The sequence below is a fragment of the Arthrobacter sp. NPDC093128 genome, from assembly GCF_040683875.1.
Classification (GTDB): Bacteria; Actinomycetota; Actinomycetes; order Actinomycetales; family Micrococcaceae; genus Arthrobacter.
Map to the genome: position 1 here is coordinate 1 of NZ_JBFBEY010000011.1, position 56,580 is coordinate 56,580.

Annotated in this window: 50 protein-coding genes and 1 pseudogene (1 of these 51 only partly in view); 20 read left to right on the forward strand and 31 right to left on the reverse strand. The window is 65.8% G+C overall.

From position 1 onward, the window contains the following. Nucleotides 1-78: 78 nt before the first annotated feature. From AB0N24_RS14050 to AB0N24_RS14070, 5 genes are all read right to left on the reverse strand, one after another. Nucleotides 79-456, reverse strand: a complete 378-nt coding sequence (locus tag AB0N24_RS14050) for a molybdenum cofactor biosynthesis protein MoaE (RefSeq protein WP_364125200.1) — start codon at nt 454-456, stop codon at nt 79-81. 65 nt (nt 457-521) lie between these two features. Beyond that, a complete protein-coding gene (gene fdhD / locus AB0N24_RS14055; protein ID WP_364125203.1) occupies nt 522-1,409 on the reverse strand; it encodes a formate dehydrogenase accessory sulfurtransferase FdhD in 888 nt (295 codons plus the stop codon). Next, nucleotides 1,406-2,650 carry a molybdopterin molybdotransferase MoeA gene (locus AB0N24_RS14060; protein ID WP_364125672.1) on the reverse strand — a complete coding sequence of 415 codons (1,245 nt, stop codon included), beginning with the start codon at nt 2,648-2,650 and terminating at the stop codon, nt 1,406-1,408. Before AB0N24_RS14060 ends, fdhD begins: the two co-directional genes overlap by 4 nt. A gap of 294 nt (nt 2,651-2,944) precedes the next feature. Further along, entirely contained in the window at nt 2,945-3,565 is a 621-nt protein-coding gene (gene folE / locus AB0N24_RS14065; protein ID WP_364125206.1) for a GTP cyclohydrolase I FolE, read from the reverse strand. Nucleotides 3,566-3,576: 11 nt separating this feature from the next. After that, nucleotides 3,577-4,449 carry a methylenetetrahydrofolate reductase gene (locus tag AB0N24_RS14070; RefSeq protein WP_364125209.1) on the reverse strand — a complete coding sequence of 291 codons (873 nt, stop codon included), beginning with the start codon at nt 4,447-4,449 and terminating at the stop codon, nt 3,577-3,579. Nucleotides 4,450-4,630: 181 nt separating this feature from the next. Between AB0N24_RS14070 and AB0N24_RS14075 the strand changes: the two genes are divergently transcribed. Beyond that, nucleotides 4,631-5,326: a GntR family transcriptional regulator gene (locus AB0N24_RS14075; RefSeq protein WP_364125212.1), complete on the forward strand. Its 696-nt coding sequence runs from the start codon at nt 4,631-4,633 to the stop codon at nt 5,324-5,326. Between the two features lie 156 nt (nt 5,327-5,482). Then, nucleotides 5,483-6,166 carry a GntR family transcriptional regulator gene (locus AB0N24_RS14080; protein ID WP_364125215.1) on the forward strand — a complete coding sequence of 228 codons (684 nt, stop codon included), beginning with the start codon at nt 5,483-5,485 and terminating at the stop codon, nt 6,164-6,166. A 32-nt stretch (nt 6,167-6,198) separates the two neighbouring features. Here AB0N24_RS14080 and AB0N24_RS14085 read toward each other — a convergent pair whose 3' ends face one another. From AB0N24_RS14085 to AB0N24_RS14095, 3 genes are all read right to left on the reverse strand, one after another. After that, a complete protein-coding gene (locus AB0N24_RS14085) occupies nt 6,199-7,002 on the reverse strand; it encodes an IclR family transcriptional regulator (RefSeq protein WP_364125217.1) in 804 nt (267 codons plus the stop codon). Nucleotides 7,003-7,038: 36 nt separating this feature from the next. Continuing rightward, the gene (locus AB0N24_RS14090) at nt 7,039-7,572 is read right to left on the reverse strand and encodes a GNAT family N-acetyltransferase (RefSeq protein WP_364125675.1); all 534 of its coding nucleotides are present in this window, start codon (nt 7,570-7,572) and stop codon (nt 7,039-7,041) included. 89 nt (nt 7,573-7,661) lie between these two features. Next, complete coding sequence (locus AB0N24_RS14095; protein ID WP_364125678.1) at nt 7,662-8,990, reverse strand: LuxR C-terminal-related transcriptional regulator; 1,329 nt, start codon at nt 8,988-8,990, stop codon at nt 7,662-7,664. A 186-nt stretch (nt 8,991-9,176) separates the two neighbouring features. On the opposite strand from AB0N24_RS14095, the gene hxlB reads away from it, so the two are divergent. The 3 genes from hxlB to AB0N24_RS14110 all read left to right on the forward strand — a co-directional run bounded on the left by hxlB (nt 9,177) and on the right by AB0N24_RS14110 (nt 11,669). After that, nucleotides 9,177-9,779, forward strand: a complete 603-nt coding sequence (hxlB, locus tag AB0N24_RS14100; RefSeq protein WP_364125219.1) for a 6-phospho-3-hexuloisomerase — start codon at nt 9,177-9,179, stop codon at nt 9,777-9,779. A gap of 63 nt (nt 9,780-9,842) precedes the next feature. Continuing rightward, nucleotides 9,843-10,466: a 3-hexulose-6-phosphate synthase gene (gene hxlA / locus AB0N24_RS14105; RefSeq protein WP_364125222.1), complete on the forward strand. Its 624-nt coding sequence runs from the start codon at nt 9,843-9,845 to the stop codon at nt 10,464-10,466. A gap of 639 nt (nt 10,467-11,105) precedes the next feature. After that, entirely contained in the window at nt 11,106-11,669 is a 564-nt protein-coding gene (locus AB0N24_RS14110; RefSeq protein WP_364125225.1) for a hypothetical protein, read from the forward strand. Between the two features lie 121 nt (nt 11,670-11,790). On the opposite strand, the gene AB0N24_RS14115 is transcribed toward AB0N24_RS14110, so the two are convergent. After that, entirely contained in the window at nt 11,791-12,462 is a 672-nt protein-coding gene (locus AB0N24_RS14115) for a GntR family transcriptional regulator (protein ID WP_364125228.1), read from the reverse strand. A gap of 141 nt (nt 12,463-12,603) precedes the next feature. Here AB0N24_RS14115 and glyA point away from each other — a divergent pair, with 141 nt between their 5' ends. From glyA to purU, 7 genes are read left to right on the forward strand one after another with little or no spacing between them, the layout of a single operon-like run. After that, complete coding sequence (gene glyA, locus AB0N24_RS14120; protein WP_364125230.1) at nt 12,604-13,944, forward strand: serine hydroxymethyltransferase; 1,341 nt, start codon at nt 12,604-12,606, stop codon at nt 13,942-13,944. Further along, entirely contained in the window at nt 13,941-15,161 is a 1,221-nt protein-coding gene (locus tag AB0N24_RS14125; protein WP_364125233.1) for a sarcosine oxidase subunit beta family protein, read from the forward strand. Before glyA ends, AB0N24_RS14125 begins: the two co-directional genes overlap by 4 nt. A 27-nt stretch (nt 15,162-15,188) precedes the next feature. Then, nucleotides 15,189-15,614: a sarcosine oxidase subunit delta gene (locus tag AB0N24_RS14130; protein ID WP_364125235.1), complete on the forward strand. Its 426-nt coding sequence runs from the start codon at nt 15,189-15,191 to the stop codon at nt 15,612-15,614. Beyond that, the gene (locus AB0N24_RS14135) at nt 15,611-18,577 is read left to right on the forward strand and encodes a sarcosine oxidase subunit alpha family protein (protein ID WP_364125237.1); all 2,967 of its coding nucleotides are present in this window, start codon (nt 15,611-15,613) and stop codon (nt 18,575-18,577) included. The genes AB0N24_RS14130 and AB0N24_RS14135 overlap by 4 nt, the downstream gene beginning before the upstream one ends. Continuing rightward, on the forward strand, nt 18,570-19,205 hold the full coding sequence (locus tag AB0N24_RS14140) for a sarcosine oxidase subunit gamma family protein (protein ID WP_364125240.1): 636 nt from the start codon (nt 18,570-18,572) through the stop codon (nt 19,203-19,205). Before AB0N24_RS14135 ends, AB0N24_RS14140 begins: the two co-directional genes overlap by 8 nt. After that, nucleotides 19,205-20,578, forward strand: coding sequence for an L-serine ammonia-lyase (locus AB0N24_RS14145; RefSeq protein WP_364125243.1), 1,374 nt, complete (start codon nt 19,205-19,207; stop codon nt 20,576-20,578). The genes AB0N24_RS14140 and AB0N24_RS14145 overlap by 1 nt, the downstream gene beginning before the upstream one ends. A gap of 3 nt (nt 20,579-20,581) precedes the next feature. Then, nucleotides 20,582-21,478, forward strand: coding sequence for a formyltetrahydrofolate deformylase (purU, locus tag AB0N24_RS14150; protein WP_364125246.1), 897 nt, complete (start codon nt 20,582-20,584; stop codon nt 21,476-21,478). A gap of 49 nt (nt 21,479-21,527) precedes the next feature. Here the strand turns inward: purU and AB0N24_RS14155 are convergent, their stop codons facing one another. Continuing rightward, nucleotides 21,528-23,276, reverse strand: coding sequence for a PucR family transcriptional regulator (locus AB0N24_RS14155; protein WP_364125249.1), 1,749 nt, complete (start codon nt 23,274-23,276; stop codon nt 21,528-21,530). Nucleotides 23,277-23,387: 111 nt separating this feature from the next. On the opposite strand from AB0N24_RS14155, the gene AB0N24_RS14160 reads away from it, so the two are divergent. Both AB0N24_RS14160 and AB0N24_RS14165 read left to right on the forward strand, forming a co-directional pair. Then, the gene (locus tag AB0N24_RS14160; protein ID WP_364125252.1) at nt 23,388-24,932 is read left to right on the forward strand and encodes a cytosine permease; all 1,545 of its coding nucleotides are present in this window, start codon (nt 23,388-23,390) and stop codon (nt 24,930-24,932) included. A gap of 13 nt (nt 24,933-24,945) precedes the next feature. Further along, nucleotides 24,946-25,911 (forward strand): polysaccharide deacetylase, encoded by a 966-nt coding sequence (locus AB0N24_RS14165; protein ID WP_364125255.1) that lies wholly within the window; start codon nt 24,946-24,948, stop codon nt 25,909-25,911. 111 nt (nt 25,912-26,022) lie between these two features. Here the strand turns inward: AB0N24_RS14165 and bcp (AB0N24_RS14170) are convergent, their stop codons facing one another. The 11 genes and pseudogenes from bcp (AB0N24_RS14170) to AB0N24_RS14220 form a co-directional block, all read right to left on the reverse strand. Then, nucleotides 26,023-26,502, reverse strand: coding sequence for a thioredoxin-dependent thiol peroxidase (gene bcp / locus AB0N24_RS14170; protein WP_364125257.1), 480 nt, complete (start codon nt 26,500-26,502; stop codon nt 26,023-26,025). 121 nt (nt 26,503-26,623) lie between these two features. Continuing rightward, entirely contained in the window at nt 26,624-27,832 is a 1,209-nt protein-coding gene (locus AB0N24_RS14175; RefSeq protein ID WP_364125259.1) for a CotH kinase family protein, read from the reverse strand. A 377-nt stretch (nt 27,833-28,209) separates the two neighbouring features. Beyond that, nucleotides 28,210-28,689 (reverse strand): thioredoxin-dependent thiol peroxidase, encoded by a 480-nt coding sequence (gene bcp / locus AB0N24_RS14180; RefSeq protein ID WP_364125681.1) that lies wholly within the window; start codon nt 28,687-28,689, stop codon nt 28,210-28,212. Between the two features lie 66 nt (nt 28,690-28,755). Further along, nucleotides 28,756-29,442, reverse strand: a complete 687-nt coding sequence (locus AB0N24_RS14185; RefSeq protein WP_364125262.1) for a winged helix-turn-helix domain-containing protein — start codon at nt 29,440-29,442, stop codon at nt 28,756-28,758. Nucleotides 29,443-29,453: 11 nt separating this feature from the next. Beyond that, complete coding sequence (gene allB, locus AB0N24_RS14190; protein ID WP_214949421.1) at nt 29,454-30,797, reverse strand: allantoinase AllB; 1,344 nt, start codon at nt 30,795-30,797, stop codon at nt 29,454-29,456. Continuing rightward, nucleotides 30,790-31,998 (reverse strand): glycerate kinase, encoded by a 1,209-nt coding sequence (locus AB0N24_RS14195; protein ID WP_364125265.1) that lies wholly within the window; start codon nt 31,996-31,998, stop codon nt 30,790-30,792. The genes allB and AB0N24_RS14195 overlap by 8 nt, the downstream gene beginning before the upstream one ends. A gap of 2 nt (nt 31,999-32,000) precedes the next feature. Beyond that, nucleotides 32,001-33,779 (reverse strand): glyoxylate carboligase, encoded by a 1,779-nt coding sequence (gene gcl, locus AB0N24_RS14200; RefSeq protein WP_364125268.1) that lies wholly within the window; start codon nt 33,777-33,779, stop codon nt 32,001-32,003. Nucleotides 33,780-33,920: 141 nt separating this feature from the next. Further along, a pseudogene (locus tag AB0N24_RS14205) lies at nt 33,921-34,802 on the reverse strand (2-hydroxy-3-oxopropionate reductase); the annotation flags it as partial. Between the two features lie 50 nt (nt 34,803-34,852). Beyond that, nucleotides 34,853-35,653, reverse strand: a complete 801-nt coding sequence (locus tag AB0N24_RS14210) for a TIM barrel protein (protein ID WP_364125271.1) — start codon at nt 35,651-35,653, stop codon at nt 34,853-34,855. 241 nt (nt 35,654-35,894) lie between these two features. Continuing rightward, entirely contained in the window at nt 35,895-36,071 is a 177-nt protein-coding gene (locus AB0N24_RS14215) for a CsbD family protein (protein ID WP_214949405.1), read from the reverse strand. Between the two features lie 140 nt (nt 36,072-36,211). Continuing rightward, nucleotides 36,212-37,189, reverse strand: a complete 978-nt coding sequence (locus AB0N24_RS14220; protein ID WP_364125273.1) for a hypothetical protein — start codon at nt 37,187-37,189, stop codon at nt 36,212-36,214. A 315-nt stretch (nt 37,190-37,504) separates the two neighbouring features. On the opposite strand from AB0N24_RS14220, the gene AB0N24_RS14225 reads away from it, so the two are divergent. Together AB0N24_RS14225 and AB0N24_RS14230 are read left to right on the forward strand one after the other, a co-directional pair. After that, nucleotides 37,505-39,559 (forward strand): rhamnogalacturonan lyase, encoded by a 2,055-nt coding sequence (locus AB0N24_RS14225; RefSeq protein ID WP_364125276.1) that lies wholly within the window; start codon nt 37,505-37,507, stop codon nt 39,557-39,559. Nucleotides 39,560-39,755: 196 nt separating this feature from the next. After that, on the forward strand, nt 39,756-40,619 hold the full coding sequence (locus tag AB0N24_RS14230) for a hypothetical protein (RefSeq protein ID WP_364125279.1): 864 nt from the start codon (nt 39,756-39,758) through the stop codon (nt 40,617-40,619). Between the two features lie 151 nt (nt 40,620-40,770). Here the strand turns inward: AB0N24_RS14230 and AB0N24_RS14235 are convergent, their stop codons facing one another. Further along, complete coding sequence (locus tag AB0N24_RS14235) at nt 40,771-41,238, reverse strand: hypothetical protein (protein WP_364125281.1); 468 nt, start codon at nt 41,236-41,238, stop codon at nt 40,771-40,773. 380 nt (nt 41,239-41,618) lie between these two features. Here AB0N24_RS14235 and AB0N24_RS14240 point away from each other — a divergent pair, with 380 nt between their 5' ends. Together AB0N24_RS14240 and AB0N24_RS14245 are read left to right on the forward strand one after the other, a co-directional pair. After that, entirely contained in the window at nt 41,619-41,858 is a 240-nt protein-coding gene (locus AB0N24_RS14240) for a hypothetical protein (RefSeq protein WP_364125284.1), read from the forward strand. A 151-nt stretch (nt 41,859-42,009) separates the two neighbouring features. Beyond that, nucleotides 42,010-43,416: a cation:dicarboxylase symporter family transporter gene (locus AB0N24_RS14245; RefSeq protein WP_364125286.1), complete on the forward strand. Its 1,407-nt coding sequence runs from the start codon at nt 42,010-42,012 to the stop codon at nt 43,414-43,416. Between the two features lie 14 nt (nt 43,417-43,430). Here AB0N24_RS14245 and AB0N24_RS14250 read toward each other — a convergent pair whose 3' ends face one another. Then, nucleotides 43,431-46,127, reverse strand: a complete 2,697-nt coding sequence (locus tag AB0N24_RS14250; protein WP_364125289.1) for a Tat pathway signal sequence domain protein — start codon at nt 46,125-46,127, stop codon at nt 43,431-43,433. Nucleotides 46,128-46,360: 233 nt separating this feature from the next. Continuing rightward, complete coding sequence (locus tag AB0N24_RS14255; protein ID WP_364125291.1) at nt 46,361-46,750, reverse strand: VOC family protein; 390 nt, start codon at nt 46,748-46,750, stop codon at nt 46,361-46,363. A gap of 144 nt (nt 46,751-46,894) precedes the next feature. On the opposite strand from AB0N24_RS14255, the gene AB0N24_RS14260 reads away from it, so the two are divergent. Then, on the forward strand, nt 46,895-47,815 hold the full coding sequence (locus AB0N24_RS14260; RefSeq protein ID WP_364125294.1) for a 2-hydroxyacid dehydrogenase: 921 nt from the start codon (nt 46,895-46,897) through the stop codon (nt 47,813-47,815). A gap of 5 nt (nt 47,816-47,820) precedes the next feature. Here AB0N24_RS14260 and AB0N24_RS14265 read toward each other — a convergent pair whose 3' ends face one another. From AB0N24_RS14265 to AB0N24_RS14295, 7 genes are all read right to left on the reverse strand, one after another. Then, nucleotides 47,821-49,281, reverse strand: a complete 1,461-nt coding sequence (locus AB0N24_RS14265) for an aromatic amino acid lyase (RefSeq protein ID WP_364125296.1) — start codon at nt 49,279-49,281, stop codon at nt 47,821-47,823. 82 nt (nt 49,282-49,363) lie between these two features. Continuing rightward, nucleotides 49,364-51,058 (reverse strand): urocanate hydratase, encoded by a 1,695-nt coding sequence (gene hutU, locus AB0N24_RS14270; protein ID WP_364125299.1) that lies wholly within the window; start codon nt 51,056-51,058, stop codon nt 49,364-49,366. A 28-nt stretch (nt 51,059-51,086) separates the two neighbouring features. After that, the gene (locus AB0N24_RS14275) at nt 51,087-51,995 is read right to left on the reverse strand and encodes an ABC transporter substrate-binding protein (RefSeq protein ID WP_364125302.1); all 909 of its coding nucleotides are present in this window, start codon (nt 51,993-51,995) and stop codon (nt 51,087-51,089) included. A gap of 100 nt (nt 51,996-52,095) precedes the next feature. Beyond that, nucleotides 52,096-52,812, reverse strand: coding sequence for an ABC transporter permease subunit (locus tag AB0N24_RS14280; RefSeq protein ID WP_364125305.1), 717 nt, complete (start codon nt 52,810-52,812; stop codon nt 52,096-52,098). Next, entirely contained in the window at nt 52,809-53,459 is a 651-nt protein-coding gene (locus AB0N24_RS14285; RefSeq protein WP_364125308.1) for an ABC transporter permease, read from the reverse strand. The genes AB0N24_RS14280 and AB0N24_RS14285 overlap by 4 nt, the downstream gene beginning before the upstream one ends. Beyond that, on the reverse strand, nt 53,456-54,562 hold the full coding sequence (locus AB0N24_RS14290) for an ATP-binding cassette domain-containing protein (RefSeq protein ID WP_364125310.1): 1,107 nt from the start codon (nt 54,560-54,562) through the stop codon (nt 53,456-53,458). Before AB0N24_RS14290 ends, AB0N24_RS14285 begins: the two co-directional genes overlap by 4 nt. Continuing rightward, entirely contained in the window at nt 54,559-55,290 is a 732-nt protein-coding gene (locus tag AB0N24_RS14295) for an IclR family transcriptional regulator (protein ID WP_364125312.1), read from the reverse strand. Before AB0N24_RS14295 ends, AB0N24_RS14290 begins: the two co-directional genes overlap by 4 nt. Before the next feature lie 213 nt (nt 55,291-55,503). Here AB0N24_RS14295 and AB0N24_RS14300 point away from each other — a divergent pair, with 213 nt between their 5' ends. Then, a protein-coding gene (locus AB0N24_RS14300; RefSeq protein WP_364125315.1) for an allantoate amidohydrolase crosses the window boundary here: on the forward strand, nt 55,504-56,580 show its 5' portion. Its footprint extends 123 nt past the window's final position; 1,077 of the gene's 1,200 nt are visible here — the first part of the coding sequence; it begins with the start codon at nt 55,504-55,506; its stop codon lies off the right edge, out of view.

A 56,580-nucleotide genomic window follows, 5' to 3' on the forward strand; every position in this document is an offset into this window, starting at 1 on the left:
AGCACCGGACTGCGTGGTGGACACAGCGGGCGCAGAGATGTTCTGAGTCATCTTTCTCCTTTTGGTTGGGTTTCTTGCTTAGTTTCGTTCGGCGGAAGGCCAGGATGTAGTCTGCCGGGAATGGGGGGGGGCCGACACTGCGCACACGAGGGCTGGATCGCCAATCTGCAGCATCCCGACGCGATGAGCGGCCCAGATGCGGACGGGCTGGCCGCCCGCTGCAGTTTGTTCGGCCACAAGTTCGGCCGCAACCTCGGTCATTCGCTGGCTGGCTGTCGGGTGGGCACTGTAACCCAGCCGGTCAACTGCCCTGCCTCCGTCGTGGTTGCGGACAATGCCGCTGAAGCTGACAACCGCGCCCGCTCCGGCGCTTTCAACGGCGGCAATCGCATCGTCGATGGAGATCGGGTCCTGGCTGAGGACAGCGCGGAGCACTTCGAAATCAGTTGCAGCCATGGCTTCCTTTCGGTGTTCAGACATGTGTGCAGCAGCCGGTGGTGATTCAAGGTCGTCGGTCAGGATCAGGCTGTGGCATTGACGTTCGCTCTTTGACCGAGTGGTTCCAGCCGGTCACCGCCCACATATACATTTAGGCTGCTTCCCCGGCTAAAACCCACCAGGGTAATGCCGGTCTCCGCAGCGAGATCTGCCGCCAGGCTTGAGGGTGCACTCACCGCAGCAAGCACCGGAATTCCTGCCAGGGCAGCCTTTTGGACAAGTTCGAACGAGGCCCTCCCTGAGACCTGAAGGACGGTCCCCCTCAGGGGCAGAAGCCCTTCCCGCAGCGCCCACCCGACTACCTTGTCGACGGCGTTGTGGCGTCCCACGTCCTCACGAAGGCAGAGGAGCTCGGCACCGCCCCCGCTGTTGATTCTGAAAAGTCCTGCTGCGTGAACGCCGCCGGTCTTGTCGAAGAGGGCCTGAGCTTCGCGCAGCTGTGCGGGCAGCCGCGCCAGAATGTCGACCGGTATGCGCAGATGGTCCTGTTTGATGTCGAAGGTGACTGTCTTGCGGACGGCTTCGATGGAATCGCTGCCGCAGATCCCGCATGAGCTGGACGTGTAGATGTGCCGACCGGTATCGGGGAGCTGCAGGCCCTCGCGGAACCGGGCCTCGATGACGTTGAACGTCTGCTTGCCTTCTTGGTCCTCACCGGCACAAAACCTCAGGGACACGATGTCCGACTGATTCCTGATGATGCCTTCAGAGACGAGAAAGCCGGCAACGAGGTCAAAGTCATCTCCAGGGGTTCTCATCGTGACGGCAAAGGAGAGATTGCCGAGCCGAATTTCCAGCGGTTCCTCCGCCGCCAGGATGTCCTCCCTGAGCCGCACGGGGTATTGAAGGGCCGCGGGCGAGCCGTCCAGGAGGTACTTCTGGACTTTCCGCCGCTGTGTCATGCGTGTCATGGTGCTGCTCCGATCGATCGATCCACGGGGAGCGATTGCAATTCCGGCCGCCACGGAAGAGTAAACGAGGAAACCGGTTCCCCCGGTTGGACGCCGCGCGATGGAACCACCATGACACCATCGGCTGCGGCCAGGCCGCGCATCATCCCGGGCCTGGTGTGCTGGACCGGTAGCGCCATGCCGTCGAGGATGCGAAACGGCATAAGGCGTGTCGGTGCCGTGTGGGCATCGATCGCAGTCCCGCAGGGTACCCGGTTGATTTCGTCAAGGGGCCGGTGGCCCAGCGCGGCCAGGAGCGGACTACCGATGGTGAAGAGGGCCATCAGGGCCGCCAGCGGGTTTCCCGGCAGCCCGACGACGAAGCGCCCGTTGGGCAGCTTGGCCAAGACAGCGGGGTGGCCAGGCCGCATGGCGATGCCGTCAATAAGGAGCTGTCCACCGAGTGCGGCAATGGCACGTCGGAAGTGATCCGAAGCGGAACGACCAGTCCCGCCGGTCGTAACGACTACATCGGCCCCTTGCCTGGATTCGATTCCGGAGGCTTCCAGCGCTGCCAGCCACTCCTCAAAGGAGTCTCCAACGCGATGCTGGGCCCCTGGGATGCCCCCGAGCAGGCGAATGACGGCCCCAAGCTGCGGTCCGAAGGTGTCCCTGACCTGTCCCGGGAGCGGAATGCCCGAGGACACCACCTCGGAGCCCGTGAGCAGCATCTCAACATGTGGGTTGCCCAGAACTTCGAGCTGGTCAAAACCGGCCACCGCGGCAAGAGCTATGTGGGCAGGGTTCAAGGCGGTGCCTGCTGCAATCAGCGTCTCACCAGCTGCCGCTTCCGAGCCCGACCTCCGGATGTGCTGACCTATGCGGGGTTCACCGGCCGGTGCGTCCGCGCGCAGAACCAGGAGGGGCTGCCCGTGCGGACCGGTTGTCAGCTGTCCGCTCTCCAGCCGCAGCACGGCCTGCGCGCCCGGCGGTATGACACCGCCTGTGACGATTGGGGCGGCACTGCCGGGATCGAGGTGCTGCCCTGGTTCCGCGACTGCCCACGGGCCACCGGCGTTAACCGCCCAGCCGTCCATTGCCGAGGAGGCGTAGTGGGGAAGGCTCTGAAGGGCTGTGACGTCAACGGCTAGCACCCGCCCTATCGCGTCGCTAAGCGGAATTGGCCCTGGGCTGATCGGCGTGGCGCAGTCAAAAGCCAGACGACGCGCGTCCGACCATGCCAGCGGCTGATCAATGATCAGGCCGTTGGGCTTGCCCGGTCGCGCATCGACAGTCGAAAGGACTTGAACTGCCACAGCTGGCTCCCTCGTTGATGAAGTGGGGATGATTGGATCGAGAAGCTGTTGAACCGAATGGTGCTGCTACCTGATCCGGGTTACGCCGTTTCTGGGCAGTGCCGTGTGTTTGCTCGTTTCCCGAAAGCGGTGTTCCGGCGTTTACCTCCCCAGGTATCAGGCCCCCGGAACACCGTTCACGGGAAACGAAACTTACATTCTTAGCGAGGGAGCATAATTCGTATGACGTCCCGGGCTTCATCAACGCCCCCGGATCAAGCTCAGGGCCTCGGCCCGGGCCGCGGGAAGCCGTAGCTGTCCGCGGACTGCGGAGGTAATCGTCTTAGCTCCTGGCTTCCTGACGCCCCTCATGGACATGCACAAGTGTTCGCATTCGATAACAACGATCGCCCCCTGCGGCTGGAGTGCCGCTACAAGGGCGTCGACCACCTGGGTTGTCAGTCGTTCCTGCACCTGCGGCCTCCGGGCAAACGTGTCCACCAATCTGGCCAGTTTGCTAAGTCCCGTCACCAGCCCCTCCGGCGACGGAATGTAACCGACGTGTGCAACTCCGTGGAACGGTACGAGGTGGTGTTCGCAGGTGGAGTAGAAGGGGATGTCTTTGACAAGCACCAACTCCTCATGGCCGAGATCGAAGGTCTTGTCGAGTACCTCCGCGGGGTCCTTGTGGAGCCCGCCGTACATTTCTACTGCGGCGCGGGCCACGCGTGCCGGGGTTTCAGCCAGACCGGGCCTGTCAGGGTCCTCGCCGACTGCGAGGAGGAACTCCCGGATGGCGCGCTCGACGCGTGGGAGGTCAACTCCGTGCCGCGGCAGGTTTACCGTCTCGTCGAAATTGTCGCAAGGTACTTTTGAGGCCACGGGTTCTTCTTTCACGTCTTGGCCGGGTGGTAAAGGTTGGCTTCGCGCTGGACGCGGGGAGCGGGCGGATCCATGGGCGGAAACCCGTTGAGAATTCCCGGGAGTCGCTCCAGGTCGTTGAAGGAATAGATGTGGAATCCGGCGAACATGGGGTTGTGGGCCAGCTTCGTTTGCATGTCGCGCATCAACCGGTTGCTGTCAAAATTCAAAAAATCGCCGCGTCCCCACAGCGCCTTGGCCATCCCAGTGCCGCGGGCCAGTTTAAGTGAACGTCCGACTCCGAGCCGTGCTCCCATGGCGAGTAGCTTCTTCGTGCTGACCGGGCCAGGAACTCCGATCCACACAGGCAAGCGGACTCCCTCACGACTCAGCATATCGAGGTACCGGGCCACCGCCTCGGCCGAAAAGCACATCTGGGTAACCATGGAATCCGCCAGGGTCCACTTCTTCTCCAGGCCACTTCGGAGCTGGAATGGTGTGAGGCGTGGGTGCCCCTCCGGATAGCCTGCTATGCCTATGGCGAAGTCGGAGGAGAACATCCTGACGTCGCTGATGAGGTCCCCGCTCCAGGAGTACGGTCCCGCGGGGCCCCGCCTGTCGCCCGCCACCAGGAACAACTCTGAGATTCCCGCTCCTGCCAGCGTTTCCAGGTACGTGTACAGTTCAGCCCGGCTAGCGATGCTTCGGGCTGCAAGGTGAGGGACCACGTTGTAGCCCAGGCCTGCAAGTTCAACAGAGGCCTCGACGGTCCTCGACGGTCCATGGTGGGGTAGGCAAGTTACACTGACAGGGTTCGGCGCCGGGTAGACGCGGGAGAGCGATTCAAGGAGGTTGGCGGATGGAACGACCTCCACCCGTAACTGCTCAGCAGATTCCGTGCTCATGGTTTTCGCTCCTTCGCATGCTCGGTTCGCCGTCCCGCCGGCTTCGGCTGTATCCCACCGCCCAATCTGGAGCGCCAGCCTTGACATTCTTGTTCTGAAGTATTGATATATCAGTTGTAGGAATATTATGGTCGCGGGGGCCCGCAGTCAAGGCTCGGTCGCAGATTGGAAGGAAGCCAAGATGAACAGCAGCGGAGACCTGCCGGTGGAGGTAGGTGAACTGGACGCGCCGGTGAAGCAGGAGGACGAGTCCTATGCGGACTACGCCTACCGCGTCCTGTGCGACGAGTTGATTGTCCTGGACATCAAACCTGGCGAGCCGTTGAATGATGACGTTATCTCTCGTCGTTTGGGCGTCGGCAGGACTCCTATACGTGAGGCCATGAAGCGACTGGAAAGCGACCACCTTGTGGTGGCATACCCTCGCCGGGGAACCTTTGCCGCTGGTGTGGATATTACCGATCTCGCTGAGATATCGGAGATTCGCCAACTGTTGGAGCCTGCCGCATCAGCTCGGGCCGCCCGCATGGCGTCTCCGCGGACGCGGCAGGAGCTGAGGGAATTTGCGCGGGAAGTCGAGATCCTGCTCGACGGCCGGCGGGGACAGCGGGACCTCATGCGGCTGGACATGAAAGTCCACCGGAGCATCTACCGCGCGACTGGCAGCCGGCATCTCGAGGATGTCCTGATCCGCTACGACAACCTGGCAACGCGCATCTGGAGCCTGGTGCTGGAAAAGCTTCCTCCGGTCTCGGAGCACATTGCTCAGCACATTGGCCTGCTTGAATGCATCGCAGACGGCGACGCCGATGCGGCCGCCCGGCTAACTACCAAACACGTTACAGATTTTGAGAATTTGATTCGCGGGGTTCTGTGACCGCGCGGCCTTTGTGGTCAGCGCTCACGTCACCAGGGGCACACCCCTCTAGGTATATTCATATTGCGATTACTGATATATTAGATTTGGCCTAACGTATACTCGTGTAAAGACCAGGTCAATAGTCGGAATTGGCCGAATACGAAGGGCGTTGCGGTGGCATTCGAAGCTTTGGCCGCGGCGGAAGCCGCCGGCCCACGGTCCTTGGCTGACATTGCCTACGAGCGCATCCGCGACAGGTTGCTGACCCTCGACATCAAACCGGGCGACCTGCTGAACGATGAATCACTGGCCAAGGAACTAGGCGTGGGGCGGACCCCCGTGCGGGAAGCACTCAAGCGCCTGGAACTTGACCGGCTCGTTGTAACCTACCCGAGGCGGGGAACCTTCGCGTCACGCGTTGAGGTGACGGACCTGGCCTTCATTTCGGAGATTCGGGCTCAGCTGGAGCCGCTCGCTGCTTCACGGGCCGCCAGGGTGGCGACGCCGGCAGCTAGGGAGCATCTCCGGCTCATTGCGCGTGCAGTGGAGTCCTTCGATGTTGAGCGTGCAACTGTCGTAGAGACATTGGGGCTGGACGCGCGCGTGCACCGGGGCATCTATGCGGCGGCGGCGAACCCGCATCTGGAAGACGTGTTGATCCGCTATGACAACCTGGCTACACGCATCTGGTGCATGGTTTTGGATCGCCTGCCTGACCTTTCGCGCCACGTGCATGAGCATCTCGACCTGCTTGAAGCGGTGATTGAAGGGAACGAGGCCAGGGCGGCTGAACTCGCCCGCATGCACGTGGACGGCTTTGAGAAGGCCGTGCGGACGGCCCTGTTCGCCGCATACTAGAACCACGCAGCGCTTGCGAGCGGTGCCAGCCGCTACCTGTAGCCCATCCTGGCGCTAATCTGCAGGCCCGCCTGTTTCAGTGCTTCCAGGAGTCCCGGCGCCGTCTCCGGATCAAAACGAAAGGACGGCCCGGAAATGCTGACCGCGCCGATCACCGCGCCCAAGTGGTTGTACACCGGCACGGCCATGGATGTCAGTCCGATCTCAAACTCTTCCCGGGTCACCGCGTAGCCGTCGCGGGCGACGTCGAGAAGCTGGGCTTCGAGCTTGCTCCGGCTGGTGATGGTCCGGGGGGTTCGGGCCGGAAGCCCGGTCTCCTTCAACACGCGGATCCGTTCATCCGTGGTCAGCGCTGCCAGCAAGACTTTCCCGCTCGAGGTCGCGTGGAGTGGCGTCAGACTGCCCACCCAGTCATACATGGCAAGGGTTGAGGGTCCCATGGCCTGGTCCAGGTTGACGGCGTAGTTGGACCGTAACACGGCCAGGTTCACCGTTTCCTTGAACTCGTCCGCGAGGCTTTCCAGGATCGAACGGGCCTCGCGCACCAGGCTGAGCCGCCCAGGGATGGCGTCCGCCAGCCGGAGGACGCCGAACCCCAGCCGGTATTTACCCCGTTCGCTGTTCTGTTGGACCATTTCTCTGGTCACCAGCGCACCCATCAATCGGGAGACCGTGGACTTGTGGATACCCATCTCCTCGGCGATATCGCTCACGCCTGCGTGGCCGTCCCGCGCCAGAATTTCCAGGACCAGAAGGGCCCGGTCAACAGACTGGACACCGCCGTGGTGACCTGCCTCCGCGTCCATGTCGGGTTCGGGGTCATTGTTTGAAGCCATGGTCCATGCCCTCCATAGGTTTTCTGTGACGTTGAGTTAAGCGGCCTGACGCAAGTCCAGGCGCATCAGCACGCGGTGGAAGCCATTGATGACTGAGTCGGTATCGGCGGCCTTGGTGAAGCCCGCCCGTTCGAAGAGGGCGCGTGTTCCGACGTAGGCCATGGTCAGGTCCACCTTTTTGCCCTGGTTATCGACGGGGTAACCCTCGATGGCCGGCGCGCCGTAGCTGCGCGCGAAGTCGACCGCACCCTGCAGCAGGTGATGGGAGATTCCCTCACCGCGATGCCCTGGCCGCACCCGGATGCACCACACCGACCACACATCGAGGTTATCGACGTGGGGAATCCTGCGGTTGCGGGCAAAGCTGGTGTCGGCGCGCGGGTGCACGCCCGCCCAGCCCACCACCGCGTCGCCGTCGTATGCAAGCACTCCGGGCGGCGGATCCTGTTTCAGGAGCTGTTTGACGAGGTCCCCGCGGTCAGTGCCGCGCAATTCCACGTTCTGCTTGGAGGGGATGCGGTAGCTCAGGCACCAGCACACGCTCGCATCAGGCCGTTGTGGTCCAACCATCGTTTTGACGTCCTCGAACCGCCCGGCCGGGCGAATTTCAATCCCATGTGGTGGAGTCTTCTTGTTCACGGTGCAGTTCCCGGTCTGTGCTAACGCAGCCCGTTGCTGTGTGCCATCGCAATCGCTTCCGTGCGGGAGGAGGCGCCCACCTTCCGGTAGATGTTGCGGAGGTGGAACTTCACGGTGTTTTCGGTGATGTGGAGTTTCGTCGCAATGGCCCGGTTCCGGTGGCCGGCGGCCAGCAGCTGCAGCACCTCGAGCTCCCTGTCCCCGAGCTTCCAGCCCGTGACGTCGGGGAGCTGGTGGGCCGGCGGGTCGAGGGGGAGTGAGACGGCGACGTCGGCACCCCAGCCGGGCATCACATCCACCGACATGCTGCCGTCCAGGGCTTCGACGCGCTGGGCAAGGCGGGCCATGTTTGGTGCCGCCACGGAAAGTTCGCCGGGCCCGTCGTCGCGGACGTTGACCAGGAGGTTCTCGCCGTCGCAATCCCACTGTGTGCGGATCCGGCGGACGCCGGACTGGTCCACCATGGCAAGCACCAGCCCGCGGACAATCGCCCGGGCCGCGTGGGCCACTTCGCCGGGCAGCGCACGGCCATTGACGGGAGGTTCGATGAACTGGACGTCGATCCCGCTGTAGTTCATGAGCGGTTTCAGGTCCTCGCGGAGGCGCTGGAACGCTGTGGCCACCTGTTCTTCCACGAGCTCCGTGGTGCGGTCGCTGAGTGTGCGCAGCCCCACCAGTGCCTTGGCGGCGACGTCGGTGGCGGACTTCCGCGCCGCGTCGTCGCCCAGAGCAGGCGACCGCAACGCGGCGAGCAGGGTTTCCAGCGTGGTGGAGTGGCGGTCTACCAGTTCGGCGGTCACCCTGACGCGCTCTGCCGAGGCCGCGCGGGATTCAATGAGGTACGACGGCGGCGCATCGGCCACCTTCTCCCGGATCCGCTCGGCTGCCAGCGTCCACAGGTATCGGAGCATCCGGCCCGCCGCCGCGTGATGGGCGGGATCCGGCAGGGGCCGCGGATCGGCGAGGACCAGCAGTGCATTGCTCGGTGAGGACAGGGCAAGGACCGGGTGCGGCTCGCCGCCAAGCACCGCTTCGCCCTGCCAGCCCCCGCCTTGCCAGCTTGTGACCTGCCAGGAGCCCGTGCCGGCATCCTCGCCGGAATCAGCACCGCGCAGCGACGCCCGGATGTGGTCCAGTTCGGCGATGGACACACGGCTGATGATCGACTCGTCGCCCGCCTTCTTCTGCGGGCGGCCCGTGCAGTCCTCGGTAAAGATGACCATGGCGCTGCTGCCCACGTAGGGGAGGGTGGCCTCCCGCAGCCGCTGGGCGGTGGTGGCCAGCGGAGCCGTGGACAGGGCGACGATGGCCTCGAGTAACGGCTGAGCCTCGCCCACAAGCCTGGCCAGGTCGGCCCGGGGCAGGGAATGGACGTCGGGTGCATCGGTAAGGGTTGCCACCTGCCCAGTGTACGACATATGGAGAATTCAGCTATCCCTTCGGGTAGTAAAGACCGTTCGATCATGCCGTTGGACCCACCCAACAGGCAGGCGAGGATGAATGGGTAACAACTTTCCCGAAGGAGGTACCCGCCCATGAGCGTCATCGCAGAAGCCGATCCGGCAGCACTGGCCGACACATCCAGGGCCTTTAGCCGCAACCGGATCCTTGTCCGGGACGAAGTCAGCGAAGTGTTCCAGCGCGTCGACCCGGCGCAGGTCGCAGCCCTGGTGACCGAGCTCAGGCTGGCTGACAGGGTCTTCGTGACCGGCGCCGGACGTAGCGGCCTTGTCCTGAAAATGGCAGCCATGCGGCTCATGCACCTGGGCCTGACCGTGCACGTCGTCGGTGAGACGACAGCGCCCGCCATCCGTCCCGGCGACCTGCTGCTCGCGGCTTCCGGGTCCGGCACCACCGCCGGTGTCGTCAAGGCGGCGGAAACCGCGGCCGGCCAGGGCGCGCGGGTGGCTGCCTACACCACCAGCTCCGGGTCCCCGCTCGCGGCAGTTGCTGCCGCCGTCGTACTCATCCCGGCCGCCCAAAAGACGGACCACGGCTCGGCCTTGTCCCGGCAGTATTCGGGCAGCCTCTTCGAGCAGGTGCTGTTCGCCACCACCGAAGCCGTGTTCCAGAGCCTCTGGGACGAGGACGCGGCGGCCGCGGAGGAACTCTGGCAGCGCCACGCGAACCTCGAATAAGACCAACACCGACCCACCCTGATCCCACCCAAACCCCGCTCCTAACCTGAAAAGAGAACACACGTGAAACTGCAAGTCGCCATGGACGTCCTGACCGTCGAAGCCGCCCTCGAACTGGCCGGCAAGGTGGCCGAGTACGTGGACATCATCGAACTCGGCACGCCGCTGGTGAAGAACGCCGGACTGTCCGCCGTGACCGCCATCAAGACCGCCCACCCCGACAAGATTGTGTTCGCAGACATGAAGACCATGGACGCCGGCGAACTGGAAGCCGAAATTGCTTTCACCGCCGGCGCGGACCTGGTGTCCGTCCTTGGCAGCGCCGACGATTCCACCATCGCCGGGGCGGTCAAGGCAGCGAAGGCCCACAACAAGGGCATCGTCGTTGACCTTATCGGCGTCGCGGACAAGGTGACCCGGGCCAAGGAAGCCCGCGCACTCGGTGCCAAGTTCATCGAGTTCCACGCTGGCCTGGACGAACAGGCCAAGCCGGGCTACAACCTGGACGTCCTGCTCAGCGCCGGCGAGGAAGCCCGCGTTCCGTTCTCGGTCGCGGGCGGAGTGAACATCTCCACCATCAACGCCGTGCAGCGCGCCGGTGCGGACGTCGCCGTCGTCGGAGGTTCCATCTACAGCGCCGCCGACCCCGCACTTGCCGCCAAGGAGCTGCGGGCCGCGATCATCTGATCCCGACCGGTCGATCAGCGGGACCCCCGGGGCTTGCCCCCGGGGGATCGCACGACGGCGATCCGCACCTTTTGGTGCGGGCCGCCGTTTTGTGTTGCGCCCGGCCAGCTGGCCGGTCCGGGGTCTGGTGCGGTGCAAATGTCCGTGGCGGAGCAAGTGTCCGGCGCGGAGTCGGGTGATTTTCAGCGCCGGATTCGAGTAGTGCGGGCAGTTCCGCCCGGACCGCGGCCATGCCACACTTGGTGGACTATCGATTGACTGGGGGGATCCACGTCAGGAGATTGTCATGGGAATTAGGATCCACCCCCGCACTTCGTGCTCCCGGTTGGTGGTGAGCAACTCATGATGATCGGCTGGGCGTACCTCATGGCGGCAATCATGACCGTGGACTCACTCCTCCTGGGATTGCTGCTGCTGAACATGAGGTGGCCAAAGAGCTGGAAGAGAAACGGCTGAGTCCGTATTCGTTCTCAGACGCCCCCGACGTGTGACCTGACGTCCCAGGCGGCATTCACAGCGTGCCGACAGGATCCGAACAGCAGCGCCACACCTTGGCGCCGCATCTTTGAGTGAGGGACGGTGCAAACCGGCCGTTCCTCCCAAAGAGCCGTTTCACGCGGCGGATCGAGGAGACATCAAATGTCACGCATGAAGAGAATCACGCTTGGCCTTTCGGCCGGGGCATTGGCGCTGGGCGCCGGACTGGGAGTCACCGGGATGGCATCGGCGGCCGAAACGCCAAGCCCCAGTGCCAGCGCATCGGCCGAGGGCACCGCGCCGGCAGGTGGCTCAGCCACAGAGGGCGGAATGCGGGGCGGCCACAAGGGCGTCGACCGCGGTCAGCTGGCAGCGGACCTTGCCAACAAACTTGGCGTGGAGGAGGCCAAGGTGACCGAAGCCCTCCAGGCGTTCCGGGATGCCAACAAGCCGGCCGAAGGGACCAAGCCAGCTGAGGGCACCAAGCCGGACCGCTCCGCGCAGGACGCGGCACTGGCCAAGTCCCTGGCCGCGTCGCTCGGCGTCGAGGAATCCAAGGTCACCGCAGCACTGGAGGAAATCCGCGCCGCCGGCCAGGCCGAACGCGCGGCCGCCCTCAAGACCAGGCTCGACCAGGCTGTCACCGACGGCAAGCTGACCCAGGCAGAGGCGGACGCCGTCACCAAAGCCGTGGAAGCCGGGGTGATCGGGGGAGGCGGCCGCTAAACCCGCTAATCCGCAACGCTCTCTCACTACCGGGTGGCTCAACCGGGACGCTCTCTCATACGTGAGAGAGCGTTTCGGTTTTTGGCGCCAAAAGTGAGAGAGCGTCCGGGGTTAGGGCGGCCTAGAGGACCTTCCGGATGCTTTCCTCGAAGCTCGTGACGTGGTGCAGGGCCAGCTCGCCCGCCTTGTCTGCGTCACCCTCGGCGACGGCCTTGAGGAGCTCAACGTGTTCGGTGATGTGACCGCTCACGGATGGCAACTTATCCAGGACCAGGCACCAGATGCGTGTCGCCAGATTGTCGTAGCGGATCAGGGTCTCTTCGAGGTGGGGGTTGGCCGCGGCCCGGTAGATCAACCGGTGCACGGTCAGGTCGTAGCGCATGAGGTCGCGGGACTCTGCCGGGCTAGGATCCAGCTCCGCGATAGTCTTGGCGACCTCGATCAGTTCCCGGCGCATCGAGGGGGTGGCCCGCGTGGCAGCCCGCCGCGCCGCCCGCGGTTCGAGTAACTCCCGGATTTCGGAGACGTCGGCCAGTTCCGTGAAGTCGACATTGGTGGCAAAGGTTCCCCGGCGCGGGTAGGAAACCACCAAGTGGTCCACCTCCAGCCGCTTTATGGCCTCGCGTACGGGCGTCCGGCCAAAGCCGAGTTCGGCGGCCAACTGCCCGTCATTGATAGGCTCGCCCGGCCGGATCTCGAGCATGATCAGCTTGTCGCGCAACTGCAGGTAGGCGGCCTCTGCCTGGGACAGCCCTTCGTCCCCGGCAGGAGGCAAGGCGTGAAGTGCGCTCATGGATCCGCTCCGTTCCTTGTTCCAAGCGGGAGTCCAGCTTCAGTTTGCTACCGGCTCTTGACTCTCTTGTGATCTCAACCATACCATTGGTCGTACACTGATATATCAAACACCGAACGATGGTATTTCAAAGGAGCATCCGTGGTTGAGCAGTTGAACGAACGTCTTTCCGTACTCGATCCCGAGGTCGAACAGGCTATTGCCCGGGAATTGGGCCGCCAGCAGTCCACCCTGGAGATGATTGCCTCCGAGAACTTCGCCCCGTCGGCGGTCATGGAGGCGCAGGGCTCGGTCCTGACGAACAAGTACGCCGAAGGCTACCCGGGCAAGCGATACTACGGCGGCTGCGAGCACGTTGACGTGATCGAGCAGCTCGCCATCGACCGGGTCAAGGCCCTGTTCGGCGCCGAATTCGCCAATGTTCAGCCGCATTCCGGCGCCCAGGCCAACGCCGCCGCTATGTTCGCCCTGCTGAACCCGGGCGACACCATCATGGGCCTCAGCCTGGCCCACGGCGGCCACCTCACCCACGGCATGAAGATCAACTTCTCCGGCAAGCTCTACAACGTGGTCCCGTACCACGTCCGCGAGTCCGACCTCCGCGTGGACATGGCCGAAGTCGAGGCCCTGGCCCTGGAACACCGGCCCAAGCTGATCGTGGCCGGCTGGTCCGCCTACTCCCGCCAGCTCGACTTCGCCGAATTCCGCAGGATCGCAGACCTCGTGGGCGCCTACCTGATGGTGGACATGGCACACTTCGCCGGGCTCGTCGCTGCCGGACTGCACCCCAACCCGGTGCCGTACGCCGACGTCGTCACCACTACCACGCACAAAACCCTTGGCGGCCCGCGCGGCGGCGTCATCCTCGCCAAGGAGGAGTACGCCCGCAAGATCAACAGCGCCGTATTCCCCGGCCAGCAGGGCGGCCCGCTGGAGCACGTCATCGCCGCCAAAGCAGTGGCCTTCAAACTCGCCGGCACCCCCGAATTCAAGGAACGCCAGGAGCGCGTACTCCAGGGATCCAAGCTGCTGGCCGAACGGCTCCTCCGCGACGACGTCGCCGCGGCTGGCATCTCCGTGGTCAATGGCGGCACCGACGTCCACCTGGTCCTCGTGGACCTGCGCAACTCCGAACTGGACGGACAGCAGGCCGAAGACACTCTCCACCGGATCGGCATCACCGTCAACCGCAATGCCGTCCCGTTCGACCCCCGCCCGCCGATGGTCTCCTCCGGCCTCCGCATCGGCACCCCGGCTCTCGCCACCCGCGGCTTCGGCCAAACCGAATTCACCGAGGTCGCGGACATCATCGCAACCGCGCTTATCGGCGCTGCCGGCACGGGAACCCTGGCGGAGGACACCGCCGTCGGACTCCGCGCACGGGTCACGGCCCTTGCCGAGCAGTTCCCGCTTTACCCGCATCTTTCCGGCGAAGCCGAGATTTCCACGTTTGAAACAGAAATGATTGGAGCAGCCCAGTGAGCACGCATCAGCTCCCGGAGCACCCGGATTTCCTCTGGCGCAACCCGGAGCCGAAGTCTTCCTATGACGCCGTGATTGTGGGCGGTGGCGGGCATGGCCTGGCCACGGCGTACTTCCTGGCGAAGAACCACGGGATGACGAACATCGCCGTGCTGGAAAAGGGCTGGCTGGCTGGCGGGAACATGGCCCGGAACACCACCATCATCCGTTCCAACTATCTCTGGGACGAGAGCGCAGCCATTTATGAGCACGCCCTGAAGCTGTGGGAGATCCTGCCGGAGGAGCTCGAGTACGACTTCCTGTTCAGCCAGCGCGGTGTCATGAACCTGGCCCACACCCTCGGTGATGTCCGTGAAAGCATCCGGCGGGTGGGAGCGAACAAGCTCAACGGCGTGGACGCTGAATGGCTGGAACCGGACCAGGTCAAGGAACTGTGCCCCATCCTGAACATCAGCGACAACATCCGCTACCCGGTCATGGGTGCCACCTACCAGCCGCGGGCGGGCATCGCCAAGCATGACCATGTGGCCTGGGCCTTCGCCCGGAAGTGCGATGAGCTGGGCGTGGACATCATCCAGAACTGCGAGGTCACCGGCTTCCTCAAGGACGGGAACCGCGTGGTCGGTGTCAAGACCAACCAGGGCACTATCCACACCGAAAAGGTGGGCCTGTGCGCCGCCGGGCACAGCTCGGTCCTGGCCGAAATGGCCGGCTTCAGGCTGCCCATCCAGTCCCACCCGCTCCAGGCGCTGGTCTCCGAGCTGCACGAGCCGGTCCACCCCACGGTGGTGATGTCCAACCACGTCCACGTCTACGTCTCCCAGGCGCACAAGGGTGAGCTGGTCATGGGCGCCGGCGTGGACTCCTATAACGGTTACGGCCAGCGCGGTTCGTTCCACGTGATAGAGCACCAGATGGCGGCCGCCGTCGAACTCTTCCCGATTTTCGCCCGGGCCCATGTGCTCCGGACCTGGGGCGGGATCGTGGACACCACGCTGGATGCCTCCCCGATCGTGGGTACCACGCCGGTGGAGAACATGTTCGTGAACTGCGGCTGGGGGACCGGCGGCTTCAAGGGCACCCCGGCGGCCGGGCTGACGTTCGCACACACGATCGCCACGGGCACCCCGCACAAGCTGAACAAGCCGTTTGCGCTGGAACGCTTCGAAACCGGAGCCCTGATCGATGAACACGGCGCAGCCGCCGTCGCCCACTAGCCGCCGTCCATTAGAAAGAAGACGCACATGCTGCTTATCTCATGCCCCAACTGCGGCTCGCGCGACGAGACCGAGTTCCACTACGGCGGCCAGGCCCACGTGCCCTACCCGGAAAACCCGAACGAGCTGAACGACCGCGAATGGGCCGAGTTCCTGTTCTACCGGGACAACACCAAGGGAACGTTCGCTGAGCGCTGGCTGCACAGCACCGGCTGCCGCCAGTGGTTCAACATGCTCCGCGACACCGTCACCTATGACATCCAGGCCGTCTACCCGATGGGCGCGCCCCGGCCTGACGTGAGGGTCCCGGCAGCCCCGGAATCCGGCACGGCCAGCCTCGCGGCTGACAGCACCACCACCGGCACCTCTGCCCCGGACATCACGGGCACCAGCATCACCGCAACCAGCACGACCGAGTCCGGCACCACCGCCCCGGAAGGAGCAACCAAGTGACTTCCCAGAACGCCCGCCTCGCCGCCGGCGGACGCATCGACCGCAGCATTTCCTGGCGTTTCACCGTGGACGGCGAGGAATTCACCGGACACCCCGGGGACACGATCGCCTCGGCCCTGCTCGCCAACGGCCGGGTTGCCGTCGGCAATTCGCTCTACGAGGACCGGCCCCGGGGCATCATGGCCGCCGGCGTGGAGGAATCCAACGCGCTGGTCAAGATCTTCCCGCGCTTCCCGGGCGACGTCGCCGAGTCCATGCTTCCCGCCACCACCGTCACCCTGGTGGACGGCCTGAAGGCTGAGCTGCTCAACGGCCTGGGCAAGCTGGACCCGGAGGAGGACCGCGCCGAATACGACAAGAAGTACGTCCACACTGACGTCCTGGTGATCGGCGGCGGCCCGGCCGGCCTTGCCGCGGCCCGCGAGGCCGTCCGCACGGGCGCCCGGGTGATGCTCATGGACGACCAGCCCGAACTGGGCGGCACGCTCCTGTCCGGATCCACGGCCCCCGGCCTGGCCGAGACCATCGAGGGCAAGCCGGCCCTGGAATGGGTGGCGGACGTCGAAGCCGAGCTGGTATCCGGGGCCGAGTGCACCGTCCTGAACCGGACCTCCGCCTTCGGCGCGTATGACGCTAACTACGTCATCGCGGTCCAGAACCGCACCGACCACCTGTCCAGCCCGGCGGCCCCCGGTGTGTCCCGGCAGCGTATTTGGCACGTCCGCGCCAAGCAGGTTGTCCTGGCTCCGGGCGCCCACGAACGCCCGCTGGTCTTCGAGAACAACGACCGCCCGGGCATTATGCTCGCCTCGGCCGTCCGCAGCTACCTCAACCGCTACGCCGTCGCAGCGGGGCAGCGGGTGGTCATCAGCACCACCAACGACAGCGCCTACGCCCTGGCCGCGGACCTCCGCGCCGCCGGCATCAAGGTCGCCGCCGTCGTGGACGCCCGCCCGAGGCTGACCGAGGTGGCAGCCGCCGCCGTCGAAGCCGGGACCCGGGTGCTGATCGGCAGTGCCGTGGCCAACACCTCCGCTGCAGCGGACTCCGGCGCGTCCGGAACAAACACCGGCCGGGTCGCGAGCGTCACCGTCCGCAGTATCAACGACGACGGCGAACTGACCTCCGGCATCGAAGAGATCGCCTGCGACCTGCTGGCGGTCTCCGGCGGCTGGAGCCCGCTGGTGCACCTGCACTCCCAGCGGCAGGGCAAGCTGCGCTGGGACGAGGACCTGGCGGCCTTTGTGCCGAGCACCGTGGTCCCGAACCAGCAGACCATCGGCTCCGGCCGCGGCAGCTTCGAACTGGCAGATGTCCTGGCAGAGGGCATCTCCGCCGGAGCCTCGGCAGCCATCGCCGCCGGCTTCAGTTCCGCCGTCGAACCCTCCGTACCGGCCGGGCCGAAGGCCTCCGGCCCGACCCGCCAGCTGTGGCTGGTCCCCGGCGAGCAGGGTACGCCGGATGACTGGCACCACCATTTCGTGGACTTCCAGCGGGACCAGTCCGTGGCCGACGTCCTCCGCTCCACCGGCGCGGGCATGCGGTCCGTGGAGCACATCAAGCGCTACACCTCCATCAGCACCGCCAACGATCAGGGCAAAACCTCCGGCGTGAACGCGATCGGTGTCATCGCCGCGGCCCTCCGCACAGCCGGCGAAGCCTCGCGGGGCATTGGCGATATCGGCACCACCACCTACCGGGCGCCGTTCACCCCGGTGGCGTTCGCGGCACTCGCCGGACGCCAGCGCGGCGAACTGTTCGACCCCGCCCGCGTCACCTCGATCCACCCGTGGCACGTGGCACAGGGTGCCCTGTTCGAGGACGTCGGGCAGTGGAAGCGCCCCTGGTACTACCCGCAGGACGGGGAGGACATGGACACCGCCGTGCTGCGCGAGTGCGGCGCCGTCCGCGAGTCCGTGGGCTTCATGGACGCCACCACGCTCGGCAAGATCGAAATCCGTGGCAAGGACGCCGGTGAGTTCCTCAACCGGATCTACACCAACGCGTTCAAGAAGCTCGCCCCGGGTTCCGCCCGCTACGGCGTGATGTGCACGGCGGACGGCATGATCTTCGACGACGGTGTGACCCTCCGCCTGGACGAGGACCGGTTCTTTATGACCACCACCACCGGCGGCGCCGCGAAGGTGCTGGACTGGCTGGAGGAATGGCTGCAGACCGAGTGGCCGGAACTGGACGTGCACTGCACCTCGGTGACCGAACAGTGGTCCACCATTGCCGTCGTCGGGCCCAAATCCCGTGCGGTGATCGCCAAACTGGCACCGGAACTCGCCGCCGGCGGCGGGCTGGAAACCGAAGCGTTCCCGTTCATGACCTTCCGCGAAACCACCCTCGCCTCCGGTGTGCAGGCGCGGATCTGCCGGATCTCGTTCTCCGGTGAACTGGCCTACGAGATCAACGTGCCGTCCTGGTACGGGCTGAACACCTGGGAAGCCGTGGCCGCCGCCGGGGCCGAATTCAACATCACCCCCTACGGCACCGAAACCATGCACGTGCTCCGGGCCGAAAAGGGTTACCCGATCGTTGGCCAGGACACCGACGGCACCGTCACCCCGCAGGACGCGGGCATGGAATGGGTGGTCTCCAAGGCCAAGGACTTCATCGGCAAGCGCTCCTACGCCCGGGCCGACGCCCGTCGCGAGGACCGCAAGCACCTGGTCAGTGTCCTTCCCGTGGACGGAACACTGCGGCTGCCGGAAGGCACCCAGCTCGTGGAAAAGGGCATCACCACCAACCCCGCCTACGGACCGGTTCCCATGGAGGGCTTCGTGACCTCGAGCTACCACAGCGCCGCGCTGGGCAGGTCGTTCGCCCTGGCCCTGATCAAGAACGGCCGCAACCGCATCGGCGAGACCCTCGTGGCCGCCGCCGGCGACCAGCTGGTTGACGTTGTCGTCGCCGAAACCGTACTTTTTGACCCCGAAGGGACCCGCAAAGATGGTTAACACTGCAGCACTCACAGGCGTCAATGGACTCCAGGAGATCCGCCGCAGCCCGGCCTCGCACCTGGCCGCAGCGCTGGAGGCCGGCTCCGTTCCGGGAAAGGTCGTCCTCAGGGAAGGCCCGTTCCAGACCATGGCCGGGGTCCGCGTCGACCCCAGGTCCGAGGAAGGGACCCGGATCGCCTCCGTCACCGGCGGCCTGCCGGTCCGCTGTGGCGAGGTGGCCGGCACCGAGCGTGTCAGCGTTCTCTGGCTGGGACCGTCCGAGTTCCTGGTGGTGGCGCCGGAGGAAGCCCATGACTCCCTGGGAGGAGACCTGATCGGCTCGCTCACGGCCGCCCTGGGCGACGCTCCCGGCCAGGTGGTGGACCTCTCCGCCAACCGCACCACGTTCGAACTTTCCGGACCGCGGGCCCGGGCAGTGCTGGAGAAGGGCTGCGCCCTGGACCTGCACCCGCGCAGCTTCACGCCGGGGACGGCCCTGACCACGGAAGTGGGAAACATCCCGGTCACCCTCCTGAAGACCGGGGAGGAAAGTTACCGGCTGTTCCCCCGGGCCTCGTTCGCGGACTTCCTGGGCCGCTGGCTCCTGGATGGCATGAGGGAGTTCGCTTCCCCTGAGGTGCCCTAATGGCCCTCAGCGCCTTGGACCTGTTCTCCGTTGGCATCGGGCCGTCCTCATCACACACGGTCGGCCCGATGCGGGCAGCAAAACTGTTCGCGGACGGGCTCAAAGGTGATGGCCACCTGAGTGCCACGGTCCGGGTCCAGGCAGAACTGTTCGGATCGCTCGGTGCCACCGGCCGCGGCCACGGCTCCGACAAGGCCGTGGTCCTGGGCCTCCAGGGCCTGGACCCGGAAACCGTGGACACCACCACGGCCGACGACCAGGTGGCCGCGGCAGCCCTCGACGCCGAACTCCGGATCGGCGGCCACCACCGGGTGGACTTCAACTGGGACGAGGACGTGGTGCTGCACCGCCGCAAATCCCTCCCCGCCCACCCCAACGGCATGACCTTCCGGGCACTGGACCACACCGGCGCCGTCCTCAGCGAACGGAGCTTCTATTCAATAGGGGGCGGCTTCGTTGTAGACGGCGATGCCGACGCCGGCGACCGGGTGGTGGCCGACGCCACCGTCCTGCCCTACCCGTTCACCACCGCCGACGAACTCCTGGCCATCTGCAGCCGCGAAGGCATGTCCATCTCAGACGTGATGCTCGCGAACGAACTGGTATGGCGCAGCGAAGCGGAACTCCGCGAAAAGCTGATGGCGCTCTGGGCCGTCATGCGCGAATGTGTGGACAACGGCTGCGCCGCGGAAGGAATCCTTCCCGGCGGGCTGAACGTCAGGCGCCGGGCGCCGTCGTTATTCCGCACCCTGACCGCGGACACCGGCGTCACCGATCCGCTCCGGGCCATGGAATGGGTGAACCTCTTCGCCCTTGCGGTCAACGAGGAAAACGCCGCCGGCGGCCGCATCGTCACCGCCCCCACCAACGGCGCAGCCGGCATCGTCCCCGCTGTCATGCACTACTACATCAAATTTGTTCCCGGAGCCGACGACGACGGTGTGGTCCGCTTCCTGCTGGCGGCGGCCGCCGTCGGGATTCTCTTCAAGATCAACGCCTCCATTTCCGGTGCGGAAGTGGGCTGCCAGGGTGAAGTGGGGTCGGCCTGCTCCATGGCGGCCGCCGGGCTGTGCGAGGTCATGGGCGGCACCCCCGAACAGGTGGAAAACGCCGCCGAAGTGGGCATTGAACACAACCTTGGGCTGACCTGCGATCCCGTGGGCGGCCTGGTGCAGATTCCCTGCATCGAACGGAACGCGATCGCCAGCGTGAAGGCCATCAACGCCGCGCGGCTGGCGCTGCACGGCGACGGCAGCCACAAGGTGTCGCTGGATAAAGCCATCAAAACCATGCGTGAGACAGGAGCGGACATGAAAACCAAGTACAAGGAGACCTCCCGCGGGGGCCTCGCCGTGAATGTGATCGAGTGCTGAGCCATGACTGCCATCGAGACTGAAACCTCTCTCCCAGACCCGGCCACCACCGTGGAGCACGTCCTGACGCTCGACTGCCGGGAGTCGCCGGGCATTGTCCACGCCGTCTCCGGCTTCCTGCTGGAACACGGCTGCGACATCATCGACAACCAGCAGTTCGGCGAACGCTCCGAAGGGCACTTCTTTATGCGGGTGCACTTCGCGTCCGACGGCGATGCCTCCACCGCGGACACCCTGCGGGCCGCTTTTGCCCCAGTAGCTGACCGCTTCGGGATGAGGTGGCGGCTGGAGCCGCAGGGTTCCAAGCGCCGGGTGCTGATCATGGTGTCCAAGTTCGGGCACTGCCTCAACGACCTGCTGTTCCGCGCCAGGATCGGCGAACTGCCCGTTGATGTGGTGGCCGTGGTCTCCAACCACACGGACCACCAGGCGCTCGTGGAGTGGCACGGCATCCCGTTCTTCCACGTGCCCGTCACCGCCGCCACCAAGCCCGCGGCGGAGGGCCGGCTGCTGGATCTCATCGACGAGTTCGACGTCGAGCTCGTGGTGCTGGCCCGCTATATGCAGGTCCTCAGCGACGGACTCACGCGCAAGCTGGACGGCAAGGCGATCAACATCCACCACTCGTTCCTGCCCAGTTTCAAGGGTGCCAAGCCGTACCACCAGGCCTACGCCCGCGGCGTGAAGACCGTGGGCGCCACCGCGCACTACGTCAACGGCGAGCTCGACGAGGGCCCGATCATCTCGCAGCAGACGGTGGAAGTGGACCACACCTACGGACCGGAGGACCTCGTCGCGGCTGGCCGCGACACGGAGTGCAAAGCGCTCAGCAACGCCGTGCGCTGGCACTGCGAGGGCCGGGTAATCCTCCACGGCAGCAGGACCGTGGTGCTCCGCTAACCTACCGGGACGCTCGCTCACTTCCTGTCGCCTCATCCGGGACGCTCTCTCACTTCCTTGCGGAAAGTGAGAGAGCGTCCCTGGTTTTGGTGCGGAAAGTGAGAGAGCGTCCTGAAGGCGGGCCTACAGCACGGAGCTGCGGGCTGGGCTCCAGCGCGGCCAGCCGGGTGGCCAGGTGCAGCGCAGCGAGCCGGCCAGTTCCCCGCGGGTCGCCGCCGCACAGCTCGAAAATCCGTTGCAGGCGGTGGTGCATCGACTGCCGTTCCACGTGGAGTTCCCGGGCGGCCTGCGCTGTATTGCAGCCGGAGTCGAGCCAGGTTGCCAGCGTTGCCAGGAGCTGGGAGTTCCGCCGCGCGTCGTGCTCCAGCACGGGCCCCAACTGCTGGCGGACGAAATCCTGCCGCACGCCCTGGTCCAGATGCTGCGCCACCAGGCGCTCCACGGCGAGGTGTTCGACGTCGAGCACCACACCTTCGGTTTCCGACAGCGGCCGGGCCACCGCCCGAAGCGAACCCTTCACGGCAAGATCCAAGGCGCACTTCGCCTCGGACAGCGACCACGGCGCGTTTTCGATCCCCGACGCCAGGGGACCCACCGCCGTCATGGTCCCGGCCTCAACCGGCAACTCCCGCAACGCTGTCACGAGCTCGGCGCGTGCGGCCACCGCCCCGTCAAAGGGAAGGGCGGCAAGCGCAAGGAGCTCCGCGTTGTCCACGTAGCTGGCACTCTGCTGGGCTGAGCGCTTCAGGATCTTGTCCATGGCCGCCCGCAGCTGCTGCGAGGTGGACGTCCTGACGACGACGGCGACGACTGTGGCAGAGGGCGGGATCCCGACAGCCGGAGACAGCTGTTGAAGCCGCCAGGGCTGGCTGCCGGAGCTGACAGCACGCAGGAGCGCGGTCCCGGCCACCTCTTTAAGCCCGGGTGGCATCCGTTGAAGCAGCGCCAGCGAAAGGATGTCAATGCAGCGCCCGCCGGCGACACGCGCCAGGTTGACGTCGCCATGGGCCGGAACATTGATGACCAGCCGGGCGGAGGGAACGCCGCGGACCGGAACGTCGATGCTGATCACAGTGCCGTCCGCGCCAGGCCCGGCTGCCAGGCCAGTGCTTTCCGACGTCCCGGAGCTGGCTGCCCCGGAACCGCCTGCCCCGGAACCGCCTGCCCCGGAGCCGCCTGCCGGAGTGGAGCCGTCCGCCGGCTGCGTGCCCGCTCCGTCAGGGCCCGGGGTATCCGGTCCCGCGCTGCCGAGGGTCACGCCGGACACCGACGAGAGCTCCAGCGTCGCGTCAATGAGCCCGGCCAGTACTGCCAGGATCTGATCGAGGCTGCTCCCGTGGGCCAGTTCAACGGCCATGGCATGGCTGGCTTCGTCTGCGCGGCGCAGGTGCGCCACCGATTCGCTGACCAGCATCGAATTGATGGCCTGCATGATGCCCACGAAGGGCACCACCTTGCGCAATTCAATGAGGGGGAGCCCGGCGCTTTCCGCCGCCTGGACCATCGACAGTGGAATCGAGGCCAGGGTCTGTCCCGTTTCCACCGCCAGGGCGCCGACCCCCCGGGCCGCCAGCTGCCGGACGTACTCCACCCGGCGGCCGTCCGATGCCGAAGCCAACGCGTCGCCGCCGGTCAGAAGCAGCTCGCCGCCGCTTAGCAATGGGGCGATATCCAAAACCTCACTGGAGTGGACCCACCGCAATTGCGTATTGGCCACTGCGGAAGCGCCTGCGCGAATCACGGGATCAGCGGCGGTGAGGGTGGCATGTTTCAGGATTTCACTGAGGTGTAGTGGCATTACGCTCCGTCATGCAAAAGGTCGTTTTCCTGTACATATCGTATCTTGTTGAGTGTGGCCTGCAGCACATAACCTTGCGGTATCCCCCTTTTCTCCCTATGGAGGCCCCACATGCAACACAACTCCACTGCAGTCCCGGCCGGCCCGGTGCCCGTCGCCGGCGAAGACGTTGAAGCCTGGCTTCAGCCCATCCCCGAATCACAGCGGACCCGGAAGGTCTCCGGTCAGTTCTGGATCTGGGCGGGAGCCAACCTTGCGCCCATCAACTGGGTGCTCGGTGCTTTGGGCATCCACCTCGGTCTCGGCTTCGCTGACACGGTTATCGTTCTGGTTTTGGGGAACCTGATCGGCATGCTCCTGTTCGGCTGCTTCGTCCTGCTCGGCCAGAAGACCGGGGCCACCGGCATGGTGCTGGCCCGCGCGGCGTTCGGCAGGCGCGGAAACTATTTGCCGGCTGCCATCCAGGCGCTGCTGGTGATCGGCTGGTGCGCGGTGAACACCTGGATCATCCTGGACCTGGTGATGGCACTGTTCGGAACCCTCGGCTGGGTTGACCCCACGGCCCGGAACTACGTCTGGAAGATCGGCGTCGCCACGACCATCATGGCTGCGCAGGTGGCCATCGCCTGGTTCGGGTACAAGGCCATCGCGGCATTTGAGAAGTGGACCGTGCCGCCCACCATCATCATCCTCGCGGTGATGTCCGCCGTCGCCTGGTTCGGCATGAAGATCAACTGGACCTACGCCGGACCGGCCGGCAACATCCTCGAAGGCTCGGAGCGGATCGCCGCGATGAGCGCCGTCATGACGGCCATTGGCATCGGCTGGGGGATCACCTGGTTCACCTACGCCGCCGACTACTCCCGCTTCGTCAGCACCGAAGTGCCGAAGCGAAGGGTCTACCTGGCCTCGGTCCTAGGTCAGTTCATCCCCGTTGTCTGGCTCGGAATCCTGGGCGCCAGCCTCGCCACCAACAGCGGCGAGATCGATCCCGGAAAACTCATCGTTCAGAACTTTGGAGTCCTCGCACTTCCGGTGCTGCTGATGGTCCTGCACGGACCCATCGCCACCAACATCCTGAACATCTACACCTTCTCCGTCGCGACGCAGGCCCTCGACATCACCATCAGCCGCCGCAAGCTGAACCTGTTCGTCGGCGTGTTCTCGCTGGCCGCCGTCGTCTTCCTTCATCTTCCAGGAGGACTTCGCCGCCGTGCTGGACGCCTGGCTCATCGGACTCGTCGCATGGGTGGCGGCCTGGGCGGTGTGATGCTGGTGCATTACTTCTGGATCGAGAAGCGCTGGCCCGGCGACCCCTCACGGCTGTTCGACGGCGTGGGCACCAAGCGCCTCCCCGGCGTCAACTGGGCCGGCATCGTATCCCTCCTGGTCGGCATCTTCGCCACCTGGCTGTTTATGTACGGGCTGGTCCCGGCAATGCAGGGCCCCATCGCCGTGGCCCTGGGCGGCTGGGACCTGTCCTGGCTCGCCGGCGGACTCAGCAGCGCCGCCAGCTACGGGGTCCTGGGACCCCGGTTTCACCGCAAGTTTCTGGTCGGCGCAGAACCGCCGCCGGCCGCGGTAACCGTCCCGGAGTCGCCCGAGTCAGATGTCCCGGACCCGGCAGCCCGCCCGACAACCGCCGTCTCGCTCTAGAAGGAATCGGACCATGGATTTCCCCGCCTTCCCGGACTCCGCCCATCCCATCACTTGGCCCGAAGGGTACAGGGCGGCCGCATCCTTCACCTTCGACGTGGACGCGGAGTCATGCACCATCGCCCACGACCCCACCAGCACGCGCCGGATGTCCCTCATGACCCACCAGTCCTACGGACCCAAGGTTGCGGTACCGCGGCTGCTGCAGATCCTGCAGCGCCAGGATATCCAGGCCACCTTCTTCATCCCCGGTTTCACCGCCGAAAGCTACCCCGACGTGGTGCGCCGGATCGTGGACGCAGGCCACGAGATCGCCCACCACGGCTACCTGCACGAACCCATGCAGGGCATCGACGCAGCCACCGAGGCGCGGTACATCGACCGGGGGCTGGAAGCACTGGCCAAGGTCGCGGGCGTGCGGCCGGTCGGCTACCGCGCTCCCTGGTGGGAGCTGAACTGGCACTCGCCGGCCCTGCTGGCGGATAGGGGCTTCCTCTACGACTCCAGCCTGCTCGACGGCGATGCGCCGTACCGCTTCAGCGTCGCCGAGGGCGACTCCAGGGACCTGGTCGAAATCCCGGTCGACTGGGCGCTCGACGACTGGGAGCAGTATGCCTTCTACCCCGGGGTGACCGGCAGCGGAGTCATCGAAAGCCCCGCCAAGGTCCTCGAAATGTGGACCCTGGAAGCCGAGGCGCACCACGCGGCCGGAACCTGCTTCGTACTGACGAACCATCCGTTCATCTCCGGCCGGCCGTCCAAAGCGGTGGCCCTCGAACAGCTGATCAGCCGGGTCAAGTCCATGGACGGGATGTGGGTCACCACAATGGCCAAAATCGCCGGGCATACGCGGGACACCGTCACTGAGGTCCACAGCCACGCGCGCATTGAGGTTCCCGGTTTCCCCGACGCCGGCGCCCGCTTCACGCCGGCGCAGGTCCGTCACTCCGCAGCGGCATCCGACCGGGCCCGCATCTGATCTGGCCGACGGCAGCCGGAACCCTCTCTCACTAACTACAGGAAAAACCGGAACCCTCTCTCAAGGGTGAGAGAGGGTTCCGGTTTTTGTTGCGAAAAGTGAGAGAGCGTCCTAGACGCCCAGGGCTTCCTTCAGCGCTGCGACGTGGCCCTGTGCCTTGACCTGGTACTGGGTCAGCTTCACTTTGCCTTCAGGATCGAGCACGACGGTGGAGCGGACGATGCCCTCGGTGACTTCGCCGTCCCGCAGCTTTTCGCCCCAGGCGCCGTAGGCCAGCGCCACGGAGTGGTCCTCGTCGGCCAGGAGCGGGAAGGTCAGCGCGAAGTCGCCGGTGAAGTGGGCCAGCTTTTCGGGGGCGTCGGGGGAGACGCCCAAGACCTCGTAACCGGAGCCCTGCAGGGATGCGAGGCTGTCGCGGAAGTCGCAGGCCTCGGTGGTGCAGCCGGGGGTGGCCGCTTCCGGGTAGAAGTACACAATGACGTTCTTGCCGCGGTAATCGGCCAAGGATGTCGGCTTGCCTTCAGCGTCAGGCAGGGTGAAGTCGGGTGCCTGGGTTCCGGGCTGGAGCTTGGTGGTCAGGTTGGGGCTCATGATGGTCCTTCTGGAGTCTGATTACTGACAAAAGCGATTGGTACTCAGTCGGTTCTACTGGAACAACCACGGGTTCAGATGCAGTATTCCGCCGGCTGGTCAGGTGATCTCTCAGTAACGCCTAGACCTGGTCCTCGAGTGCCTCGGTGCGTTCCTGGATGAACGTGCGGAGCGTGTCAGTCTGCTCCGCCAGTTCCTCCTGCGTGAGGTCATCGCTGGGAGGCACGACGGCGGCGATCTTGTCCAGGAGGCCGGCGGCGGTCCCGCTGGCGAACAGCTGCTCATAGAGGTCCGCGTAGGCGTTGTCGTATAGGGACTGGAACGCCTCGGAGGCAAGGAACCGCTCCTTGAGCTCGTTGCCGCCCCTGGCACCGCCCAGGGCGGCCCCCGCCGGCGGCGAACCGGCGTCGGCCGGAACTCCCGCCGGCGGTGCCCCGGCGTCGTCATTTTCGCCCTGAGGCCGCTGCATGCCTGCGCCTCCGCCCATGCCCCCGCCTCCGCCAATGGAGACCTCCTCATCCGGGGAGGCCGTGGCGTTGCCCGTCAGGGCCAGGTTCAGGTCCCAGGCAATGACGGAGATCTTCTTGGTATCCAGGTCGTACCAGAGGTAGTAGTTCTGGCCGGGGCCGGCCATGTCGTCGCCGTTGACCAGCAGGTTCATCGTGGCCGCATAGCGTGCAAACGATTCCACATCCACCCGGTTGGCCAGCCCGGCGTCGAACTCCTCGTCGGCGGCTTCGGAGAGCCACTTGAGGAAATCGACGATGGGCTGGAGGTCCTCGCTGTCCTCCGCATTGAGCTGTTTGAACTGGTCTTCGTACGTTGCAAGGTCGTCGCCCTGGTACGTGAAGCTGGACTCCGCGTCGGACTTATAGAGCACGCCCGGGGTGTCGAAGAGGGCGTCGGCATAGGCTTCGTCCGGGTTTTCGACCAGCAGCCTGGTCTGGGTGGTGCTGCCATTCACGGAGTAGGTGGCGTAGGCGTAGCGCTGCGTGGCCTGGCCGCTCGCCTCGGTGAGAGCCAGCGCCAGGGCCTCGTTCAGGACCGGCGAGCCCGGACGCAGCGAGAGCTGGGTGATCCCCTGGTAAGTCTGGCCGTCAACGTACTTATCGAAGTCAATCAGCAGCGGCAGGGATTCCGGAACGTCGGAGGAGATGCCGGACGAAACCGCGGCCCCGCCGCCCCTTGGTCCGTTGCCGTCGCCGCTGAGGCTGCGCAGCGTCGAGTTGCCCTTGAGCCGCACGCCGATGCCGGAGACGAGCGTGCCGTCGATGGTGATGTCCGCCTGGATCCATTCCTTGGACCCGTCTGCCTCGTAGGCGGCGATCATGTCGGTGTAGGCAGCCTCATCCCATTCAATGCTGACATCATGGGAGGCGCCGTCGGCGAAGAGGGTGGTTTCCGCCGTCGTTGTTCCGGCGCCGCCCGTTTCTGTGCCTGATTCCGTGGCTGCGCCGCTGCCCGCAGCGGCCGCTGATGTTGCAGTCCCGGAGGGGTCTGTAGCCGCGCCGGCTCCGCACCCTGTCAGGGCCAGGGTGAACGCGACAAGGGACGAGGATAGGACGGTGCGGGGGGGAACGTCGCATGGACTGCTGCTTTCAAGCTCGGAGATGGTCCATGCAACGTTCCCCGTAACACCTGTGCCGTTGCTGTGCCTGGCCCGTGCGGCCGGTATGACCCGGCCGCACGGCGCCGAAGCGCTGCCTCTTACAGCCCCAGCTCCCCGCGGAGCGTAGCGACGTGGCCCTGTGCGTCCACTTGGTAGCGGGCCAGCGTGACGCTGCCGTCAGCGCCAATGACCACGGTGGAGCGCAGTACGCCCTCGGTGATTTCGCCGTTGAGGACTTTCTCGCCCCAGGCTCCGTACGCCACGGCGACGGCATTGTCCTGGTCGGAGAGCAGCGGAAAGTTCAGCCTGAAATCTCCCGTGAACTCTGCGAGTGCCGCGGGGGCGTCCGGGGAGATGCCGATGACCTCGTAGCCGGAGCCCTGCAGCGACGCCAGGTTGTCGCGGAAGTCGCAGGCCTCGGTGGTGCAGCCGGGAGTGGCAGCCTTCGGGTAGAAGTAGACGATCACGTTCCTGCCCCGGTAGGACGCGAGGGATACAGCCTTCCCGGCGGCGTCCGGCAGGGTGAAATCCGGAGCCGGGGTGCCGGGCTGGAGCCTTCCGCTGAGAGCCGTGCCGATGAGCGCTGTGGGCGTGAAAGCCATGGTGGCCTGGTCAATGGGGGTCATGGTGTTCCTCGTGTTTTCTCAGATGCAGTATTCCGCAGGTCCGCGCACTTTGGCGTGGGGACCTGGGACGAACTGGTAGCCGCCGCCGCGCACCGTGGCGATGGCATGCCGGCCGCGGCGCAGCTTCCGCCGCACCCGGCCAACGTACACATCGATGGAACGGGAGGCCGCTGCGGGGGAATCGAATGATTCCAGGAACAGCCGGAGCTCTTCCCGGCTGATGGCCCGCGAACAATTCTCCACCAGATAGCGCAGGAGTTTGAATTCGACGCCGGTCAGCGGCACCGGCGCCCCGTCCAGCTGGACCTCGCCGGCGGCAAGGTCCACTGACACGAGGCTCGCGGGTCCGGCCAACGGCGGGAGGGGAGTTGCGCCGTCGTCGTCCTCCGGGGAGTCCTCCGGAACGGACGACGACGGCACCTGGGTTCCGCTGCCGGCTGGCCCGTGCGGTCCCCCCGGCGGGGCGGCGTGGGCAGCGGAAGTTGCAGCTCCGGCGGCGGGCCAAACGTGGACTTCCGCCTCCGGAGCAATCTTCAGGGCACGCGCCAGTAACAGCTCCGCGGCGCGCGCCATCACGGCGTCGTCAATGTCCTGGTCGCCGTCCGGGGTCACCCAGACAGCCAGGCCATGGGCCTTGAGCGCCGGGCCCGGTGTCGCCGGACCCGCCACACATATGCCGCGCGGGGAATGTACCTGGACAGCCATGGCGTGATGCCTCAGACGCCGCCGCGGCGGATGAGCTTGCCGCCCGGGGTCTGGCCGTCGATTTCATGTCCGCGCAGGAAAGTCTTCCGGACCACTCCGGAGAGCGCCTTGCCGTCATACGGCGTAATGGGGTTCTTGTGCTTCAGCTTGGAGACGTCCACCACGAAGGCCTCATCCGGCGCGAACACCGAGAAGTCGGCGTCATACCCGAGCGCCAGCTGGCCCTTGTTGGACAGGCGGGCCAGGGCGGCGGGCTTCTCGGCCATCCAGGAAACAACCTGCTCCAGCGGGATGCCGCGGTGCCGGGCCTCGGTCCAGATCAGCGACAGGCCCAGCTGCAGCGATGAGACGCCGCCCCAGGCCACGGCGAAGTCGCCGTTTTCCAGGTCCTTCAGGTCAAGGGTCGACGGGGAATGGTCCGAGACGATGCAGTCGATGGTGCCCTCCTGCAGGCCTTTCCACAGCAGCTCGCGGTTGGAAGCCTCGCGGATAGGCGGGCAGCACTTGTACGCGGTGGCGCCGTCGGGAATCTCCTCGGCCATCAGCGTGAGGTAGTGCGGGCAGGTCTCGACGGTGAGGTGCACGCCGTCGCGCTTGGCTGAGGCGATCATCGGCAGCGCGTCAGAGGAGGACAGGTGCAGGATGTGGGCGCGGGCGCCGGTCCAGCGGGCGCGTTCGATTACCTCGGCGATGGCCTTGTTCTCGGCGCCGCGGGGGCGGGAAGCCAGGAACGTGGAGTAGTGGTCGCCGCCGGGGTGTGGTGCGCGGTCGATCGCGTGGGAGTCTTCGGCGTGGACGATCATAAGCGAGTCGAAGGACTTGAGCTCGGCCATGTCCTCTTCCATCTCGTCCGCCTCGAGGTGCGGGAACTCGTCCACGCCGGAGTGCAGCAGGAAGCACTTGAACCCGAACACGCCTTCGTCGTGCAGCGGGCGGAGGTCCGCCTTGTTGCCGGGCACGGCGCCGCCCCAGAACCCGACGTCCACGAACGCCTGGTCCTCGGCCACTTCGCGCTTGAGCTTGAGGCCTTCCACCGTGGTGGTGGGCGGGATGGAGTTCAGCGGCATGTCGATGATGGTGGTGACGCCGCCGGCTGCGGCGGCACGGGTGGCGGACGCGAAGCCCTCCCACTCGGTGCGGCCGGGCTCGTTGACGTGGACGTGGGTGTCCACCAGGCCGGGAATGAGGGTTTCGTCGTCGGCCAGTTCGATCACTTCCGCGCCGGACAGGCCGTTGCCGAGCGGCTCGATGGCGACGATCTTGCCGCCGCGTACGCCTACTTCACGCGCCGCGATACCGGCGGTGGTGAGGACGCGCTGGCCCCGAATGACGAGGTCAAAGCTTTCTTCAGACATTGAGGGGCTCCTTAGTGCGGACGCTGTTCACTGGCGGGGTGTAACCAGCCGGGGTGGAACCGGCCGGGACCAGGTCCGCCAGCTCCATGCCGATGTTCTTTCCCAATTGTTCGAGCAGGGGTCCTGCTTCGGCTATACATATTTCTACCTTGGCCTCCAGCGAGGTCAGAGGGTAGACCTGCCGGAACCCGGAATCCTTCTGCTGCGCCGGCGTCAGCGTGGTCCGGCCGCAGACGGCCACCACCGGAACGCCGGCCCGTGCAGCCGCCCGTGCCACGCCCATGGGCGTCTTGCCGAGCAGGCTCTGTTCGTCCAGGCTGCCTTCGCCGGTGATCACCAGGTCCGCGCCGGCGAGCCGGTCCGAGAGTCCGCTGAATTCCAGGACGACGTCGATGCCCGGCCTGCGCGTCGCGGCCAGGACCGCGATGGCGGCGTAGCCCACGCCGCCCGCCGCCCCGGCACCCGGTGCGTCAGCGGCCTTCAGCGCGCGCGGCCCGATTTCGGCGGCGAGCACGTCCACGAAGTGCGAGACCGCGGCGTCGAGGATTGCGATGTCCTCCGGGGTGGCGCCTTTCTGCGGGCCGAAGATTGCCGCGGCGCCTTCCACTCCGAGCAGCGGGTTGTCCACATCGCTGGCAAGGACAAAGCGTGCCTCGTCCAGCCGGGTGTCGAAGCCGGAGAAATCGATCCGGTCCAACCTGGCGAGGGCCGCGCCGCCGGGCGGCAGTTCGTTGCCTTCGCCGTCGAGGAGCTCCGCGCCGAGTCCCTGCAGGACGCCGGCGCCGCCGTCGGTGTTGGCGCTCCCGCCGACGCCCAAAATGATCTGCCGGCATCCGGCGTCGAGCGCTGCCCGGATCAGTTCACCGGTGCCCAGGCTGGTGGAGTTCTTGGCGTCCTTGATGTCGTCCGGCAGGACGGCGAGCCCCGAAGCGGCGGCCATTTCAATGACAGCTTCGCGGCCGCGGACCGCAAACTCCGCCCGGAGCGGCTGCCCGGTGGGGCCGCTGACCAGGGCGCTTCGGCGGGTGAAGCCGGAGCCGACGGCGGCGTCGAGGGTGCCCTCGCCGCCGTCGGCCACCGGAATCCGGATGACGTCCAGGTTGTGGCCGGTTGCCGCCTGCAGCCCCGCATCCAGGTGCCGGGCAACCTCCGGGGCGGACAGGGACCCCTTGAACTTGTCCGGCGCGATCACGATCCGCATGATTAGGCCTGCATCGCCAGGATGGCGGTGGGGGCGTCAGCGCTGGTTTCGGCCAGTTCCTCGAACTCGTTGACCGCATTGATTTCCACGCCCATGGAGATGTTGGTGATCTTTTCCAGGATCACTTCTACAACCACGGGAACCTTGAATTCGCCAGCCAGTGCCTTTGCCTTGTCGAACGCGGAGCCCAGGTCGTTGGGGTCCTCCACCCGGATGGCCTTGCAGCCCAGGCCTTCGGCAACCTTGACGTGGTCCACGCCGTAGCCGTTCGTCTCCGGGCTGTTGATGTTCTCGAAGGCCAGGGAGACGTTCTGCTCCATGTTGAAGCCGCGCTGGGACTGGCGGATCAGGCCCAGGTAGGAGTTGTTGACCACCACGTGGATGTACGGCAGGTTGAACTGCGCCCCCACAGCCAGTTCCTCGATCATGAACTGGAAATCGTAGTCACCGGACAGGGCAACAACGGTCTCCTCCGGCTTGCCGCGGACAACGCCCAGGGCGGCCGGGGCGGTCCAGCCCAGGGGACCGGCCTGGCCGGCATTGATCCACTTGCGCGGACCGAACACGTGGAGCATCTGGGCGCCGGCGATCTGGGACAGGCCGATGGTGGACACGTAAGTGGTGTCCTTTCCGAAGGACTTGTTCATTTCCTCGTAGACGCGCTGCGGCTTGATGGGGATGTTCTCGAAGTGCGTCTTGCGGTGCAGGCTGGCCTTGCGCTCGGCGCATTCGGCGGCCCAGCCGGAGTAGTCCGGCAGGGATCCGGCTGCCCGGCGTTCGCGGGCCAGTTCAATCAGGCCTTCCAAGGCAGCGCCGGCGTCGGACGCGATGCCGAAGTCGGGGGAGAAGACGCGGCCGATCTGGGTGGGCTCGATGTCGATGTGCACGAACTTGCGGCCGGCCGTGTAGGTGTCCAGCCCGCCGGTGTGGCGGTTGGCCCAGCGGTTGCCGATGCCGATCACGAAGTCGCTGCGCAGGTAGTTCTCGTTGCCGTAGCGGTGCGAGGTCTGCAGGCCCACCATGCCGGCCATCAGCGGGTGGTCGTCGGCGATGGAGCCCCAGCCCATCAGGGTGGGGATGACCGGAACGCCCAGCAGCTCGGCCAGTTCCACCAGCTGCCCGGACGCGCCGGCGTTGATGATGCCGCCGCCGGCCACGATCAGCGGGCGCTCGCCTGCGGTCAGCATGTCCAGGGCCTTTTCCAGCTGCTTGCGGCTGGCCTTGGGTTTCTCTACGGGCAGGGGCTCGTAGGTGTCGATGTCGAATTCGATCTCGGCCATTTGCACGTCGATCGGCAGGTCCAGCAGCACGGGACCGGGGCGGCCGGAGCGCATCAGCTGGAAGGCCTTCTGGAAGGCGCCGGGAACCTGGCCGGGCTCCAGGATGGTCATGGCCATCTTGGTGACGGGCTTGGCGATGGACTCGATGTCCACAGCCTGGAAGTCTTCCTTGTGCAGCTTGGCCACGGGTGCCTGGCCGGTGATGCAGAGCATGGGGATGGAGTCGGCCCAGGCCGCGTACAGCCCGGTGATCATGTCGGTGCCGGCAGGGCCGGAGGTGCCGATACAGATGCCGATGTTGCCGTCCTTGGCCCGGGAGTACCCGTCGGCCATGTGGCTGGCGCCTTCAACGTGGCGGGCCAGCGTGTGGCGGATGCCGCCGTGGGCCCGCATGGCGGAGTAGAAGGGGTTGATTGCCGCGCCTGGCAGGCCGAACGCCTCGATGGCGCCTTCCTTTTCCAGGATGGCAACCGCTGCATCAACGGTACGCATCTTGCTCATGGTGTGCTCCTAAGAAGTCTTTGGGGTGCCCTTTGGGGGCTGATTTTGGGTGTGCTAAAGCGAGTTTTTGTCCAGATACCGGGAGATAAGGGACCGTTTGGGCCGATTATCTGGACAAAAACTCGAAAGGGGTGGGAGTGGTTACTTCCGGCCGCTGAGCTGGAGGACCTGCTTGAAGAGGCCCGAGTGGTCGAGACCGCCGTCGCCCTGGTTGACGGTGGCGGCGACGAGCTGTGCGACGACGGCGCCGAGGGGGACGGCGACGTTGGCTTCGCGGGCTGCGGAGGTGACGATGCCGAGGTCCTTGTGGTGGAGGGCAAGGCGGAAGCCGGGGTCGAAGTTGCGGTCGAGCATCTTCTGGCCCTTCTGGTCCAGGACCTTGGAGCCTGCGAGGCCGCCGCCGAGGACCTTGAGGGCGGCGTCGGTGTCCACGCCGTAGGCCTCGAGGAAGGCGATGGCCTCGCCCAGGACCTCGATGTTGACGGCGACGATCAGCTGGTTAGCTGCCTTGACGGTCTGGCCGGAGCCGGACGGGCCGACGTGGACGATGGTCTTGCCGACGGCGTTGAGGACGTCCTGTGCTGCCTCGAAGTCCGCCGCGTCGCCGCCCACCATGATGGAGAGGGCGGCGTCGATGGCGCCCTGCTCGCCGCCGGAAACGGGAGCGTCGAGCGGGCGGATGCCTGCTGCGGCTGCGTCCTCGGACAGGCGCTTGGCCACATCCGGGCGGATGCTGGAAGCGTCAATCCACAAGGTGCCCTTCTTGGCGTTGGCGAAGACGCCGTCCTTGCCGCTGACTACGCCTTCGACATCGGGGGAGTCCGGGACCATGGTGATGACGACGTCGGCGTCCTTGACGGCGTCGGCGATGCTCGTGGCACCCTTGCCGCCTTCGGAGACCAGCTTGTCGATCTTGTCCTGGCTGCGGTTGAAGCCGGTGACGGTGTGGCCGGCCTTGACCAGGTTGATGGCCATGGGCAGGCCCATGATTCCGAGTCCGATGACTGCAACATTGCTCATTGTGGTTCTCTTTCTGAAGTCTTTGTGGTGATTGAGGAAGCCGGGCTAGGGGACTACTGGGATACGCGCTGGCGGATGGCCCAGCTGAAGGCGGTCTCCGCCGGTTCCTTGTATTCGAGGCCTATGTAGCCCTCGTAGCCGAGTTCGCGGCTGCGGGCGATCCATTCGCCGAGGGGAAGCTCTCCGGTTCCGGGAGCCCCGCGGCCGGGGTTGTCGGCGATCTGGATGTGGCCGAAGTCCTTCGCGTGCTTTTCGATGACGGCGGCGACGTCGTCACCGTTCACTGCCAGGTGGTAGAAGTCGGCGAGGAACTTGATGTTCTCCGCGCCGGATTCCTCCCTGACCCGGGCGATGACGTTGAGGGCGTCCTGGGCCTTGAGGAGCGGGTACCTGGGGGCGCCGCTGACGGGTTCCAGCAGGACGGTGCCGCCGATGCGGGCGACGCCGGCACCTGCCGCCGCAAGGTTTTCGGCGCCAAGGGCGTCCTGCTTTTCGGCCGGTTCGCCGTCAATGCGGTTGCCGTAGAGGGCGTTGAAGGCCTTGCAGCCGAGGCGCTCGCCGATGCCGGCGACAACGTCGATGTTGTCCTGGAATTCGGTGGAGCGTGCGGGCCAGGAGACCAGGCCGCGGTCGCCGCCGGGCATGTTGCCGGCGTTGAAGTTCAGGCCGGTGAGCTGCACGCCAGCGTCGGTGATGGCGTTCTCGAACTCGGTGACCTGGGCGTCAGTGGGGACGGAGGTCTCGAAAGGCCACCAGAATTCGACGGCGTCAAAGCCGGCGGCCTTCGCTGCGGCGGGCCGCTCCAGGAGCGGCAGTTCCGTCAGCAGGATGGAGCAGTTCACTGTGTACGTCATTGTCATGTCCTTGCGTGGTCCGGTGTTCCGTCGGTCTAACAGTAACTTCCGTAGTTATTTCGTATTGTGGAAGTTATATTCTGCTGTATGAAAAGTGTAGGTCCAGTCGGGCGTGGACGTCAACCATTAAGGCCGGCAAGCGGCGGGGATATGGCGGCGCAAGAGCTGGGGCGGCGTCGGCTGCGGGCAGGCACAGAAAAACGGGCGGCCCTGGCAGGGCCGCCCGTCCGGTTGTTCGTATTTAGTGCCGCTTGAAAGCGTGCCTGATCTTTTCGCCTGCCTGCTTGAGGTCGGCCCTGACTGCGCGGCCCTTGCCTTCGGCCCTCATGCGGTCGTTGCCACTGATCTCACCGGCGGCTTTCTTTCCCTTGCCGTGAAGCCTCTCCGCGGCGTTGTGGATCCTGTCACCCAAACCCATTGCGGTCCTCCTTGTGGTGCGGCCCGTGCAGCTGGTTGCCGCCATTGCCGCCACTTAAATTGTAGATAGAAATGGCCTTGGCGGGGTGGCCCGGCTGTTCTCAAATCGGCTCCTGCCCGAGATGCTGGCCGGGCGGCGGTTCAGGGTGGGGACAAAGTTGACGGGCCTTGCCCTGGCCGCCTGCGAGCGGCAAAATATCGGATGCCTAGCCCCGCCAGTGCGACGGCAAGGGCCATGACGACAGTGGGAAGTGCTCCACCTTTGGGCCCGAGGGTAGCGGCCAGGATCTGCCGGCCCATCAGCAGCGTCTCCTGCATATCGCCCGCCAGTACGCGTGACCCGAGAACGTAGTTCACTGAGATGAAGAGGGCGGGAACCACCCACAACAGGGCAAGGTTCACGAGCCACACCGCGGCCCGCCGCGCCGGTCGAAGCCCGCTCCAGGCCAGGGCGCAACCGACGAGGAGTGCGGGAATCCAGCGGGCAATTGACGGCACAGCGACGGGGACGTTGACGTGCCCGACAAAGCCGACAACCCACTCCACGGCCCATGAAGCGAAAGGCACGGCCACAAGTCCGGCCCCCAATGCGGTCAGGCCGCGGGACTTCGAGGCCAGCAGCAGGAGCGCCACCAGGGATGCGGCGAGGGAGGCGGTCACGCCCCCGAGCAGCCCGGCAAAGTAGAGGCTCGCCATCCTCCCGCCCGTCAGGCCGCCGTCGAGCACCGTGAATGACTGGACGGCTGCCGCGACCTGGACCGCGAGAAGCCCGGCTGCCGCCCACCATGTGGCCAGCCGCCTCTGGGCGGGGAACAGGATGCGCACCGTCAGTCCTGCCGCTGCACCGCCTACGGTCAGCAGCGCGACGATCGTAGTGAGTTCGTACTGGCTCAGTGGCAACAACGAGACGGGCATCTGCTCCGGCATGACCTCTGCGCCCCACAAGTTCTGCAGAGGGAGCCGCGTTCCGGTCACCAGCCACGGGCCCAAGCCGAGCAATCCTCCCAGGAATCCGATCAGGCACCCCCATACGGCGGCCCCGGCCCGAGGGTGGTCCGGCCTTGTGCCGGGAGCTGGCCAGGCAGCTGGCTCTCCCGTAGCTTGCTCCGGAAGGGTCATGACAGCTCCTTGGTTATGGGGGTTGATGAGGGACTACGCACGCAAAATCGGTTGTGCGCCCAAGATAATACACCGACTGGATTAATTGTAGAGTGCTTTGATGCGTAGCCACAGAACTGCACATTTTCTCCCATTTAATATCGCCGGAGTATTGACCGCCGTCCTGTCGCGCTGATAAACCTAAGGGCGGAAAGCGCTTTCTTTCCCGCCCGACGACCCCTTGCGATATTCACGGGGGATGTTGCCGGCAATGAAATGAAACGATACAACCCACTCATGGCGCGGCAGGTTTCCTGCCCGCCAGCATCAAAGGAGATGTTCTTGGCATACCCCGCGAAATGTTCAACCCAGAGTACGAAGGGCCCCGCGCGGAAGTCTGCGCCCCTGGCCGCCGCAGCAACTTTGGCCGCAGCCGTCCTGGCCTTTACCGGGGTTCCCCTGGCCCAGGCCGCTCCAACCCAAACGGTTCCAACCCAAACAGCCCCCAACCAGCCAGCGGGCGCCGCGGCCGCCCAACCGGCCCAGTCCGGTATCGCAGGACTCAAGCGTCAGGTGGAAAACCTGGACCGCGCCCCGGTAGCGGTGCTCACCGACCAGGGCGTCACCCTGAGCTGGCGGATGCTCGGCCTGGACAAGGACAGCATCGGCTTCCACGTGGTCCGCGACGGCGTGCAGCTCACTGTGGATCCGATCAGGAACAGCACCATGTACGTCGATCCGGCAGGGACGGCGTCTTCCAAGTACATGATCAAGGCCGTGGGCAACGGAAGCGGCCAGGACAAGCTCACCGAAGAGTTTGCGCCGCTGGCCCAGAACTACCTGGCCATCAAACTGGACAAGCCGGCCGACGGCGTCACCAAGGACGGCAAGCCGTATACCTACTCCGCCAATGACGCCAGCGTGGCCGACCTCGATGGCGACGGCAAATACGAGATCATCCAGACGTGGGCGCCGTCCAATGCCAAGGACAACTCGCAGTCCGGCTATACCGGCAATGTGTACGTGGACGCCTACAGGATGGACGGCACCAAGCTGTGGCGCATCGACCTCGGCCACAACATCCGCGCCGGCGCGCACTACACGCAGCTGCTGGCCTACGACTTCGACGGCGATGGCCGGGCCGAGCTGTCGATGAAGACCGCGGACGGCACCAAGGACGCCGCCGGCACCGTGATCGGCGATCCGGCTGCGGACTACCGCAACACCGCCGGCTACGTGCTGTCCGGTCCCGAATTCCTCACGGTGTTCAAGGGCGAGACGGGCACCGCCATGGATACAGTGGCCTACGATCCGCCCCGCGGTTCCGTGGCAGCCTGGGGTGACGGCTACGGCAACCGCGTGGACCGCTTCCTCGGAGCGGTGGCTTACCTGGACGGCGAACACCCGTCGATGATGTTCAGCCGCGGCTACTACACGCGAACGGTCCTGGTCACGTACGACCTGGTCAACGGCAAGCTGGTGAAGCGCTGGAAGTTCGATTCCGACGACGCCGGCGCAGAATATAAGGGCCAGGGCAACCACAACCTCTCGGTGGCCGACGTGGACCAGGACGGCAAGGACGAGTTCGTCTTCGGCTCCATGACCATCGACGACGACGGCAAGCCCTTGTACAACACCAAACTGGGCCACGGTGACGCCATCCACACCAGCGACCTGGATCCGTCCCGCCCGGGGCTGGAAACTTTCGCCGTCCACGAAAGCATGAGCCAGAGCGGCAACCGGGGCGCCACGTTCCGCGACGCCGCCACGGGTGAAGTCCTCTGGAGCATCCCGGCCATCAAGGACACCGGACGCGGTGCCGCCGGTGACATCGACCCCCGCTACGCCGGCGCTGAGGGCTGGGCCATCGGTGGCACTGCAGCGTGGAACTCGCCCGTGGGCCAGCTGATGTCCGCGAAGGGCGAACTGATCGCGGAGAACATCCCGGCCGCCAACTTCCTGGCCTGGTGGGACGGTGACCTGCTGCGCGAAATCGTGGACCACGACTACGATGCCGCCACCTCCGTCGGCGTGCCCACCGTCTCGAAGTGGAACTGGGAGACGGAAACCAGCGACAGGCTCCTGACCGCCACGGGCGCCAGGACCAACAACACCACCAAGGGCAACCCGTCCCTGCAGGCTGACCTGCTCGGTGACTGGCGCGAGGAGCTTGCTTTCCCGTCCTCGGACAGCACGGAGCTGCGGATCTACACCACCACGGCCCCCACCGAGGTGCGGCTCCGCACCCTCATGCACGACCCGATGTACCGGACCGGCGTGGCGCGTGAGAACGTGGCCTACAACCAGCCTCCGCACCCGAGCTTCTTCATCGGCAAAGGCATGGAAACGCCGGCCATGCCGTCAGTCAGGTACGTCGGCACCTCCAAGTAATCTCGCCTAGCAAGTAATACCGGCCGACGGCGGGACAAACGCGCCGCCCGCATCCCAATGGATGCGGGCGGTGCTTTGTGCTGGCACTGTTCGACGGCGGGCTGGGGTCTGCGCCCAAAATCATCTGCGGAAATAGGCGTCAGCAGGAGTACCCTATGGACCATAAGCATGCTTGCTATCTGAAGGGGTGGTTCTCATGAAAACTGTTCCGGCTTTGGGCCTGGCAGCCGCGGCGGTGCTCGCCTTGGCCGCGTGTACGGGTGGCAGTGGACAAAGCGCATCACCTTCCGCCAGTGCAACAACCAGCACAGCGCAGGACAAGGTCTATAGCGAGGATGAGCTACGCGAGCTCATCTCCGGCAAGTCGGACAAGGACGGCAGTGAGCTGAAGCTTTATTCAAAGGACCAGGTGGAACAGGGCGGCCGCATAGCCGGCTTGCTGATGAGCGCGGCCACCACCGACCCGGCGGAGTGCAAGACTATTGCCACGGCCGGCCTGCTGGACACTGTCGAAAGCGGCGACGTGGCGATTGCGATCTCGGAGAGTCAGCAACCTCGCACGTTGTCCGCCCAGTCCGGCAGCGAGGGGCCCGACGCCGTCAGCCTGCTCAATGACGTGAGCGGCAAAATGGCCCAGTGCGAGAGCTTCAAGGTCTCAGTGCTCGGGCAGGGTTACGACGTCGCCAGCAAAGAATTGCAGGCCGAAACCGACGGCGAGAAGACCTTCGCAACGATAAGTACGCGCGGAGGCAACGAGTCTGACATGCTGATGCAGATTTCCGCAGCCCAAGGCCGCCTTCTGGTGGTCGCCACCAAGGGCGGTGCCAATCTTGGCGACGCCGATCAGAAGGAGCTGGAGGACTTGGTCAACGAGGTCCTTGGTGAAGCCGAAGGCGGTTCCTCCGGAACGACCACCTCGACGTCGAGCATCACCTCGTCAATGTCCGGAACGCCAACCCCGGACGGCACGGCCACCAGCACGGCAACAGTCACCGTCACGCCAACTGAATCCGCTTCCCCAACGAGTCCTTCTCCAACGGCCACAGGCACCAGCCGGTAACCTGGCCTCCCACTTCCGGCGGGCCCCTGCGATATGGGCGATCCATTTCAGGCGGTCGTCGCTGATTCGAAGAAGAGCCAGGGGCAGCGTGCCCCTGGCTCCAGGATGCGCAGATCCATTGAGCGGATCAGATGCGCGGAACGGTGAGACGTCAGCGGATGGTCGCGACGTCGCTCCTCTCCCACTTGGTCCAGTCCGACCAGTTGTGGCCGCTCTTCACCCGGAAGGACACTTCCTGGTAAACGCGGTCCTTGCCCTTGTCCTTGTCGATCCAGTCCTTCTTGCTGACGGTGGTGTGGTCATCATGCCTGCCGAAGTCCAGATTCCTCCATGTGAAATCGCCGAGCTTGTCATCTTTCCCGTGCCGGTCCTTTTCAAAGCGCTTCTGGCGGACATCCACGACCTTGTTGCCGTTGCAATGGATCCTGATCTTGAATTCAGCGACATTCTTGCCCGCGTCCGTCGGCTTCAGCGGGTCCACGGTACAACCGCGAAGCGACGTCGAAGCGTCAGCCGGTACGGCCAGTGCAACGGGTCCTCCAATAAGACCCAATGAAACAGCCGAAATCAATGCAAAGCGGGTTCCGAGGGGGGATTTTGTTGGGGTAGTGATGGACATTTCTCTTGCTCCTACAAAGGATGCGAGTGGATCATTTTCGGGCACTACTGTCCAACCGCGATAACACTCCCCTGTGAAGCGGCAGCCAGTCTTCAACCCATTTTCAAACAGCACTCCCGGTCTCAACGGGGGCTTAACTCCGGGCGATGCTCACTGCATTTCGTGGCCCGGTAGTACAATCGTGCTCCTGCTTTTGCCCCAGCGCTAGGGAAGATGTTCCCCTTTTGACGGGATTTTCGCGAGTTACACCAAGCGATATCACCTGGCATAACAAGCGGAAATCTGGTCACTCCAGCAACGCAAGCGAATAGGCTAAAGGTGCCGCCGGAACCAACGAACCGGCGACAACGGACCTGCAACCCCGAACGAAAGGTGCCGCCATGACCGACCCCAAGGAAGCAGCAGCCGACCCCGCCGATCTGATCGGCCCGGGCGACCCCGACGCCGTCGATCAGCAGCCCCACCCGGACCAGGGCGCGGCCAAGAACATCAGGGAAGAACAGCAGACGCAGGCGGGCGGCACCGTTCCGGCGTCATACATTGGCAGCGGCGACCCCGATGCGGAGCACAAGCCGGAGGAAGCCGCCGCGGCCGACGGCACCTGGGATGACCAGGTGTAGCACCGGGACGGGGCCAGCAATTATTTCTTTTCCATCTTGCGGTTAAACAATTCCGCAGTACGGATTTAGCCTGCCGGAAACACGGGGACCATAGCGTTGCCAATGTCCTGAGGCGACCTGCGCGCCTTTTCCCTGTTGATTGGCAGCCCTGATGAAATTTCCTCCGACCGCCGTGGCGCGCGAAGCAAGCAGCGCACCGGCAGCCAAGAAGCCGCTCTACAAGTCGCTCTTCTTCCAGATCCTGGTGGCCGTCTGCCTCGGCATCGGGATCGGCCACTTCTGGCCGGATCTCGGCTCGGCGCTGCGTCCGCTGGGCGACGGCTTCATCCAGCTGATCAAAATGATCATTGCTCCGCTGATCTTCCTGGTGATTGTCACGGGAATCTCGGCCGTGGGTGACGTAAAGGCCGTGGGCCGGGTGGGTGTGAAGGCCCTGCTCTACTTCACGGGTGCCACGCTCTTCGCCCTGGTGTTCGGACTGGTGGTGGGCAACATCGTCCAGCCCGGCGCCGGCCTGAACATCGATCCCAACACGCTGTCCCAGGACGCCCTCAACGCCAAGACCGGCACGGCACCGCCCAAGGACGCCGGCGCGTTCCTGCTGGGCATCATCCCCACCAGCGTTGTGGGCGCCTTCGCCTCCAACAGCCTGCTGCAGGTGCTGTGCTTCTCGGTGTTCTTCGGTGCGGCCATCGTGGTGGTGGGCCGTGACCGGTGCCTGCCCGTGATCAATCTCCTGGAGACGGTGCTGGAGCTGTTCTTCAAGATCATGACCTGGGTGATGCGCGTTGCCCCGGTGGGCGCTTTCGGCGCCATGGCCTTCATCATCGGCCAGTACGGCCTGGGTTCGCTGAGCACGTATGCCCTGCTGATCGCCGCCTGCTACGGAGCCGCCATCATCTTCATTGCGCTGCTGTTCGTGGTGGCCTGGGTGTACCCGCGCGTGCCCCTGTGGCAGTTCATCAAGTACAGCCGGGAAGAGTTCCTGCTGGCTCTGGGCACGGCATCCACCGAGTCCGTGCTGCCGCGCATCATGACGAAACTGACCAACGCCGGCTGCTCCCGCGCCACCACCGGACTGGTGGTCCCCACCGGCTATTCGTTCAACCTGGACGGCGCCGCGCTGTACCTGTCCATTTCGCTGCTGTTCCTCGCCCAGGCCTTCGGGCACAACCTTGACCTGGGCCAGCAGCTCGTGGCCCTGGGCATCCTGATGCTCACGTCCAAGGGCATGGCCGGCGTTCCCGGCTCCGCGTTCCTGGCTCTCTCGGCAACTGCCGGTGCCCTGGGCATCTTCCCCGTGGCCGGCGTCGCCCTGCTCCTTGGCGCCGACCGCCTCATGGATTCCATGCGCGTCTCCGTGAACCTGCTGGGGAACTGCGTGGCCACGTTCGTGGTGGCGAAGTGGGAGGGTCAGTTCGACCGCGAAGCCATGCTCCGGGCCTTCCGCGGGGAAGATACGGAAGTCACTGAAAACGAAGCTACTGAAAGCACGACGGCGGCCGGCCCGCCTGAGGGACCGTCCGCCGTCGTGCCTGCCTATAGTTCCCGGAGTTAGCCGGTCACCATGGCTCAGGGGACGGGCTGGAGTGCCGGGAGGTGTTCCCCGATCAGGGCCAGGTTCTGGATCACCGCAAGGCCGAACTGGGCGGCATCGTTCGTGGACACCGTGGGCGCTTCGTCGACGGCGGCGAGGACGTACGGCGGTTTGATTTTCCGCAGGGTGAACGCCGACCCGTGATTGAGGTGTTCGCCGCCTTCCGCAAAGCTGTCCCAGGCCCGGCGTGCCAGCCCGGAATCCCCGGCGCGGGCCGCCGCGTAGGCGGAAAGCCGGCTGTGCGCCTGCGTCAGGTAGACGCCGTCCAGCGGCTGGCCCACCTCGGCAGTCTGCTCCTCCTCCGAGGCCAGGAACAGCCGGCAGTACTGCAGCCACGCCTGTTCGAACGCGGCATCGGGCACTAGGTCGATGAGCTCGCTGCAGATTTCCACCAGCCCGAACACCGCGGAAAGGTGCGATACCTGGATCCGTTCGCGCCCGGCGTCGAACCTTCCCTTGTCCAGGTCGTACAGCGCCTCTCCCGTGAGGAAGCCGTATTTTAGGGCGCCGATGTCCGCCATGGTGCCCAGCAGCCGGTCCCGGGAACGGGGGTTGCCGGTCCGTTCCCAGTCAGTGAGCCAGGTGGCGGCGAGAGATCCCCAGTCGGTGCCGAGCCCCACGCCGAGGGCGCTCCGCTCCGGCCGGTAGGTGGCGCTGTCCGGCCGGACCTTCCGGACGGGGTCAAGGCCCAGGAAGTTCTGGTCGCTGTCCACGAGTTCGGAGAGCAGGTCGCCGGTGCGTTCGTCCGCCGTGAGGTAGTAGTAGAAGCGCCGGTAAGCGGGCGTGCTGATCCGCAGCTGCTTGGCGCTGCAGCCCCAGTGCTGCACGTTGTGCCGGGAACCCAGGCCGCGCCACTCGCCCAGGTGGTAGACGTCCACCTCGCCGGTGTGCCGGGCCATCGCCTCCGCGAAACGGAACACGTCCGCCCGGCCGGACCGCAGGTACATGTACCAGAGCCACAGGTCGGGGGAGAGCTCCGAGTTGTCCCAGGCGTACCCGCCCACGTCGTAGCGCCAGGCGTGCCGGTCGAAGTCGTAGGTGTGCATCACGTCGCCGAAGTTCCAGAACCCGTACCAGCGCCGCTGCTCCACCTGGCCGGCGTAGAAGTCGAAGAGGAAGTCCAGTTTGTCCTCCAGCCCGGCGCGCTCCGGCGTGCTGCGGTTCACGGGCGCCCAGTCGCCGAAGACCCTGACCGAGTGCAGGTACTCAGGCGAGGCCTGCAGGAGCGGCGGCGCTGAGGATGCCTCCACGTCTGCGGCGAGGGCGCGGGTGTCCGGCGTGGCGTCGTAGGCGAACAGCGTGAGCTCGTGGGTCCTGGCGATGCCGTGGGGGTTGCCGAACCCCGGTTCGTAGTCCTCGTAGGTGATTTCGAGGCCTTCAAGCTGTTCCTCGAAGGTGTCCTGGCCCAGCCCGTCGTGGTAGAAACGCAGGTCCATGGGCTGGGCCTCCGGCGAGTACAGCCAGGCGGTCACTTCCGTCCGTGCGGTGGCGGCGCCGCGGATGTCCAGCTGGACCGGGTGGGACTGCCAGAAGTTGCGGACGCCGATGCCGAAGCCGCCGCGGGGGCCGCTGAGCGAACAGAATCCTTCGGCCCGCGTGCCGCCGGAGATTCCCACCCAGCCGTGGCCCTCGGCGGTCCGCTTGCGGAGCTCGAAGCCGTCGGCGCTCAGCTGGCTCAGGGTGAAGTCGTTCCAGGCCGGAATCAGGTGCAGCCGCTTGGACACCAGCTCGCTCCACTCCTCCAACGGCGGGGTGGGCTGTCCGTCGATCTGGGCGCGGAGGACGGCCTCGCCCGGGTCGCGGCGCAGGCCGGTCAGCCCGCGCACCGCCTCGGTGAGGAAACCGCCGTCGGCCCCTGCGATGCGCACATGCCGGTCGTGCAGCTGGCCCTCCAGCGGCACCGTGAAACGGACGCCGAGGCCGGCGAGGAAGTCACGCTCCGGCTCGCCGTCCCAGATGAACGAGTGGACCATCCTCACGCTGCGGGCTCCGGCGTGGAAGTAGAACCGGACCACGAACGGCAGCCAGCTGCGCCGTTCCCCTTCGACGGCACTGCCGTCCACGTTGTCCGGCCGGTGCGAGCCTTCCAGCCGCACTACGGCACGGATGGGACCGCGTTGTTCAATCACGACGGCGGTCACTCCGCCGATGAACGGTTCCCGGCCGACGGTGCCGGGGCCGTCCTGGACGCCGTCCTGGAGCAGGCTGACCAGCCTGCCGTCACGGGCCACGGGCACGCCGCCGCGGGAAAGGGTGGCGAACAGTGTTGAGCTGTTGCGGCTGATGACCATTTCCAGCGCGCCGGTGGTCACCGTGACGGAGTCTTCCGCTTCCGTCACGGCGACCTGCGGTGAGGGCTCAGCCTCGGGTGAGGGCCCAACCTCCGGTGCGGCTTCCGTCTTCAGTGAGGGGCCGCCGTCGGACGTTACTGTGTAGTGCGCGGAGGGCGTGTCAGTCGCCGGCAGGGCGATGCCGGCCCACTTCAGCGAGCCGTCCGGCCATGTTGCCAGCGGCCAGGCCTGGGAGGGGACGGTGCGGCCTGCCGCGTCCGCAACGGAGATCCCGCCGGCGCCGGCCAGGGAGCCGCGGGCGAAGGGCATGCCCCAGGTGGTGCCGCCGGAAAGCGCGGCCGGGGCCCCGCCGTCGAGCCAGTTGAGCGTTGTTTCGGTCATCCCTTGGTATCTCCTTCGACACGCGTGAGGCAGTAAATTACAGGCACGTCCGGGTTGCGCACCTTTGTTGTATCGTTTCAAAAAATGACGGAAAGCCCGGCCGAGGCGTTTGGTTTGGCGATGGTTGGGCGCAGGGCCGGAAACCGCTTTCCGATCATTTCTAACAGCGGCGACGGGGGTAAGTCAACGAGTCTGTGACATTCCTGTGCGCTTTCGGGTGTTTGTGCGTGGTGCTATTGGGTGGCGCCGGACCCTTCGGTGTCACCCCGCCCGGCGGTGTCGATGACGCAGAAACGGTTGCCCTCGGGGTCGGCCATGATCACGAAGTCCGCGTCCGCGGGCTGTTTGCTCCACTCGACGCGGGTGGCGCCCAGGCCAAGGAGCCGCTGCACTTCACCGCTCTGGTCCTCCGTGTACAGGTCCAGATGGATGCGCGGCGGGATGTGCACCGATGACGGGACGCGGTCCAGCGAGATGCAGGTTCCCACACCGCCGGGCGGCTGCAGGATCACAAAATCTTCCTCGGGTTCATGCCGCGGCTCGAAGCCGAGGGCGGCCTGCCAAAAGGCCATCTGGGCCGGGAGGTTATCAACGCGGATGACGATCGAGCCAATGCTCAGCATCCGGCCAAGCTACACCGACGCAAAGTGGCCCGCAACGGTGATGGGACGACTCCCTCCACTAGGCTGGCAGCAAAGAACCCTCCCGGCGGGCCGCGCTTCCGTGGCGCCCAGCCCGCCCCGAGCCGACGGAGCAGTTGGAGAATCATGACCCGGAAGATCACAGTCAGCCTGCCCGACGCCGTACTTCGTGAGTACCTGACACCGCACCCGGACGTCACCGTTGTTGAGTGGGACTTCACCGGCGAGCCGCCGCTACCGCAGATAGACATCGCGGTCCCGCCGTACATGGGCGGCACGCGCGTTCTCCGGAATCTCGAGGCGGTGGAGACAGGGCTGGTGCAAAGCCAGTCGATCGGATACGACAGCGTGGCGGACTCGCTCCCGGCCGGCAGGGTTTTCGCCAATGCCGCCGGCGTGCATGAAACCTCCACCGCGGAACTGGTCCTCGCCATGATCCTGGCCAGCCAGCGGGAGCTGCCACGGCATATCCGGAACCAGCAGGAGGGCATCTGGGAAGCCCGACCCACCGCCAGCCTTGCCGACCGCCGCGTTCTCATTGTGGGCTATGGCGGCGTGGGCAAGGCGATTGAGCAGCGGCTCATCCCGTTTGAAACCACGGTGACGCGCGTGGCCAGCCGGCCCCGGACGGATGAGAACGGCGTCATCCACGGCATTGCAGAACTGCCGGAACTGCTGCCGGACCACGACATTGTGGTTGTCGGGGTCCCGCTCGGCGACGCCACCAGGCACCTTATCGACGACAAGTTCCTTGCGGCAATGCCCGACGGCGCGCTGCTGGTCAACGTGGCCAGGGGACCGGTGGCGGACACGGAGGCCCTGGTCCGCCACACAGCTTCGGGACGGATACGCGCCGCGCTGGACGTCACGGATCCCGAACCGCTGCCCAAGGACCACCCGCTGTGGGGGACACCCGGCGTCATCATTACCCCGCACGTGGGCGGCGCGAGTTCCGCCATGCGCCCGAGGATGGGCCGGCTGCTGCAGCGGCAGATCGACCTCATGCTGGCGGGTGAGCCGCCGATCAACGTGGTTTTCGGCTGCTGACCCGGCTAGCCGAAATCAGGAGACACCACGAGCCGGACCGCGGCATCGACGTCTGCCCTGAGGTCGCGGTCCTGGACGTCGGCAGGCAGTGACAGCGCGGCGTCGAGGGCTTTCCTGAACCGCGCGCTGCTGAATTCCGCCGGCGTCCGGCCCTGGAGCCTCAGGGCCCTCCCGGCACAGATGAGTTCGATGCCAACGATGGTGGACAGGGCCCGCACCGTGGAGTCCAGCTGGGCTGCCCCCACGCTGGCGAAGCTGGCATCTTCTTCGGCGCCCAACGAGAGGACCACCGTTTGCAGGCTCACCGGGTGGGCGTTTGCGCGAATACGTCCGGTCGCGGCGGCCGCCACGTACTCCAGCATCATGACGCCGGACTGGCCCGCATCATCGGCCGCCAGGAACCGGTTGAGCCCGGTATAAGCGGGGTCGCAGAGCAGGCTGATCCTGCGCAGGTTCGTGGCGCATGCCGCACCGATCGCCAGCTGAACCGCATCCACGCGCCGTGCCAGCGTGGTCATCTGGAACAGGCCATGATGGGCGACGCCGTTGCTGCCGTCCGCCTCGGATCCAAACACCAGCGGGTTCTCGTTACCGGCCACCACCAGGCGTTCCAGTACGGATTTGAGGGCATCCAATTCCTCGGCCACGGCGCCGAGGGCCTGCGGGAGCGTGCGCAGGCAGTACGGATCCTGGATCCTTGCCGGGGTTCCGCTGCCCTCCACTAGCCTGTGGAGTTCGGCGGCCATGCCTGTGACAGCCGCTGAGTCGGCTGCCCGGCCAACCTCCGGGCCGAATGCCTCCGGGTTGCCGGACATCGCTGCGAATGACAATGCACTGACTGACACCAGCTTATGCAGGAGGGCGGCCAGTTTTTGCTGGGCCAGTACTGCCTGCGCGATGGTCAGGGCACTCGAGCTGATGAACGGCAGGGCGTCCTCGGTGGCCCAGCCGGGAAGCGGTGAAGTGATCTGCTTGCCGTCCATGGTTTTGCGTTCGCCCAGCAGGGTCAGCGCGGTGCCGGACAGCGCCGGGAGGTCGGCGGTGCCGATGCCGCCGTACTCCCTGATTTCCGGCAGGGAATCCGAGTTAAGCATCGCCTGCAGGGCTTCGGCCACTGCGGGGTTGATTCCGGAGGACCCCGCAGCGATCTGCGAGAGTCTAATGACGAGCATGGCCCGGACGGTTTCCCGGTCGAGAACATTTCCGGCGTCCACGGCATGGCTCCGCAGGAGGTTCAGCCCGTGCGGATCCGCTGCCCCGGCCGCCTGGTCCAGGGCGACCGAGCGGTTGGCGCCGACGCCCGTGGACCGTCCGTAGACAGGACGGACCAGGGCGGTTGCCCGCGCGGACCGCTGGGAGTCCGCCATCCGCTCAGCGGCCGACGGCGTTAAGGTCACCTGCGCGCCCCCGGCAGCCACCGCAGCGATGTCTGCCAAGGCCAGCTCGCTGCCGTCGATTTCAATCACGGATGGTCCCTTCTTATCGATTGCTCCGCAGGCGCCCTTTTCGTGGCCCAAAACGGCGGCTACGGAGCAATCGATGGGTTAGTTAGCGGCTTTCGTTCATCGGGATGCGGACGCCGCGTTCTTTCGCGATGTCGAGGGCGCGGTCGTAGCCGGCGTCGGCGTGGCGGATGACGCCCATGCCGGGGTCGTTGGTGAGGAGGCGTTCGAGCTTCTGCGCGGCGAGGTCGGTGCCGTCGGCGACGGAGACCTGGCCGGCGTGGATGGAGCGGCCGATGCCGACGCCGCCGCCGTGGTGGATCGAGACCCAGGTGGCGCCGGAGGCGGTGTTGAGCAGGGCGTTCAGCAGCGGCCAGTCGGCGATCGCGTCGGAGCCGTCGGCCATGGCCTCGGTTTCCCGGTACGGGGAGGCGACGGAGCCGGAGTCGAGGTGGTCCCGGCCGATCACGATGGGGGCTTTGACGTTGCCTTCCTTGACGAGCTGGTTGAACAGCAGGCCGGCTTTGGCGCGTTCGCCGTAGCCGAGCCAGCAGATCCGCGCGGGCAGGCCTTCGAACTCGACGCGTTCCTGTGCGGCGTCGATCCAGCGGTGCAGGTGCTTGTTCTCCGGGAACAGTTCTTTGATCGCCGCATCGGTCACGGCGATGTCCTCGGGGTCCCCGGAGAGCGCGACCCAGCGGAACGGGCCCAGGCCCTCGCAGAACAGCGGCCGGATGTAGGCCGGGACGAAGCCGGGGAACTCGAACGCCCGGTCATAGCCGCCCGTGCGGGCCTCGTCCCGGATGGAGTTCCCGTAGTCGAAGACCTCGGCCCCGGCGTCCTGGAATTCGACCATGGCCTGGACCTGGCGGGCCATCGAGGCCTGGGCCTTCTTGGTGAACCCTTCGGGGTCCGCGGCGGCCTCGGTGTGCCATTCGTCCACGGTGATGCCCTCGGGCAGGTAGGACAGCGGGTCGTGCGCGGAGGTCTGGTCCGTGACGATGTCGACGGTGAGCTCGCCGGCGGTGTGGCGGCGCAGGATTTCGGGGAAGACCTCGGCGGCGTTGCCGACGTAGCCGACGGACCAGCCGCGGCGTTCTTCCTTGGCCTTGAGTACTTTGGCGATGGCGGCGTCGAGGTCGGTTTCGACCTCGTCGAGGTAGCGCTTGCCGGCGCGGCGGCGCAGGCGGGTCTCGTCGACGTCGACAATCAGGCAGGCGCCGTCGTTCAGGGTCACGGCGAGCGGCTGGGCGCCGCCCATGCCGCCGCAGCCGCCGGTGAGGGTCAGGGTGCCGGCGAGGGTGCCGTTCTCGTCCCCGGTGAGTTTGCGGGCGATCGCGGCGAAGGTCTCGAAGGTGCCCTGCAGGATGCCCTGGGTGCCGATGTAGATCCAGGACCCGGCGGTCATCTGGCCGTACATCATCAGGCCCTCGGCCTCGAGCCGGCGGAACTCGGGCCAGTTCGCCCAGTCCCCGACAAGGTTGGAGTTGGCCAGGAGCACGCGCGGCGCCCACTCGTTGGTGCGGAAGACGCCGACGGGCTTGCCGGACTGGACCAGCAGGGTCTCGTCCTTTTCCATCGTTTCCAGGGTGCGGGTGATCGCATCGAACGCGGCCCAGGACCGGACCGCGCGGCCGGTGCCGCCGTAGACCACCAGGTCGTCCGGGCGCTCGGCGACCTCGGGATCGAGGTTGTTCATCAGCATCCGCAGCGGGGCTTCGGTCTGCCAGGACTTGGCGGTGAGCTCGGTACCGCGGGCTGCTTTGACCGGGCGGGCACCGGTAGTGAAATCGGCTGTCATTGTGTACTCCTGTTGTCTTGCCGCGGGCCTAGGCCAGGTTCTTGGACTTGAGCCAGTCCTTGGCGATCTCGCCGATGTCCTCGAACTTCGCCACGCGGCCGTTCATCTCGATGAGGTCTTCGGTGGTGAGCGCCGCGGAGACCTTGTCCAGGACCTCCTTGACGGTGGCCGTGGACTTCTTCTCGTTGATGACGGGGACGATGTTCTCGGACAGGAAGAGGTTCTTGTCATCTTCGAGGGCAACCAGGTTGTTGGCAGCCAGCGCGGGGTCGGTGCTGAAGATATCGGCAACCTGTACCTGGCCGGAAAGAAGGGCGTTCAGCGTCAGGGGACCGCCGGCGTCGAGCGCCGAGAATTCCTTGAATTCAAGACCGTAGACGGACTTCAGGCCGGCAACACCGTTGATGCGGGTCTTCCACTCCGGCGGGCCGCCCAGGACGAGTTCCTTGGCCACGGGCTGGAGGTCGCTGATGGACTTGAGGTTGTGCTGGTCGGCCGTTTCCTTCTTGACGGCCAGGACGTCCTTGTCCTCTGCTTCAGAGGCGGTCAGCAGGGTCAGTCCGGAAGGGATCTTCGTGGCCAGTTCCTTGGCAACTTCCTCGGAGGAGACCGCCTTGGTCGCGGAATCAAGGTACTGCAGGAGGGCTCCGCCGTATTCGGGCATGAGGTCGATGGAGCCATCCTTGAGGGCGGGGATGGTGACTTCACGGCTGCCGATGCTGGGTTTTTCGGTCACCTGGACGCCCTTGGACTTGAGGGCTTCCGCGTAGATCTTCGCGATCAGCTGGCTTTCCGGGAAGTCCGCGGAGCCGACGATGATGCTGTCGCTCGAAGCGGCGGTCTGGGTGTTGGAGCTGCTCATCGGATCCCCGCCGCAGGCGGTCAGGGCCAGGGCGGCAGCAGCCGCGAGGGTGATGCCGGTCAGGTACTTTTTCATGTCAATGCTCTCTGGGGGAGGCTGGCGCGGGGCATGCAGCGGCCAGGCTGGGGTGGGTCTGTTGCCGGACGGCGGTGGAGATGATGCGTGGGGTGGTGGGTTAGACCGTGGCGGGGATTTTCACGGTGTCGGCAGCGGCGGCCGACTTGACGGTGAGCCGGGTCAGCCCTGGTGAGACGACCCGGCGGGTGATGAAGGCGAGCAACTGGTCGAAGAACAGGGCCAGCAGGGCCACCAGCACGGCGCCGGCGACCATCTGGCTGTAGTCGTTCTGGGCCTTGCCGTCGATCAGCAGGCGGCCGAGGCCACCGAGCGAAATGTAGGCCGCGATGGTCGCCGTCGAGATGATCTGCAGCAGGGCGCTGCGGACGCCGGACAGCATCAGCGGGAGCGAGCAGGGGAGCTGAACATCCGTGAGGATCTTTACGGTGCGGAACCCCATGCCCTTGGCTGCGTCGACGGCGGCAGCATCCACTGCGCGGATGCCTGCATAGGTGTTGGTCAGGATGGGCGGCACCGCGAGCAGTACAAGCACGATCAGGCTCGGCAGGATGTAGCCCATCTTGGACGGGAAAGCGGGTGAGATCAGCAGCACAAGCAGGATCAGAAGTCCCACGCTTGGCAGGGCGCGGAGGGCGTTGGCGAGGCCGGCGATCATAAAGACGCCCTTGCCGGTGACTCCGATGTAGATGCCGAGCGGAACCGCGATCACTGCCGCGATGGCGAGGGCGATGAGCGAGTACACGAGGTGCTCGCCGATCAGGTTGGGGATGCCGTCGGCACCGGTCCAGTGCGCAGGGTCGAACAAGTAGTTCATGATGCCACCACCTTGGGGGTCCACGGTGTCAGCCACCGGTTGAGGAGGATGATCAGTCCGTCAAGGATCATGGCCAGGACCACGCAGAGGATGATGCCGGCGATGATCGGGGTGAAGAACCGCAGCTGGAAGCCCTGGGTGAAGAGGGAACCGAGCTGGGGGATGCCGAGCAGCGCGGCCACTGACACGAGGCTGACGTTGGAGACCGCGGCAACGCGGAGGCCGGCGCTGATGACCGGAACGCCCACGGGGAGCTCGACCTTCAGGAGGCTCTGGTAGCTGCGGTAGCCCATGGCTTTCGCCGCCTGGACTGTATCTTCGGGAACGGAATCCAGTGCATCGGCCACCACCCGGACCAGCAAAGCCACCGTGTAGATGGTCAGCGCGCCCACGATGTTGAGGGGATCCAGGATCTTGGTGCCCAGGGCCAGCGGCAGGAGTACGAACAATGCCAGCGAAGGCACGGTGTACAGGAGGCCCGCGATGCCCACCAGGAGGGGGTAGATCCGGCGGCTGCGGTGTGCCCACCAACCCAAGGGCAGGGCAATCAGAAGCCCGAGGACCAGCGGCGTGACGGCCAGCAGAACATGCCAGCCAAGCAGGAACACAATGTTGTCGAACTGGCGGCTCAGCCATTCAATGTTCATCGGGCCGTCTCCAGATGCGGTTCGGCCTCGATGGCCTTGACGATATCGGATGCAGTCACCGTGCCGACGAGTTCACCGCGGTCATTGACGACGACGCCGCGGCGGCTGGGGGAGGACAGTGCTGCGTCAAGCAGCTGGCGCATGGTCCCGGCCGATGTCGCGGACGTGCCGCTGAGGTTCAGATGGTCCCGCTTCAGCTCGCCGGCGATCAGCTCCGGCTGTGCCCAGCCAAGCGGCTTCCGTTCACCGTCGACCACCAGGACCCACGCGCCGGAGGCCCTCGCCTGCGCCTCCGCGGCGGAGGCTCCGAGCTGAACCACGGCTTCTTCGCTGACCGTCACGGTTCCGGCCACATTGGTGAAGCCGAGGGACCGGTAGCCACGGTCGCGTCCCACGAAGTCGGCCACGAATTCGTCGGCCGGGGAGGTCAGGAGCTCCGACGGCGTGGCCATCTGGGCGAGCTTCCCGCCGACGCGCATCACGGCCACCTGGTCCCCAAGTTTGAGGGCCTCGTCGATGTCGTGGGTAACCATGATGATGGTCTTGCCGATTTCACGCTGCAGGCGGAGGAACTCGTCCTGGAGCTGCGCACGCACCACCGGGTCCACGGCGCTGAAGGGTTCGTCCATCAGCATGAATGCAGGGTCCGAGGCCAGAGCACGGGCCACGCCAACGCGCTGCTGCTGGCCGCCGGAGAGCTGCCAGGGGTAGCGCTTGGCGAAGTTCGCCGGAAGGCCCACGCGCTCCATGAGCTCCAGCGCCGTCATGCGGGCCTTCTGGCGGCTCTCACCGAGCAGCAACGGCATGGTTGCGACGTTGTCCACGATGGTGCGGTGCGGGAACAGTCCCGCGTGCTGGATGACATAGCCGATCCGGCGGCGGAGCAATGCTGCGTCCATGCCGGACGTTGGCTGGTCGTCCAGGTAGATGGTGCCGCTGGTGGGTTCGATCAGGCGGTTGATCATCCGCAGCGAGGTGGTCTTGCCGCAGCCCGACGGCCCGACCAGGATGGTCAGTTTCCCGGTGGGGGCTTCAAGGTTCAGCCCGTCGACGGCAACCGTCCCGTCCGGGTAGGCCTTGGTGACATTTTCAAACTTGATCATTTTTCTTCCATGCTTTCCTGGGGCAGTTCATGGTCTTTGGAGGGCTCGGTGAGGACGTTGGCGGCCACCCTCACAAGCTCCTCGCCGATGTTTATGGCCTTCGACTCGTCCAGCCGGTAGCTGGGTACCACGATGCTCAGGGCGGCCACGGTGCGGCCACCAATCACGATCGGTGCGGCGACGGCGGTGATGTCGTCTTCAACGCCGCTTCGCACTATCGCGAAGCCGCGGTCTGGCTGGCCGCCTGTCAGGACCTGCCCTGCGGCGGACCCTTCCAGCGGGATGCTCCGGCCCACCCAGCTGGTATGCCGGACGGAGCGGGTACCTTCGACAATTGCTATGTAGATTCCGGTGTCCCCAGGACCGGGAATGCTGAGATAGCAGGATTCGCCCGTGTGGGCCACCAGCCGCTTCATGTGCGGGGTGCAGAGCGAAACCAATGACTCCTGGCCCAAGGCCAGGGCTCCGAGCTGGATGACGCTTGCACCGGGGCGGAAGTTCCCGCCCGGGTCCCGGGAGACAAAACCGCTCCCCTCCAAAGTGCGCAGGAGGCGAAGGGCCGTACTCGCGGACAAGTCGACGACGCGGGCGGCGTCGCTCAGGGTGAGGGATCCGTCAGTGCACACTGCACTGAGCAAAGCCAACGCCCTCTCAACCGTCCGTGTTGAAGAATCTGCAGCCACTGTATGACCCACTTCCAAGTGGTTCGAATCACGTTGTCTTGCCACTAAGTAAAAACCAACTTTCACCCGATGACAATAGGTGCCGCCCATATTTCACAGGTTCTTCATCAAACCGGGGTTGATCCGCGGCGTGTGCGACGGCCCCGTTTCGGGCATGTTGCAGGCGTGTTAACTGTCCGGCGTCCATGCCGCAAGCCCTTGTCATGGAGTGGAAAGTGGTTTTTACTTGGTGGCAGTTCACACTACGCGGAGGTTCATTTGGAAACCGTCAATCAGCTCCTCGACTCGATCAAGGACGTGGGCCGCGACGCGGTGCGCGGAGGCTATTCCCGGGCCGTCTACTCGACGGCGGAACTCGACTTGAGGACATGGTTCATCGAACAGGCGCTCCAGCGCGGCCTGTCCGTCGAGACCGACCGCAACGGCATTATCTGGGCCTGGTGGGGCAAACCCCAGGACGGCGCCCTGGTCACGGGAAGCCATCTCGATTCAGTGCCCGGCGGCGGCGCCTTTGACGGCCCGCTCGGCGTCGCCTCGGCACTCGCCGCCGTCGACATCCTGATAGCCCGCGGAAAAGTGCCGAACCGGTCCCTGGCCATCACGGTGTTCCCGGAAGAGGAGGGCTCCCGCTTCGGGGTCGCCTGCCTCGGATCGCGCCTGCTCACCGGAGCCATCGACGTTGACAAGGCACGGAACCTGCGCGACGGCGACGGCAACACCTTTGCGGACGTCGCACGGTTGAACGGCCTCGATCCCAGGCACGTCGGTCCGGATCCCCAGGCCCTGGCGCGGATCGGCGACTTTGTCGAACTGCACGTGGAACAGGGCAAGGGCCTGGGCACGGGCGGCCCGGCCATCGCCGTCGGAAGTTCCATCCTGGGGCACGGCCGCTGGAAGCTGAGCATCAGCGGCCAGGGCAACCACGCCGGCACCACCCTAATGGCGGACCGTGCGGATCCGATGGTCGCAGCGGCACAGATCATCGTCGCCGTACGCGACGCCGCTGCAGCCCAGCCGGATGCGCGTGCCACGGTGGGACGCCTGATGCCGGTGCCCGGCGGAACCAACGTCATTGCCTCCCGCGTGGACATGTGGCTCGATGCCCGGCACCCTGACGATGCCGTGACCGCCCGGCTGATCGAAACGATCTACGCCGCCGCCCGGCAGATAGCGGCCACCGAAGGATGCTCCGTTTCCCTCACGGAAGAGTCCTACAGCGACACTGTCCATTTCGATCCCGGCCTGACCCAGCGGATCAGCGGGATCCTGCCCGACGCCCCGCTGCTGGCTACCGGAGCCGGCCACGACGCCGGGGTGCTCTCGGCCTATGTGCCG

What these genes read in the sequence shown, in the direction of transcription:
- AB0N24_RS14050 (WP_364125200.1), bottom strand. Translation starts at nt 456, where the DNA reads ATGGCTGCAACTGATTTCGAAGTGCTCCGCGCTGTCCTCAGCCAGGAC.
- fdhD (WP_364125203.1), bottom strand. Translation starts at nt 1,409, where the DNA reads ATGACACGCATGACACAGCGGCGGAAAGTCCAGAAGTACCTCCTGGAC.
- AB0N24_RS14070 (WP_364125209.1), bottom strand. Translation starts at nt 4,449, where the DNA reads ATGAGCACGGAATCTGCTGAGCAGTTACGGGTGGAGGTCGTTCCATCC.
- AB0N24_RS14075 (WP_364125212.1), top strand. Translation starts at nt 4,631, where the DNA reads ATGAACAGCAGCGGAGACCTGCCGGTGGAGGTAGGTGAACTGGACGCG.
- AB0N24_RS14085 (WP_364125217.1), bottom strand. Translation starts at nt 7,002, where the DNA reads ATGGCTTCAAACAATGACCCCGAACCCGACATGGACGCGGAGGCAGGT.
- AB0N24_RS14090 (WP_364125675.1), bottom strand. Translation starts at nt 7,572, where the DNA reads ATGGTTGGACCACAACGGCCTGATGCGAGCGTGTGCTGGTGCCTGAGC.
- hxlB (WP_364125219.1), top strand. Translation starts at nt 9,177, where the DNA reads ATGAGCGTCATCGCAGAAGCCGATCCGGCAGCACTGGCCGACACATCC.
- AB0N24_RS14110 (WP_364125225.1), top strand. Translation starts at nt 11,106, where the DNA reads ATGTCACGCATGAAGAGAATCACGCTTGGCCTTTCGGCCGGGGCATTG.
- AB0N24_RS14115 (WP_364125228.1), bottom strand. Translation starts at nt 12,462, where the DNA reads ATGAGCGCACTTCACGCCTTGCCTCCTGCCGGGGACGAAGGGCTGTCC.
- AB0N24_RS14130 (WP_364125235.1), top strand. Translation starts at nt 15,189, where the DNA reads ATGCTGCTTATCTCATGCCCCAACTGCGGCTCGCGCGACGAGACCGAG.
- AB0N24_RS14140 (WP_364125240.1), top strand. Translation starts at nt 18,570, where the DNA reads ATGGTTAACACTGCAGCACTCACAGGCGTCAATGGACTCCAGGAGATC.
- AB0N24_RS14145 (WP_364125243.1), top strand. Translation starts at nt 19,205, where the DNA reads ATGGCCCTCAGCGCCTTGGACCTGTTCTCCGTTGGCATCGGGCCGTCC.
- purU (WP_364125246.1), top strand. Translation starts at nt 20,582, where the DNA reads ATGACTGCCATCGAGACTGAAACCTCTCTCCCAGACCCGGCCACCACC.
- AB0N24_RS14155 (WP_364125249.1), bottom strand. Translation starts at nt 23,276, where the DNA reads ATGCCACTACACCTCAGTGAAATCCTGAAACATGCCACCCTCACCGCC.
- AB0N24_RS14160 (WP_364125252.1), top strand. Translation starts at nt 23,388, where the DNA reads ATGCAACACAACTCCACTGCAGTCCCGGCCGGCCCGGTGCCCGTCGCC.
- AB0N24_RS14165 (WP_364125255.1), top strand. Translation starts at nt 24,946, where the DNA reads ATGGATTTCCCCGCCTTCCCGGACTCCGCCCATCCCATCACTTGGCCC.
- bcp (WP_364125257.1), bottom strand. Translation starts at nt 26,502, where the DNA reads ATGAGCCCCAACCTGACCACCAAGCTCCAGCCCGGAACCCAGGCACCC.
- AB0N24_RS14175 (WP_364125259.1), bottom strand. Translation starts at nt 27,832, where the DNA reads ATGATCGCCGCCTACGAGGCAGACGGGTCCAAGGAATGGATCCAGGCG.
- AB0N24_RS14185 (WP_364125262.1), bottom strand. Translation starts at nt 29,442, where the DNA reads ATGGCTGTCCAGGTACATTCCCCGCGCGGCATATGTGTGGCGGGTCCG.
- allB (WP_214949421.1), bottom strand. Translation starts at nt 30,797, where the DNA reads ATGTCTGAAGAAAGCTTTGACCTCGTCATTCGGGGCCAGCGCGTCCTC.
- AB0N24_RS14195 (WP_364125265.1), bottom strand. Translation starts at nt 31,998, where the DNA reads ATGCGGATCGTGATCGCGCCGGACAAGTTCAAGGGGTCCCTGTCCGCC.
- gcl (WP_364125268.1), bottom strand. Translation starts at nt 33,779, where the DNA reads ATGAGCAAGATGCGTACCGTTGATGCAGCGGTTGCCATCCTGGAAAAG.
- AB0N24_RS14210 (WP_364125271.1), bottom strand. Translation starts at nt 35,653, where the DNA reads ATGACGTACACAGTGAACTGCTCCATCCTGCTGACGGAACTGCCGCTC.
- AB0N24_RS14215 (WP_214949405.1), bottom strand. Translation starts at nt 36,071, where the DNA reads ATGGGTTTGGGTGACAGGATCCACAACGCCGCGGAGAGGCTTCACGGC.
- AB0N24_RS14220 (WP_364125273.1), bottom strand. Translation starts at nt 37,189, where the DNA reads ATGACCCTTCCGGAGCAAGCTACGGGAGAGCCAGCTGCCTGGCCAGCT.
- AB0N24_RS14225 (WP_364125276.1), top strand. Translation starts at nt 37,505, where the DNA reads ATGTTCTTGGCATACCCCGCGAAATGTTCAACCCAGAGTACGAAGGGC.
- AB0N24_RS14230 (WP_364125279.1), top strand. Translation starts at nt 39,756, where the DNA reads ATGAAAACTGTTCCGGCTTTGGGCCTGGCAGCCGCGGCGGTGCTCGCC.
- AB0N24_RS14235 (WP_364125281.1), bottom strand. Translation starts at nt 41,238, where the DNA reads ATGTCCATCACTACCCCAACAAAATCCCCCCTCGGAACCCGCTTTGCA.
- AB0N24_RS14240 (WP_364125284.1), top strand. Translation starts at nt 41,619, where the DNA reads ATGACCGACCCCAAGGAAGCAGCAGCCGACCCCGCCGATCTGATCGGC.
- AB0N24_RS14245 (WP_364125286.1), top strand. Translation starts at nt 42,010, where the DNA reads ATGAAATTTCCTCCGACCGCCGTGGCGCGCGAAGCAAGCAGCGCACCG.
- AB0N24_RS14250 (WP_364125289.1), bottom strand. Translation starts at nt 46,127, where the DNA reads ATGACCGAAACAACGCTCAACTGGCTCGACGGCGGGGCCCCGGCCGCG.
- AB0N24_RS14255 (WP_364125291.1), bottom strand. Translation starts at nt 46,750, where the DNA reads ATGCTGAGCATTGGCTCGATCGTCATCCGCGTTGATAACCTCCCGGCC.
- AB0N24_RS14260 (WP_364125294.1), top strand. Translation starts at nt 46,895, where the DNA reads ATGACCCGGAAGATCACAGTCAGCCTGCCCGACGCCGTACTTCGTGAG.
- hutU (WP_364125299.1), bottom strand. Translation starts at nt 51,058, where the DNA reads ATGACAGCCGATTTCACTACCGGTGCCCGCCCGGTCAAAGCAGCCCGC.
- AB0N24_RS14275 (WP_364125302.1), bottom strand. Translation starts at nt 51,995, where the DNA reads ATGAAAAAGTACCTGACCGGCATCACCCTCGCGGCTGCTGCCGCCCTG.
- AB0N24_RS14280 (WP_364125305.1), bottom strand. Translation starts at nt 52,812, where the DNA reads ATGAACTACTTGTTCGACCCTGCGCACTGGACCGGTGCCGACGGCATC.
- AB0N24_RS14285 (WP_364125308.1), bottom strand. Translation starts at nt 53,459, where the DNA reads ATGAACATTGAATGGCTGAGCCGCCAGTTCGACAACATTGTGTTCCTG.
- AB0N24_RS14290 (WP_364125310.1), bottom strand. Translation starts at nt 54,562, where the DNA reads ATGATCAAGTTTGAAAATGTCACCAAGGCCTACCCGGACGGGACGGTT.